Origin of the sequence: Nostoc favosum CHAB5714 (assembly GCF_020829495.1) — a bacterium.
Lineage (GTDB): Bacteria > Cyanobacteriota > Cyanobacteriia > Cyanobacteriales > Nostocaceae > Nostoc > Nostoc favosum.
Genome location: NZ_JAIVFQ010000041.1, coordinates 1 through 57671, shown reverse-complemented (window position 1 = coordinate 57671; position 57671 = coordinate 1). Strand labels below are relative to the sequence as shown.

At 41.4% G+C, this 57671-nt stretch carries 59 protein-coding genes, 1 other RNA gene and 1 pseudogene (1 of these 61 running past the window's edge); 31 read left to right on the top strand and 30 right to left on the bottom strand.

Features of this window, described 5'->3' with window-relative positions; translation table 11 throughout:
- From LC586_RS23105 to LC586_RS23080, 6 genes are all read right to left on the bottom strand, one after another.
- Window positions 1-815: the 5' portion of a P-loop NTPase family protein gene (locus LC586_RS23105; RefSeq protein ID WP_229486999.1), read on the bottom strand. Its footprint begins 544 nt before the window's first position; only the first 815 of its 1359 coding nucleotides appear in the window; the start codon lies at window positions 813-815; the stop codon falls past the left edge of the window.
- A gap of 74 nt (window positions 816-889) precedes the next feature.
- Window positions 890-1030: a hypothetical protein gene (locus LC586_RS23100; protein WP_229486998.1), complete on the bottom strand. Its 141-nt coding sequence runs from the start codon at window positions 1028-1030 to the stop codon at window positions 890-892.
- Window positions 1023-1211 (bottom strand): hypothetical protein, encoded by a 189-nt coding sequence (locus LC586_RS23095; RefSeq protein ID WP_229486997.1) that lies wholly within the window; start codon window positions 1209-1211, stop codon window positions 1023-1025. Before LC586_RS23095 ends, LC586_RS23100 begins: the two co-directional genes overlap by 8 nt.
- Before the next feature lie 187 nt (window positions 1212-1398).
- Window positions 1399-2379 carry a 7,8-didemethyl-8-hydroxy-5-deazariboflavin synthase subunit CofG gene (cofG, locus tag LC586_RS23090; protein WP_229486996.1) on the bottom strand — a complete coding sequence of 327 codons (981 nt, stop codon included), beginning with the start codon at window positions 2377-2379 and terminating at the stop codon, window positions 1399-1401.
- Window positions 2380-2479: 100 nt separating this feature from the next.
- Entirely contained in the window at window positions 2480-3241 is a 762-nt protein-coding gene (crtW, locus tag LC586_RS23085; protein WP_229486995.1) for a beta-carotene ketolase CrtW, read from the bottom strand.
- 275 nt (window positions 3242-3516) lie between these two features.
- Entirely contained in the window at window positions 3517-3744 is a 228-nt protein-coding gene (locus LC586_RS23080) for a hypothetical protein (RefSeq protein ID WP_306423281.1), read from the bottom strand.
- Between the two features lie 328 nt (window positions 3745-4072).
- On the opposite strand from LC586_RS23080, the gene LC586_RS40785 reads away from it, so the two are divergent.
- Entirely contained in the window at window positions 4073-4201 is a 129-nt protein-coding gene (locus tag LC586_RS40785; RefSeq protein ID WP_267921717.1) for a hypothetical protein, read from the top strand.
- A 22-nt stretch (window positions 4202-4223) separates the two neighbouring features.
- Here the strand turns inward: LC586_RS40785 and LC586_RS23075 are convergent, their stop codons facing one another.
- The 4 genes from LC586_RS23075 to LC586_RS23060 all read right to left on the bottom strand — a co-directional run bounded on the left by LC586_RS23075 (window position 4224) and on the right by LC586_RS23060 (window position 6912).
- Window positions 4224-4673, bottom strand: coding sequence for an SRPBCC family protein (locus LC586_RS23075; RefSeq protein ID WP_100900693.1), 450 nt, complete (start codon window positions 4671-4673; stop codon window positions 4224-4226).
- 19 nt (window positions 4674-4692) lie between these two features.
- On the bottom strand, window positions 4693-4881 hold the full coding sequence (locus LC586_RS23070) for a CPXCG motif-containing cysteine-rich protein (protein ID WP_012411100.1): 189 nt from the start codon (window positions 4879-4881) through the stop codon (window positions 4693-4695).
- 11 nt (window positions 4882-4892) lie between these two features.
- Window positions 4893-6539, bottom strand: a complete 1647-nt coding sequence (locus LC586_RS23065) for a B12-binding domain-containing radical SAM protein (protein ID WP_229486994.1) — start codon at window positions 6537-6539, stop codon at window positions 4893-4895.
- 175 nt (window positions 6540-6714) lie between these two features.
- A complete protein-coding gene (locus LC586_RS23060; protein ID WP_229487002.1) occupies window positions 6715-6912 on the bottom strand; it encodes a SemiSWEET transporter in 198 nt (65 codons plus the stop codon).
- On the opposite strand from LC586_RS23060, the gene LC586_RS23055 reads away from it, so the two are divergent.
- Window positions 6839-7024 (top strand): hypothetical protein, encoded by a 186-nt coding sequence (locus LC586_RS23055; protein ID WP_229487003.1) that lies wholly within the window; start codon window positions 6839-6841, stop codon window positions 7022-7024. The genes LC586_RS23060 and LC586_RS23055 overlap by 74 nt on opposite strands.
- Before the next feature lie 123 nt (window positions 7025-7147).
- Here the strand turns inward: LC586_RS23055 and LC586_RS23050 are convergent, their stop codons facing one another.
- Both LC586_RS23050 and LC586_RS23045 read right to left on the bottom strand, forming a co-directional pair.
- Window positions 7148-8053 carry an RpnC/YadD family protein gene (locus LC586_RS23050; RefSeq protein WP_229486993.1) on the bottom strand — a complete coding sequence of 302 codons (906 nt, stop codon included), beginning with the start codon at window positions 8051-8053 and terminating at the stop codon, window positions 7148-7150.
- Window positions 8054-8080: 27 nt separating this feature from the next.
- Complete coding sequence (locus LC586_RS23045) at window positions 8081-9907, bottom strand: hypothetical protein (protein WP_229486992.1); 1827 nt, start codon at window positions 9905-9907, stop codon at window positions 8081-8083.
- A 359-nt stretch (window positions 9908-10266) separates the two neighbouring features.
- On the opposite strand from LC586_RS23045, the gene LC586_RS23040 reads away from it, so the two are divergent.
- The 3 genes from LC586_RS23040 to LC586_RS23030 all read left to right on the top strand — a co-directional run bounded on the left by LC586_RS23040 (window position 10267) and on the right by LC586_RS23030 (window position 14803).
- Window positions 10267-12111, top strand: coding sequence for a tetratricopeptide repeat protein (locus LC586_RS23040; protein WP_229486991.1), 1845 nt, complete (start codon window positions 10267-10269; stop codon window positions 12109-12111).
- Window positions 12112-13460: 1349 nt separating this feature from the next.
- Entirely contained in the window at window positions 13461-14117 is a 657-nt protein-coding gene (locus tag LC586_RS23035) for a DUF2301 domain-containing membrane protein (protein ID WP_229486990.1), read from the top strand.
- Window positions 14117-14803 (top strand): ElyC/SanA/YdcF family protein, encoded by a 687-nt coding sequence (locus tag LC586_RS23030; RefSeq protein ID WP_229486989.1) that lies wholly within the window; start codon window positions 14117-14119, stop codon window positions 14801-14803. The genes LC586_RS23035 and LC586_RS23030 overlap by 1 nt, the downstream gene beginning before the upstream one ends.
- 108 nt (window positions 14804-14911) lie before the next feature.
- Here the strand turns inward: LC586_RS23030 and LC586_RS23025 are convergent, their stop codons facing one another.
- On the bottom strand, window positions 14912-15991 hold the full coding sequence (locus LC586_RS23025) for an SGNH/GDSL hydrolase family protein (protein ID WP_229486988.1): 1080 nt from the start codon (window positions 15989-15991) through the stop codon (window positions 14912-14914).
- 291 nt (window positions 15992-16282) lie between these two features.
- Between LC586_RS23025 and dprA the strand changes: the two genes are divergently transcribed.
- Window positions 16283-17398 (top strand): DNA-processing protein DprA, encoded by a 1116-nt coding sequence (gene dprA, locus LC586_RS23020; RefSeq protein WP_229486987.1) that lies wholly within the window; start codon window positions 16283-16285, stop codon window positions 17396-17398.
- A 214-nt stretch (window positions 17399-17612) separates the two neighbouring features.
- Window positions 17613-18566, top strand: a complete 954-nt coding sequence (locus LC586_RS23015; protein ID WP_229486986.1) for a DNA-methyltransferase — start codon at window positions 17613-17615, stop codon at window positions 18564-18566.
- Here the strand turns inward: LC586_RS23015 and LC586_RS23010 are convergent.
- The gene (locus LC586_RS23010; protein WP_229486985.1) at window positions 18558-18782 is read right to left on the bottom strand and encodes a hypothetical protein; all 225 of its coding nucleotides are present in this window, start codon (window positions 18780-18782) and stop codon (window positions 18558-18560) included. The two genes, LC586_RS23015 and LC586_RS23010, sit on opposite strands and share 9 nt — an antisense overlap.
- 172 nt (window positions 18783-18954) lie before the next feature.
- Between LC586_RS23010 and tnpA the strand changes: the two genes are divergently transcribed.
- Window positions 18955-19362, top strand: coding sequence for an IS200/IS605 family transposase (gene tnpA, locus LC586_RS23005; RefSeq protein ID WP_229486984.1), 408 nt, complete (start codon window positions 18955-18957; stop codon window positions 19360-19362).
- Window positions 19363-19469: 107 nt separating this feature from the next.
- Here the strand turns inward: tnpA and LC586_RS23000 are convergent, their stop codons facing one another.
- The 4 genes from LC586_RS23000 to LC586_RS22985 all read right to left on the bottom strand — a co-directional run bounded on the left by LC586_RS23000 (window position 19470) and on the right by LC586_RS22985 (window position 22968).
- Window positions 19470-21011, bottom strand: coding sequence for a serine hydrolase (locus LC586_RS23000; RefSeq protein WP_229486983.1), 1542 nt, complete (start codon window positions 21009-21011; stop codon window positions 19470-19472).
- 174 nt (window positions 21012-21185) lie between these two features.
- The gene (locus LC586_RS22995) at window positions 21186-21923 is read right to left on the bottom strand and encodes an RNA methyltransferase (RefSeq protein ID WP_229486982.1); all 738 of its coding nucleotides are present in this window, start codon (window positions 21921-21923) and stop codon (window positions 21186-21188) included.
- A 497-nt stretch (window positions 21924-22420) separates the two neighbouring features.
- Window positions 22421-22597 carry an HNH endonuclease gene (locus LC586_RS22990; protein ID WP_306423280.1) on the bottom strand — a complete coding sequence of 59 codons (177 nt, stop codon included), beginning with the start codon at window positions 22595-22597 and terminating at the stop codon, window positions 22421-22423.
- 2 nt (window positions 22598-22599) lie between these two features.
- On the bottom strand, window positions 22600-22968 hold the full coding sequence (locus LC586_RS22985) for a hypothetical protein (RefSeq protein ID WP_229486981.1): 369 nt from the start codon (window positions 22966-22968) through the stop codon (window positions 22600-22602).
- A 511-nt stretch (window positions 22969-23479) separates the two neighbouring features.
- Between LC586_RS22985 and LC586_RS22980 the strand changes: the two genes are divergently transcribed.
- On the top strand, window positions 23480-24925 hold the full coding sequence (locus tag LC586_RS22980) for a RecQ family ATP-dependent DNA helicase (protein ID WP_229486980.1): 1446 nt from the start codon (window positions 23480-23482) through the stop codon (window positions 24923-24925).
- 115 nt (window positions 24926-25040) lie between these two features.
- Here the strand turns inward: LC586_RS22980 and LC586_RS22975 are convergent, their stop codons facing one another.
- Window positions 25041-25496, bottom strand: coding sequence for a hypothetical protein (locus LC586_RS22975; RefSeq protein WP_229486979.1), 456 nt, complete (start codon window positions 25494-25496; stop codon window positions 25041-25043).
- 170 nt (window positions 25497-25666) lie between these two features.
- On the opposite strand from LC586_RS22975, the gene LC586_RS22970 reads away from it, so the two are divergent.
- The 4 genes and pseudogenes from LC586_RS22970 (at window position 25667) to LC586_RS22955 (ending at window position 31066) form a co-directional block, all read left to right on the top strand.
- The gene (locus LC586_RS22970; protein ID WP_229486978.1) at window positions 25667-27556 is read left to right on the top strand and encodes a S9 family peptidase; all 1890 of its coding nucleotides are present in this window, start codon (window positions 25667-25669) and stop codon (window positions 27554-27556) included.
- A gap of 90 nt (window positions 27557-27646) precedes the next feature.
- Window positions 27647-27769, top strand: a pseudogene (locus LC586_RS22965) (ferritin-like domain-containing protein); the annotation flags it as partial.
- Between the two features lie 271 nt (window positions 27770-28040).
- On the top strand, window positions 28041-28553 hold the full coding sequence (locus LC586_RS22960; RefSeq protein WP_229486977.1) for a hypothetical protein: 513 nt from the start codon (window positions 28041-28043) through the stop codon (window positions 28551-28553).
- A 593-nt stretch (window positions 28554-29146) separates the two neighbouring features.
- On the top strand, window positions 29147-31066 hold the full coding sequence (locus LC586_RS22955) for an iron uptake porin (RefSeq protein WP_229487001.1): 1920 nt from the start codon (window positions 29147-29149) through the stop codon (window positions 31064-31066).
- 639 nt (window positions 31067-31705) lie between these two features.
- On the opposite strand, the gene LC586_RS22950 is transcribed toward LC586_RS22955, so the two are convergent.
- Window positions 31706-31870, bottom strand: a complete 165-nt coding sequence (locus LC586_RS22950; protein ID WP_229486976.1) for a hypothetical protein — start codon at window positions 31868-31870, stop codon at window positions 31706-31708.
- A 214-nt stretch (window positions 31871-32084) separates the two neighbouring features.
- Complete coding sequence (trxA, locus tag LC586_RS22945; protein ID WP_109007859.1) at window positions 32085-32402, bottom strand: thioredoxin; 318 nt, start codon at window positions 32400-32402, stop codon at window positions 32085-32087.
- Window positions 32403-33021: 619 nt separating this feature from the next.
- Between trxA and fabG the strand changes: the two genes are divergently transcribed.
- From fabG to LC586_RS22930, 3 genes are all read left to right on the top strand, one after another.
- Entirely contained in the window at window positions 33022-33768 is a 747-nt protein-coding gene (gene fabG, locus LC586_RS22940) for a 3-oxoacyl-[acyl-carrier-protein] reductase (protein WP_229486975.1), read from the top strand.
- A gap of 82 nt (window positions 33769-33850) precedes the next feature.
- Entirely contained in the window at window positions 33851-33949 is a 99-nt protein-coding gene (locus LC586_RS22935; protein ID WP_229486974.1) for a DUF2887 domain-containing protein, read from the top strand.
- Window positions 33939-34757, top strand: coding sequence for an Rpn family recombination-promoting nuclease/putative transposase (locus LC586_RS22930; protein ID WP_229486973.1), 819 nt, complete (start codon window positions 33939-33941; stop codon window positions 34755-34757). The genes LC586_RS22935 and LC586_RS22930 overlap by 11 nt, the downstream gene beginning before the upstream one ends.
- Window positions 34758-34820: 63 nt before the next feature.
- Here LC586_RS22930 and LC586_RS22925 read toward each other — a convergent pair whose 3' ends face one another.
- Window positions 34821-35903, bottom strand: coding sequence for an MraY family glycosyltransferase (locus LC586_RS22925; protein ID WP_229486972.1), 1083 nt, complete (start codon window positions 35901-35903; stop codon window positions 34821-34823).
- Window positions 35904-36060: 157 nt separating this feature from the next.
- Here LC586_RS22925 and groL point away from each other — a divergent pair, with 157 nt between their 5' ends.
- From groL to rnpB, 4 genes are all read left to right on the top strand, one after another.
- The gene (gene groL, locus LC586_RS22920) at window positions 36061-37746 is read left to right on the top strand and encodes a chaperonin GroEL (RefSeq protein ID WP_229486971.1); all 1686 of its coding nucleotides are present in this window, start codon (window positions 36061-36063) and stop codon (window positions 37744-37746) included.
- A 429-nt stretch (window positions 37747-38175) separates the two neighbouring features.
- Window positions 38176-39318 (top strand): magnesium/cobalt transporter CorA, encoded by a 1143-nt coding sequence (gene corA / locus LC586_RS22915; RefSeq protein ID WP_229486970.1) that lies wholly within the window; start codon window positions 38176-38178, stop codon window positions 39316-39318.
- 64 nt (window positions 39319-39382) lie between these two features.
- Entirely contained in the window at window positions 39383-40078 is a 696-nt protein-coding gene (locus LC586_RS22910) for a hypothetical protein (protein WP_118167252.1), read from the top strand.
- Between the two features lie 50 nt (window positions 40079-40128).
- An RNA gene (gene rnpB / locus LC586_RS22905) (RNase P RNA component class A) lies at window positions 40129-40555 on the top strand.
- A 178-nt stretch (window positions 40556-40733) separates the two neighbouring features.
- On the opposite strand, the gene LC586_RS22900 is transcribed toward rnpB, so the two are convergent.
- Window positions 40734-41117 carry a hypothetical protein gene (locus tag LC586_RS22900; protein WP_229486969.1) on the bottom strand — a complete coding sequence of 128 codons (384 nt, stop codon included), beginning with the start codon at window positions 41115-41117 and terminating at the stop codon, window positions 40734-40736.
- 128 nt (window positions 41118-41245) lie between these two features.
- Here LC586_RS22900 and LC586_RS22895 point away from each other — a divergent pair, with 128 nt between their 5' ends.
- The 3 genes from LC586_RS22895 to LC586_RS22885 all read left to right on the top strand — a co-directional run bounded on the left by LC586_RS22895 (window position 41246) and on the right by LC586_RS22885 (window position 43624).
- Window positions 41246-41428 (top strand): hypothetical protein, encoded by a 183-nt coding sequence (locus tag LC586_RS22895; RefSeq protein WP_099104126.1) that lies wholly within the window; start codon window positions 41246-41248, stop codon window positions 41426-41428.
- 136 nt (window positions 41429-41564) lie between these two features.
- Window positions 41565-42284, top strand: coding sequence for a ribonuclease III (gene rnc, locus LC586_RS22890; RefSeq protein WP_229486968.1), 720 nt, complete (start codon window positions 41565-41567; stop codon window positions 42282-42284).
- A gap of 194 nt (window positions 42285-42478) precedes the next feature.
- Entirely contained in the window at window positions 42479-43624 is a 1146-nt protein-coding gene (locus tag LC586_RS22885; protein ID WP_229486967.1) for a Gfo/Idh/MocA family protein, read from the top strand.
- Between the two features lie 153 nt (window positions 43625-43777).
- On the opposite strand, the gene LC586_RS41945 is transcribed toward LC586_RS22885, so the two are convergent.
- Window positions 43778-44044 carry a zinc ribbon domain-containing protein gene (locus LC586_RS41945; RefSeq protein WP_369010537.1) on the bottom strand — a complete coding sequence of 89 codons (267 nt, stop codon included), beginning with the start codon at window positions 44042-44044 and terminating at the stop codon, window positions 43778-43780.
- 101 nt (window positions 44045-44145) lie between these two features.
- On the opposite strand from LC586_RS41945, the gene LC586_RS22880 reads away from it, so the two are divergent.
- Entirely contained in the window at window positions 44146-44424 is a 279-nt protein-coding gene (locus tag LC586_RS22880) for a class I SAM-dependent methyltransferase (RefSeq protein WP_229486966.1), read from the top strand.
- Window positions 44425-44481: 57 nt separating this feature from the next.
- Here the strand turns inward: LC586_RS22880 and LC586_RS22875 are convergent, their stop codons facing one another.
- Together LC586_RS22875 and LC586_RS22870 are read right to left on the bottom strand one after the other, a co-directional pair.
- Window positions 44482-44742 carry a hypothetical protein gene (locus LC586_RS22875; RefSeq protein WP_229486965.1) on the bottom strand — a complete coding sequence of 87 codons (261 nt, stop codon included), beginning with the start codon at window positions 44740-44742 and terminating at the stop codon, window positions 44482-44484.
- Window positions 44743-45318: 576 nt separating this feature from the next.
- Window positions 45319-47448 (bottom strand): ATP-binding protein, encoded by a 2130-nt coding sequence (locus tag LC586_RS22870; protein WP_229486964.1) that lies wholly within the window; start codon window positions 47446-47448, stop codon window positions 45319-45321.
- A gap of 295 nt (window positions 47449-47743) precedes the next feature.
- Between LC586_RS22870 and LC586_RS22865 the strand changes: the two genes are divergently transcribed.
- Both LC586_RS22865 and LC586_RS22860 read left to right on the top strand, forming a co-directional pair.
- Window positions 47744-48499: a RibD family protein gene (locus LC586_RS22865; protein ID WP_229486963.1), complete on the top strand. Its 756-nt coding sequence runs from the start codon at window positions 47744-47746 to the stop codon at window positions 48497-48499.
- 197 nt (window positions 48500-48696) lie between these two features.
- Window positions 48697-49878, top strand: coding sequence for a GNAT family N-acetyltransferase (locus LC586_RS22860; protein ID WP_229486962.1), 1182 nt, complete (start codon window positions 48697-48699; stop codon window positions 49876-49878).
- Between the two features lie 135 nt (window positions 49879-50013).
- On the opposite strand, the gene LC586_RS22855 is transcribed toward LC586_RS22860, so the two are convergent.
- The gene (locus LC586_RS22855; protein ID WP_229486961.1) at window positions 50014-50265 is read right to left on the bottom strand and encodes a tetratricopeptide repeat protein; all 252 of its coding nucleotides are present in this window, start codon (window positions 50263-50265) and stop codon (window positions 50014-50016) included.
- A gap of 420 nt (window positions 50266-50685) precedes the next feature.
- On the opposite strand from LC586_RS22855, the gene LC586_RS22850 reads away from it, so the two are divergent.
- The gene (locus LC586_RS22850) at window positions 50686-51069 is read left to right on the top strand and encodes a DUF4346 domain-containing protein (protein ID WP_229486960.1); all 384 of its coding nucleotides are present in this window, start codon (window positions 50686-50688) and stop codon (window positions 51067-51069) included.
- An 87-nt stretch (window positions 51070-51156) separates the two neighbouring features.
- On the opposite strand, the gene psb32 is transcribed toward LC586_RS22850, so the two are convergent.
- Window positions 51157-51894 (bottom strand): photosystem II repair protein Psb32, encoded by a 738-nt coding sequence (gene psb32 / locus LC586_RS22845; protein ID WP_229486959.1) that lies wholly within the window; start codon window positions 51892-51894, stop codon window positions 51157-51159.
- Between the two features lie 385 nt (window positions 51895-52279).
- On the opposite strand from psb32, the gene surE reads away from it, so the two are divergent.
- The 4 genes from surE to LC586_RS22825 all read left to right on the top strand — a co-directional run bounded on the left by surE (window position 52280) and on the right by LC586_RS22825 (window position 55455).
- Window positions 52280-52960: a 5'/3'-nucleotidase SurE gene (gene surE / locus LC586_RS22840; protein ID WP_229486958.1), complete on the top strand. Its 681-nt coding sequence runs from the start codon at window positions 52280-52282 to the stop codon at window positions 52958-52960.
- Window positions 52961-53289: 329 nt separating this feature from the next.
- Window positions 53290-53913 carry a hypothetical protein gene (locus tag LC586_RS22835; protein ID WP_229486957.1) on the top strand — a complete coding sequence of 208 codons (624 nt, stop codon included), beginning with the start codon at window positions 53290-53292 and terminating at the stop codon, window positions 53911-53913.
- 87 nt (window positions 53914-54000) lie between these two features.
- Window positions 54001-54648 (top strand): PAP/fibrillin family protein, encoded by a 648-nt coding sequence (locus LC586_RS22830; RefSeq protein ID WP_229486956.1) that lies wholly within the window; start codon window positions 54001-54003, stop codon window positions 54646-54648.
- Window positions 54649-54729: 81 nt separating this feature from the next.
- Window positions 54730-55455, top strand: coding sequence for an MGMT family protein (locus LC586_RS22825; RefSeq protein WP_229486955.1), 726 nt, complete (start codon window positions 54730-54732; stop codon window positions 55453-55455).
- 57 nt (window positions 55456-55512) lie between these two features.
- Here LC586_RS22825 and LC586_RS22820 read toward each other — a convergent pair whose 3' ends face one another.
- A complete protein-coding gene (locus tag LC586_RS22820; protein ID WP_229486954.1) occupies window positions 55513-56241 on the bottom strand; it encodes a hypothetical protein in 729 nt (242 codons plus the stop codon).
- A 491-nt stretch (window positions 56242-56732) separates the two neighbouring features.
- Window positions 56733-57128 carry a hypothetical protein gene (locus LC586_RS22815; RefSeq protein ID WP_229486953.1) on the bottom strand — a complete coding sequence of 132 codons (396 nt, stop codon included), beginning with the start codon at window positions 57126-57128 and terminating at the stop codon, window positions 56733-56735.
- Between the last annotated feature and the right edge of the window lie 543 nt (window positions 57129-57671).

Sequence of the window (57671 nt, the reverse complement as noted above, 5' to 3'; positions counted from 1 at the left end):
GCATCACTACCATAGATATCTCGTAAATCTGTAGCGCGGTTAGAGTACACCAATGAAATCGGTACTGTATAAATTAGATGACAATTTAAAGCTTTGAGTTGTTCGCTACGGTCTAAAAAAATATGTTCATGATTGCTGCGTCCATCTTCCTGGACTATAGGTACAATCCGATCTAGGTTATCAGCGATGACTACTAATTGAGAATATTGTGAAGGTAAGCGCTTTTTTGCATCTTCAATAAATTGATTCAAAGCCAAAATCAAAGTTTGGGTGTGGGGGTTAACTCGATCGCGGATTTTGTGGCGGAGACTGGGTTCGGTTCTCAATTTTGCTGTGATTTTGGCAAAAAGAGGAATTTCCTTCTCTACCTCCAGACCTTCTAAAGATACGTCAGGTAGCAAATCTTTTAAATCATCCCAGCGGCTTTTCAACCATGACACCAAAGGTTCACGATTAGCATCTTTTAATGCTTCTAATAAACGTCGTGTACAGGCAAGGAGAATATCTGTATACTGGGCATCTTCTGGCTCGATATCTTCTTCATCGGCGGCAAAATAGACAACAAAGCAACCTTGATCGTTTAAATTTTTCTGAAGACGCAGCAATTCTGTTGACTTACCTGCACCCCGATGACCAGCATAAAGTTGACAAGTCTTTCTGTCTGACAACAAAATCTCATTACCCACCTCTACCAAAATGTCGCCATCTCCTCGCACCTCCTGACAATTGACATAAGCTGCATCTCCTGCGGGCAAGGGACGAAATGGGTCAAAAACGTTGTATATCTTTTTTAAAGTTGCAAAATCCTGAGCCATAGGTAGAATTTACCAGTTTAGTGTGATGATAACGCAAGTTTACGCGGGGACTGGGGATTGGGTAATCAGCAGCCCTAAAATTCATTAGTGAAGTTCTGATACTCGTTGACTAGTATCAAAGACTCATTAATGAAGCTCAAAGACTCATTAACGAGTATCAAAGACTCATTAATGAAGCTCAAAGACTCATTAACGAGTATTAAAGACTCATCCATTAATGAAGCTCAAAGACTCATTCACGAGTATCAAAGACTCATTAATGAAGCTCAAAGACTCATTCACGAGTATCAAAGACTCATTAATGAAGCTCAAAGACTCATTCACGAGTATCAAAGACTCATTAATGAAGCTCAAAGACTCATTCACGAGTATCAAAGACTCGTCGGCGAGTATCAAAGACTCATTCAGGACTTACGCAGCAATGATTGGTCATTGCGAACGAAACGCAGTGTAGTGAAGCAATCCCAGTCTTGATGAGATTGCTTCGCAACGCTTGCAATGACGGAAATACGTTACCTTTGCGTAAGTCCTGTCATTAACAAAGACACTAACAGGGAAGGAAAAAATCTTTACTTCTTTGTTATTACACAAGAAAAGCCGGAGTTAAAGTTTTTCGCCACCGATTCACCAATTTTTGCAATTCCCCCGACAACCAGCCATCAAACTGGGGATATACTGGTAAACGCGCCATCAACTCCCACCCCGCAGGCTGTAAAATTTCTCTCAATGCCTGTTCCTGAACATGAGGATAATCGGGATTTACCTCATCTTTTGGCCCAATTCCACCCAAGTCTCGCGCACCAGCTTCGATACAAGCGAGTAACCATAGGTCATCTTTAACTAAATTGGGCGGAATTTGAATAGTAATATCTGGCGGTAAAATCTGACGCGCCTTAAAAATTACTTCTGGTAACTGATGAGGGTTAAAAGGTGGTGCATCAAAGGTTTGCTGATGTCCTGGACTATGAGGTTGCAGGATAACTTCTTGAATGTGATGGTAACGTTGGTGCATGTCAGATATAGCTTCCAAGGTTTCCCACCAATCATTTACAGTTTCCCCAATTCCCAACAGTAACCCCGTTGTAAAGGGAATTTGCAACTCTCCCGCCCATTGCAATTGTTGTAAACGAACTTCTGGTAATTTACTCGGTGCGTGCCGATGTACACTATTTAACAATGTTGGCGTTAACTGTTCCAACATCAGCCCCATCGAAACATTTACACGCTTAAGGTTTTGCATTTCCTCAAAACTCAGGGGGCCTGCATTTGTATGCGGTAAAAACCCCATTGAAAACGCTAACTCGCACAAATCATAAATCCGCCCAAACCACGCCTGACGCCTTGGCGAATGGGGATGCACTTCACCACTGAGGATGAGGATTTCACAGACATTTTGGCTTTGAAGTGGCTTTAAAATACTTTCTGCATTTGAAATACTCATCCAGGGACTTTTACCCGGTTCGCTGCGAAAGTTGCAGTAACTACAGCGATTAAAGCACTCGTAAGTAGGAACGATTGTATAAGCAGGGCTGTAGGTAACAAGACGAGAATTATTAATTGGCATAAGCAGGATAATCTATTAGTTAAAAGAATGTCTTGTTCAAACTATATAGATTACTGGGTGACTGTTGCTGCCATTTGCCATGATATTAGATAAACAATAACTATTTTGCTTTGTAAATTTCTGGTAACTGCCACCAACAAACATTGGGATATTGGTGATGTTCTTCGTGGTAGCCAAAATGATAGCATGTGATAAATGACCACCAAATAGGACGGCTAATTGTTTGGGCACAATGAGGCTGTACATAACCTCCCATTGGTTCACTATGAGGTAAAAAAGTCCCGAAATAGAATAATTGTAATGAACTTAAAAGCGAGGGTAGCACCCAAAAGTAAGTTAGATTATCAGTTGGTATATGGAGTATGTATTTAGCAAAGTTATAAATAATAGTCAACGCAATTATTTGTCCCCAACTCCAGTAACCTTTCATAAAATGAAAATACCAAGCAAAGAAATTTTGGTGTTTACCATTATGAAAATCCGGGTCTATTTTACTTGCGGGATTGTGGTGGTGTAACCAATGTTTTTTCAGGAGTTTTTGATATGGCAAAAGACCATAAAGAGATAAGGTCAATGTTCCAATAAAATGATTAATCTTGGGATTTTGGGGAAATACTACCCCATGCATGGCATCATGAGATGTAATAAATAATCCTGTATATAAAAATGTCTGCCAAAGTATAACAGGCAATAACATCCAAAATTTCAGCTTGGAGATGTCAAGTGAAAGTAATATACTCAGGCTAATAACCCATGCGCTAACAATGACAATAGCAATGAAAAGCCCTTTAAACTGAGATTTACTTTTCACTACTGGAGTCCGTTTTGTTTGATGACTGGGTGGTTGTTCTAACTGGATCACGCTTTTACTCCGCCTAGCATTCAGGTGAAAATTTCAAAAATAAAATATAGTCATGACAAAAACAACTAACCGAGAAAATCTGTTAGTGGTCAATTTTTTGCACTGGCCAATGCCACTGCTGGAAAATATATAGAAATATTAAGATACTTTAACTAGTATTACACAAGCAACTGCTATTCTAAAAACTGTTTTCGGTTAAAAGGTTGGGTGATATGAGTGGGGACACTGTTGAACCTGGTATTTACAATAACCAGCGTCTTATCTTTGATCCTTTGTTAACAGTCTGTAACAAAGACAGTCAATATTAACGGGGAGTATAGGAAATGAGTGCGGGTACATACTGCACTAGGCTGTAGCCGTTCCCAAGGTAGGTAAACTAGAAAACCAATCATACCTAAGCGATCGCTCCAAAATTCAGGCTGAGGAGTTAGCACAAGTTCAGCAGCATTGCAATTTTTGCCATTGTATGCACTTTCAGTTTGATCACTAACATAAATTGCCATTATTAAGTTAATTTAAGAAGTTCATTACATTATTCATATTACTTAACTTAGCAATTTGACGCTATCTGTCTCTAGTTTCAAAGTAGAAGCAACTCTAAAGAATGAGATTTTAAGGAGTTTAGCAAACATTTATCTAACAAAAGTTCAATAATAGCTTTTACTAGCCTATAAAGCAGAGGTATTTTTACGAAACAACTGCTAATTAGAACTTGTAATATCATTAAAAAAATATTTTGGATATGAGAAAAAATCTAACAAAAGTTAGAAGGTTTCTGGAGTGTTATTAACCAGACGAATAAACAGTAAATAGGTTTTTCAAACTTAAAGTATGACTCCTACGGTACTGATTACAGGTGCGATGCTTGGTTGGGCGAATTTATCGCAAGCTTTGTATCGCTTGTTCCCTGGTTTAATAAAGTGGGTTTCCCGGCAAGGGTTAAAAAATCAGGCTAATTAATTTTTGCTACCAGCACATTCTGCTATTGCGACTCACATTCTCGTTTCGTTACATAGTGGCGATAGCGAAACATAGCTTCTAGTTGTACTTGCACTAACCAACCACTGACAAATTCAACTGTTCCTCCACCAGGCATAGAAAAGGAAATAGCATCAGTCAGCCTAGTTTTGCCAGCTTCCGGTTCAAATTCATGTCGATGTACCCAAGATTCAAAGGGGCCAGATATCTGTTCGTCGGTAAATAGGCGATATTTTTCACATTCAGTATGACGCGCTAACCAAGTTAAGGGTAATGGGCCGAGAAACAGGCGAAATTCTGTGATAGCGCCCACGTTCAGTCCCCCCTCACGACGAACCACTTGGACTGGCTGCCAAGGTGGATTCAGCAGTTGCAAAATATCTGCCCTTTCGTGAAATTTCCAAACTACTTCTGGTGGGGCATTAATTACTGAGGAATGTTTAAAGTGCAGCATGGAAAGAAAAACCTAAAATTCAACTTTCGGATTCTGTATCAATCTCGATATCTAGGGTATCTTCATCAACCCGCACATACAAAATATTTGGGTTACAGCAAACTTGACAATCTTCAACGTAGGATTGCTGTCCTCCAGCACTCAAGTCAATAAAAGTTAAGTTCGGTTCGCCGCAATAGGCGCAGTAATACTCGGCTGTGTTTTGCATCAAGTTTTCAGCTAGGAATTCAATGGCTGTAGTTCCTTGGGGGATGGGTTGATATAACTCTTTGCATCAGCCAAATGCTTTAGTAGTGTAGACTGTGGCAGAGGCCCCTGCAAGTGGCTCCAAGGTAATACTTGTTCTGTTGACCATTCGGCGTGGACGTAGAAATCTAAATCGGGGATTTGTCCTTTGAGTTGTTTGAAAGCACGTTTGTAGCTACCCAAAGAGTCGCCAAAGTCACGAGTAAGTTGCAGGAGTTGGGACACTCTGCGATCGCCTCTCGATAACAAAGCCTGTATAATCGACCAATTATAGCTTTCTGGGCGAAATTCTATCCCTTGTGGTTTTAGCTGTTTTTGCAAAAACTGCAACCGCTTTTCGGCTTGACGATTCACCCCAAACCATTGAAACGGTGTGTGTGCTTTGGGTACAAAGGTGCTGCATCCGTATGTTAAGCGCAATCCCGGCGCAGCTTTTTTGATATTACGCATCATCGCCACAGTTTGTTCTAAATCCTCTGCTTCTTCACCGGGAATTCCTGCCATTCCGTAGAGTTTCAAGCTTTTTAATCCGCCAGCGTTGGCATTTATCGCCGCTTGGATAATTTCGTCGTTATGCAGCTTTTTGTTGATGATTTGGCGGATTTTTTCGGAACCACTCTCTACTGCAATGGTAAGCGATCGCGTGTCTCGTTTCGCCAAAGTTTCTGCTAGCTGCACTGTTACGGTATTGGTTCGCACTGATGCAATACTGAGACGGACATCATCGTACTTTGGCTGACTAATATAATCCAGCAAAGTCTCAAATTCTGGGTGCTGAGTTACAGAAGCCCCCAATAATCCTAGCCGATTTGTGACTTCTAAACCTCTTTCAATGGCAGGAATTAATGAACTTTCAAGACTGGCTGTTCTAAAAGGCAGTGTGAGATAACTCGCCAAACAAAAGCGGCACATTTCCGGACAACTTCTCACCACTTCCACCATGTAAATATTTTCCCAGGCGGCTTTTTCGGTGACTACAGTCGATGCAGATAGAGTATTTCCTCTGTAAGTTTGCTTTTGCACCACTGCGGGAATTTCTGGAGAAATTGGTTTAATTGACTTTACTGCACCATCTATGCTGTGATATTCGACTTCATACAAACTGGGTACATAAATTCCTGGGATTTGTGCAAGTCTTTTTAGTTGAGTTTGTCTAGAAGCATTTCTAACTTCTTTGTACGCCTCAATGAAATTTCCCAGGAGGTTTTCGCCATCTCCTAGTAAAATTACATCAAAAAAAGCTGCAAAAGGTTCGGGATTCGCTGTGAGAACGGGCCCACCACCAAAAATTATCGGATGAGAATCATCACGAGAAGTTGCCAGAATGGGAATTTCTAAAGATTCCAGCAAATTTAAAATATTCACATAATCCAGTTCCCAGGATATTGAAAATCCGACTATTTCCGGGGTTCTGGGGAGTTGTTCGTGAGTGTCTGTAAACAGGCGACTCACCTGCACATCATCACGCATTGCCAAAGTTGCCCAAACTACCTGATAGCCCAGGCTAGTGATACCTACGCTGTACTCATTGGGAAAGGCAAAAATGATGGGGATAGCGTCGGTGTCTGGGGTGGCGGGGGTGAAAAGGAGGCGTTCAGAAGTAAATACAGATGATGTCACAGGTGTTTTTTAGGGGTGTTTGAATAATACAGTCTCATAGAATTCGCGCCTATAGAGGCAAAAACCACTTTTCCTTCTCTTTTCTACGAGATGATATGCGAACGTGGGTTTGATTTTAGTCCGCGCAGGCTGATGAGAGTTTGTGTAGCCGCGATTTCTAGCCGCCAGGGCTTCTTTATCTATATTTAATTTTAAGCCATAGAATTATCAAGTTAAATAACAATGTCACGCTATTAGCAAGAATAATTGGCAAAGCTTGTAGATAAATTCCGTAGATTAACCACAAAAAAACACCAGTTATGAATGTAACCAGCGTCACCATAGAAACATCTTTTGCTGATTTTGTTCGCCACGTTTTAAACATCTGTGGCAAAAAAGAGATTGTGGTTATTGTGGCAGCCGCTAATCCTAGAATTGTCAGAAAATCCATTGCGATGCAAACCTATAAAATAAAGTTTTCATTGGTTAAAAAACTTATAAACTGATTTTTATCATACTGTATTAATGTCTTCGATTTGACATTGTAACGTAAGGTAGAAAGTGGAAAAAATAAAAAGGGAAAAGAGTTTAACTCTTTACCCTAATCACTAAAGGATATGTAATTGACACTAGAAAAACCTATCAATTAATTCTTCACGGGATAACTGCAACAGTAAAGGCGTAAACTCTTCTGGTGGTAACGTCAACAAAGGTTCAATAATTGCTTGAAGCTCATTATCTATTTCACCAAAGCGAACTTTGAGCAAGTTTTCCACCACCAAACGTTCTCCCTGCTGAATTCCTGTTTCGAGTCCCCGTTGTTCACCTTCTTGTATCGCCTGTTCTCGGTCTTGTTGGTAAAGTGGTGCTAATCGCATAAGTAATTCCCTATCTTCCTCGTCTTGATTTTGAGTGAATTGTAAGTTTTGTTGCAAGTTGTACAGCAATTCTAACGCTGCTTTTCGGAAAGGATTATCAAGAGTAAGCGCTTCTAATTCGTCAATTGCTTGCTTTTGAACGTTCCCTCTACCGATGATTCTCAGCCATAAGGTTTCTGAGATAGATGGCAACTGATGAATTGCTACTATCGCAGTACGCAAATATTCTGGCATGAAGTAGATTCCAGGCAGGTAGTCAACTTTTGGGTTAGCACCAAATCCTGATAAGAGTTGCGCTGATGCTGTGGGGGTAAGAATCCATAATTTTGGTAAATCAGATTCTAGAATGCGTGTTTTATTTCGATTGGACTGTCGTTGTAAATCGCCACGTACCTCTAATAATTTTAAGAGGCAATCACAAATCTCTATAGCTGATGCTGCGTTGCGAAATGGTTCAAGTAGAGAAGGGGTAGTGACAAGTTTACCTAATAATCCGAGTGTTTCTGGTATGTTACTTGGTTGTGGTTTAGGGATGAAATAAACGTCAATTTGTCTAACTTCTCCTGCGACTCGTCTAGCTGCTTGGACTTCGCCGTAAGGAGTGAGTAATTGTTCGAGGTAGTCTTTGGCAAATTGGTCGTGAATAAATCTGGTCATGTTGGTAATTTGGTGATACAAACCAGTTTATTTACCATTGTCTAACGATTTTTTGAGATAAGACTTAGCCCAAGAGTAGCGTTGTGAATCTTTTTTCAGTAAATATTTTGCTGCCTCATGTCGTTTATTCTCATCTTTTGTACTCCTGACTAATCGTTTTCTCTCATCATCTATATCTTCAGTTTTAGCACCGCGTTTAATTGCTTGTTCAAACCAATAATCTCTTTTTGCATAGTCACCCCTATCATGAGCAATAGCTGCCATCAATGTGTAAGGTTGATAACTGTCAGGGTGATATTCCATAGCATTTTTCGCACAAATCTCTGCATCAGCTAAGTTATCCATATCTCTGAATGCTGCACCTCTAGTAACTGAAATTGCTGACTTGAGCTTGCTTTCTCTGATTTGGCTAAAGTCTAAGTTAGTAAGTTTTAATGCCTGTTCAGGTTCATTTGCTTTGCGCCAATAACTACTAACTGTGGGAATATCCCATTTATGTCCAGTGCGGTGAAATTCCTGCTCATAAAACTCTGCTTCTAGCCTGTAATACGCAAGAGCAATTTTCCCGCCAGGAGATAATAGTTCCTCCTCCATAAGCTGCAAAACCAACTTAGGATCTAGCCGTTCTTTTTTCTCTAGTTTGACCATGATCGCGTAAAATGGCTCTAGCGGAAGTGAAGGATCTATCAATCCATATTTTCTCTTGAGAATAGCGAAGTGCTTTTGTTGAGCGAGAACAATTATATCTTCACGTCTATTATTTTTCAGCCACTCAATTTCTGATTCATTAAGTAGTTCTCCGAAATCTATCTTAGATTTTAGGGTAGAGGCGTATTTTTCATTTGCAATTTCTATAATCTCAGTCAGCTTGCGTTTTTTGAGAAAGTTAATATCCTGTTCACCTAACTGATTCGACAATTCAAGCCTTTTGAGAATTTTATACAGGTGACTCTTAGGCGTTGAATCCTGATACTCAGTTGCTTTATACTTAGCTTTCAATGCAGCAAATTCTCGTGTTTGTTCCAATTCTTGAGCAATGGCAATTGTTTCGCTAAGTCCTTGTTGTTCGAGCCAGTTAATTTCTGACTCACTCAAGTTATTTTTTGCATCAATGTTTTGCAGTATTAGATATAACGGGCTAAATAATGATAAATCTGGATGTTTAATCGCTTGGTATTTCTCTTTTAATTCAGCAAACTGAGCTTCTTTTTTTAACTCCTGTTGCTGAAAAATATCTGCTGTCTCAAATAGCTCTCGCTTTATCAGCCAGTCTAATTCAAGATCGCTTATTCTTTCTTGAATTTCCAGCTTTTTGAGAATTTTATATAGTGGACTATTAATTGATGAACCTTGGTATTTAGTAGATTGATACTTTATCTTTAAAATAAAAAAATGCCTCTCAAATTCCATCTTATTAGCAAGGGTAACTGTCGCACTAAGCCCATTATTTTTTAACCATTCAATCTCTGAACTAGTGAGAATTTTTTCTGAGTGAAGCTTCCAGAGAATCGGGTACAGAATAATAGAAATATTTTGGAAAGCTGCCGCAAATTTAGGGACTTGATACTGAGATTTGAGATGGGAAAACTCATTTTCTAGTTTTCTAAGTTCTTCTAACTTATATTGCTGCTGTTGGCAAACGATTTCAACTGTTTCAAAAAGTTCTTGCTCTCTTAACCAATCAAACTCTAATGTAGTTAGCTCAATTCCTAAATCAACTTTTCGCAATATAAGATACAGAAGACTAGAGGGTGATGAATCGTTATATTTAGTTGCTTGGTATTTGGATTTTAGGCTAGTAAAGTGTTTTAAACGATTTTGATACTCTTTATCTGTATTGATAGCAGTAGTCATAGTACGTAGTTAAATGTGTTATCTGCTACTATAGCAATAGCAGTAAAAAACGGCGAGTCAGACACGCACTGTTTTTATAGCGGTTCTCGGTTGAGTAGGCACTGAACCCCACCCCCAACCCCCTCCCCGCAAGCGATGAGGGGGCTATGATGTACCTTATGTGCTTAGGAAACGCTATATTTGCGGTGCTTGCTGCTATTTAAGTCGCCTGAAATACGTCGCACTGATCTGGGCTAACAGAAAATCAGGAATTAAAATCTTAGCAAGAGGCACAATAGTAGCTGGAACGATTTTCAAAACATATCGTTAAAAATCCCGTTGCCTGAAAGCTAGGGAATGTTGAAATCCCAAAAAATTATATGAATGCTGAAGAATTATTAAACCAAGGATTAAACCACAATTTGCAAGGGGATTATCAAGGAGCGATGCCTCCGGCAACCCCAGAGGGGTACGCAGCTTACACCGAAGCAATCAAGCTCAATCCTAACTATGCCGAAGCTTACCATAATCGAGGGATTATTCTAAGTGGTCAACTCAAAGATTATCGCAGTGCGATCGCAGATTTTAATCGCGCTATAGAAATCAATCCCAATTTTGCCACAGCCTATTATCACCGAGGTAATGCACGTTACTTTTTAGCCGATTACGAAGGAGCAATCGCAGATTATAACCAAGCATTACAAATCGATCCCAATCTCGCCCAATCTTACCACAGCCGGGGTAATGCTTACTTTGCCTTAGAAAAATACGACAAAGCGATCGCTGATTATATCCAAACAATCGAAACTAGTACCCAGTTAGCTGATAATATCAATATTGATATTGCCAATGCTTATCATAATCGAGGTGTAGCTTGTTTTGAGAGCGGCGATCATCAAGGAGCGATTGCTGATTTTCAACAAGCTTTACAGTGGCATCCCAATTTTGCAGCAGCTTACAGCAATCGAGGTAATATTCACCATATCTTAGGAAATTATCACGAAGCGATCGCTGACCACGACCGAGCATTACAATTAGATCCAAACTTGGCAGAAGCTTATCATAACCGAGGTAATGCCCACTACTCTTTAGCAGAGTATCAAAGTGCGATCGCTAATTTCAACCGCGCCCTAGAAATCAATCCCAGGTTTGCCGGAGCATATTACAATCGGGGACTGGTTCTTGCTCATCTCAAAGAATATCACCGAGCAATTGAGGATTTTAACCAAGCCCTAAAGTTCAATCCTGATGATGTGCAAGCCTATTGTGAGCGGGGTCTTGTCCGTAGTACTCTTGGGGATTATGAGGGTGCGATCGCAGATTATGACCAAGCGTTACAAGAAAATCCGACTCTAGCTTTAGTATACGGCTTTCGGGCGAACGCTCGTCGCCGACTGGGAGATTATCAAGGTGCAATTGAAGATAGCAATCGCCTATTACAACTTAATCCTAGTTTATCCGAAGGATATTGCGATCGCGCGGCGGCTCGTCGTTCTTTAGGAGATCATAAAGGAGCAATTAAAGATTACGATCGGGCATTACAGATTAATGATAACTTAGCCGCAGCTTATTACGGTCGGGGTATTGCCCGTGAAGCCCTGCAAGATTTACAGGGAGCAATTGATGATAATACCCAAGCAATAGAGCTTGTTCCTGAATTTTCTCAAGCGTACTGCAATCGAGGAAATGCTCGTCGTCTTTTGGGGGATGAACATGGAGCGATCGCAGATTATAATCAAGCATTAGAAATTAATCCCGATTTAATTGAAGCATATTACAACCGAGGTTCTACCCGCTATGCTTTAGAAGAATATGAAAGTGCGATCGCAGATTATACCCAAGCATTGCAAATAAATCCCCAATCTGCTGCATTTTACAGCGATCGCGCTAATGCCCGCTATGCCCTAGAAGATTATCAAGGGGCAATAGAAGATTATAGTCGAGCGATTGCGATCGACCCCAGCTTTGCTGAAGACTGGTACAATCGGGGTCGTAGCCGTTCTCTATTGGGAGACTTGCAGGGAGCGCTCACAGACTTGAACCTCGCTTTACAGCGTCAGCCTCATTGGGCTTCAGCTTACATCCTTCGGGGAGATGTCTACCGAAATCTGGGTGACTCTCAAAGAGCAATTGCGGATTTCCAGAAATCCGCAGACTTGTATTACCAAGAAGGAAATATCCAGTATTATCAACAAATTATTGAGCTAATTGAACAGCTTCAATAAAAGAACCCCACCCCCAACCCCTAAGCAGGGCTGTTTCATTCCCTAAAAGGCGTAAAATTACAAGTGCCGAGGGGATAAAAAATCATGGGTGCAAATCTGATTGAACAACTGCGACAAGTTAAAGACTTTCGCACAAAGGACGGGCAAAGACATCGCTAAACTTAATAGTAAGCTGGAACTGGTAAACCCTTAACAACCAATTGAAGAAGGCAGAAGGCAGAGGGCAGAGGGCAGAAGGTTCAATTTAGAAGGGGATTCAAACCCCTCCTAAATTGGGGCCACCAAATTTATAATTTGGTGGGTGTCTTAAACCCAAGTTCGCTACGGTCACGAGCTTCAGCGCTGGAATCAGAATTCCATAAAAGCCTTCAGCAAGAACTGCCTTCTGCCTTTCTTGATAAATAATCGCTCTTTAATTCCTCTGTACAAATAAAAATAAGAGCAAATTTTTGAACTTTAGATGGAGCGAGAGTTTGAACGTTTATTTTCTAAAAGAATGGCTAAAATTAAGGTTTTTGGTGAAATTCTTATGCTGTAAGCATCTAGATTATTCTCTCGCAAAAGTCATGAAGATATCTTGGAGAATAACATTCAACGGGTACTCAAAAGGTTGCAATACTTTAAAAGCGAGAAAGGTGAATAATAGATGAGCTATCACTACAGCATGGTAATTCAATGGTCGTTTGTCTAGTGGCGATCGCGTAGCGTGCTTAATTGCGTTCGGTATCGATTTAAGAGGAAATTATTTTAAGCGATCGCACATCCTCGACAAAGAGCAATATCTGACGACAAGCCGAGAAAGAGTCTACAGTTTTGCAATTCTTTAGACAAATGCGATCACCTACGGTGGGCGCTTGCGCCATCGCTCACCTTACTTTCCTATATCAACTAATTATGGGGTTATCTGATTGCTCAAGTTTTATATCCACTAAATTTTAAATTTGTCAATATCTGCTGTCTACAGCTAAAGTCTAATGTTAGAATCAAGTCCTCAGCTAAACTAGAGACTATACAAACCATTGCTAATTACTAGTATAATATGGCGGTAGTTTGCCTACCTTTAACAAGGGGATTTTGCCCCTTGTTAGTCTGGTTAATTGAGATGGTAGCTGGATTTACACGCCCGCTTTACTAGTTGCTATGTCTTTCGCTCTCGAAGGAAATCTGGTCAAATGGTAGAGATAATTCACGACTCTAGCGCGTCTGTCAAGTCAACTAATACTACAAAAATGGCTTAAAAGTTTAGGGATTGTGACACTTAGTTCGTCTCATTGCCCATAATAATAAAAGTAACCCTTCAGCAATTTACTGTTGTACTCTATTAGTAAATCATAACTATATTTTTAACTATGACTACGCAAACACTACCTCCACCAGAAGTTTATCAAGGTCAGTTTGGGGAATTTACAATTACTCAGAGCGATCGCACTGGCGTAATTATCTACCGCGCTGGGCTAATGGTAGCAGCACTGAGCTTTGCCATAGGCAGTGCTTTGGTTTTGCTCAACAATAACCCGGCTATTTTTACCGCACTTACACCTCTATATACTTGTTTTAGTCTCGCTCTTGGTGTAAGTTTATTTACCATTCATATCTATATGGCATCACTGCACCGAATATTGCAAATTTTTTGGGCGATCGGTAGTATAGCATCAGTGATTCTGGCAATCTCTAGTAGTGAACCTTTAGCTCTCACTGTTTACAATCAGCCTCTTACCTTATTTGGAGTTGGTTTGATCTTCGTTGCTTTGACAGGTATTTATTTTAAAGAGGCTTTTTGCTTCAATCGCCTGGAAACCAAAGTATTAACCCTAATAGTACCGCTACTCTTGTTAGGACATTTGGTGGGAATTTTACCAACTCAGGGGGAAAGTGTTTTATTAGGAATTTGGGCAACGTTGTTTTTGGTATTTGCCCTGCGAAAAACAGTGCAAGCAATTCCTGCTGATATCGGAGATAAGTCTGTATTTACTTACTTGAAAGAGCAACGTTTAGCTAAGGTTTAATGCAGAAAAATCGTCGGTGTCAAAAATTTCCAAAAATCAAACTAATAAAACGCCAAGAAATGTGGACACTTACGGCTCAGGGGTGGGCGATTGCAATCGCTTCGATTGCTTATTTAATATTTTTCACTATTACTCATGTACACTCATTTCTCGCCGTGACTTCCCCTATAAAATCAGCAGAAGTATTGGTTGTTGAAGGATGGCTACCAGATTATGCCATACAACAAGCTTTGACTGAATTTAAAAACGGTTCTTATAGTCTAGTAATTACCACGGGAGGCTCAATAGAAAAAGGAATTTATCTTAGCGAATACAAGAACTTTGCAGAAGTGTCAGCCGCCACCTTCAAGAAACTCGGTTTAGAATCAGAGAAGGTGGTAGCTGTTCCGACACCTGTGGTAATCAAGGATCGTAGTTATGCATCTGCTGCTGAATTTAATCGCTGGCTATCCGATTCCAATTTAAAGCTACAATCAATTAATGTTTTTTCTTTGGACGTTCACACCCGTAGGAGTTGGTTGCTGTTCAAAAAACTACTTAGCCCTAACATCAAAGTTGGTGCGATCGCTGCCAAAACACGAGATTATGATCCAAATAAATGGTGGGATTATAGCCAAGGTGTACGGACAATTATTGATGAAGGCATAGCTTATATTTATGCGCGGTTTTTTAATTGGAAAGCCTAAAGTTAATAATTCGTCACTCGTAATTTTGAGTTATGAATTACGAATTATGTTAGATAAGACCTAATTTGGGTGGGGTGCTTTTACTATAGGCAATTAGACGACATCATATTACTTTTCCAGGATTTGGAATAATGCTTGTCGGTAAATTTTCAGTCCTTCTGCGTTCAGATGATCACCATCGGTCGTCAAATTCTCTTTAAGAACATTATTCTCATACAATGGTGCTACTCCTGCTGCTGCAACTGGCACTTTTTCTGTTTCAGCAACTTGATTAATCAAAGCATTAATTTGTTCAACTCTAGAAAGTGGGGCTGCTATAGTTGGATCTGAGCTTGCTGCAACTGTTGAATAAAAAGCCGGAATGAGAAAAATCTCTTTATTACCCATTGTACGGATAAGTGCGATCGCCTCTTGCAGATTCTTGCTAAACAACTCATCACTAATTCCATACCAAGCATCATTTCCACCGACGGCAATAATAGCTTTTTCGCATGTAACCTTGGTAGGAATTAAACTTTTCAGTTGTTCCAGTAATGAGATTGTACTCAAGCCATTTAACGCAAAATTAAAAGTATCATTCCCAAGAGTATTACCAAGTCCAGCCGAAATAGAATCGCCAAATAAGCAACCTGAGAATTGTTTATCTTGGGCGGCAAGTATTTGATATTGCAGTGCAATTTTTCCTAAAGGGGAAGAACTTACATTGTCCTTTGGAGGTGCATCAGCAGAACCAGAAGAGGAATTTGCCATGCCGACTAGCTTAGAAATTTTTGACACATCAACAACTAGTTGATTACTGGGATAGGCTGCTAGAAAGCTGACTAATCCTAGACCTTCTGGTGATTTTGCTCCTATGATAATGGCAGATCGTAGGGCTTGTGTACTGGCTTGATCGCGACGGGCGATCGCTTGGGATGCAAAAGATAAAATTTGCTTGCCCATTCCTGTATTTATCAGCTTATCTAAAGCCACAATATCAAGAGACATTTTTACTTGAAGGGCATCTTGGAACTTCTGTTTCTCCTTCGCGCTGAGGTAATCTAGGAAAGATTGCAGATCGGCAGAAGCCTTTTGGTTTTCGGCATAGTTGCGTATATCTGCCACAGGGATCGATTGCTCAAACAATCCGTATCTGACAGTAACTTTCTCAGCCGCCAAACTAGGCAACAAACCAAGTCCACTGTGCAACAGTAAAAATATTAAACACCCAGATAGGCTTATTAAAAGACGATAGAAATATTTCATCACATGAAGATAAGAAGATAGTCAATAGTTAATAGTCAAGAGTCAAGAGTCAAAAGTCAAGGGGTTAGTCATTAGTCATTAGTCATTAGTCATTAGTCATTAGTCATTAATTATTCTTCCCCTGCTCCCCCTGCCCCCTGCCCCCTACTCCCCACTCCCCACTCCCCACTTTCCATTAATATCAACATCCAACCACAATTTGGGAATACTCAATCCAGTAGTGAGGATGAAACCGTGGTAGAAGAAGGCGCATATTGGCTAGCTTGGGCGCAAATTTCGGGAATTGGCCCGGTATTACTGCGGCGGCTGCAACAGCATTTTGGCACGTTGGCAACAGCTTGGAAGGCTACCAAGGTACAGTTGGGAGAAGTAGAAGGTTTTGGTTTTCAAACACTAGAAAAAGTAGTACAACAGCGATCGCGTTTGCACCCAGAACAACTATTCACCAAGCACCAGCAGGAAAATTCCCATTTCTGGACACCAGCAGATGCAGATTATCCCCGCTTACTGTTGGAAACTCCGAGTCCACCGCCGATTTTGTATTATCGCGGTGAAGTTGAACTCCAAGAAAATCTCGGACAAAAACCGATGGTTGGAATTGTCGGAACACGCCAACCCTCAGAATACGGTATCCGTTGGACTCGCCAAATTAGTACAGCTTTGGCTAAAAATGGCTTTACAGTTGTTTCTGGTATGGCAGAGGGAATTGACACAGAAAGCCACATCGCCGCGATGAAAGCAGGTGGACGCACGATCGCAGTTTTGGGAACTGGTGTAGATGTTATCTATCCACATAAAAATCGGGATTTGTACAAGCAGATTTTGACGGCTGGGTTAGTCGTGAGTGAGTACCCCACAAAAACCCCACCCGATCGCAAGCACTTTCCCCGCCGTAACCGGATTATTGCAGGTTTAAGCCGCGCTATCCTCGTAATGGAAGCGCCTTTAAAATCTGGTGCCCTAATTACTGCTACCTACGCAAATGAATTTGGTAGAGATGTCTATGCACTACCTGGAAGACTGGACGATCATCCATCCCAAGGGTGCTTAAAGTTACTGAGTCAAGGAGCTTCTTTCATCCTCAAAGAATTAGATGAACTATTAACAATGCTGGGAGCAATACCACAAATTGATGCAGTCGAGGCTTCCATAGCACCAGAACAGTTAATGCCAACTTTATCGCCGGAATTGCAAACGGTAATGGATGCGATCGCAAGTGATGCTTTACCTTTCGATTTTATTGTGCAACAAACCGGCATGGCTGCTGGTTCAGTTTCCGGTGCGTTGTTACAGTTGGAACTTATGGGTTTCGTTTCGCAATTACCAGGAATGCGTTATCAAAAAAGTTAAGAGTTAAAAGATACAGCAGAATTCAGAATTCAGAATTCAGGAGTAAAACACGCTTTATACCTGGGTAACAGACGCGAGCTTGTATACCTCACCAACTTGAAATCTGCTGTAATAGTATAGTTGAGCTTTTTAACTTTGTTTTTAGCGATTTAACTAACAGATTTATGGGAATATAAAAATACAATTTTGATATAAAAACAAATTACTTAAAATCATGAATCAATGGGCTTTTGAATACCAAGTAGAAAATATAGGTAAATCTGTTATTTTGCATGCAGACTGTTTCGAGTGGCTAAGTAGAATACCAGAAAATAGCATTCATGCAGTAGTTACAGATCCCCCTTACGGGGTGAAAGAATATGATTTTGACCAGTTGCTAAAAAGAGCAAATGGAAATGGAGGTATTTGGAGAATTCCACCATCATTTGATGGACATCAACGCGCACCTCTACCACGATTTACAGCACTTAGTACCAAAGAACGTCTAGTTTTAAAAAATTTCTTTGTAGAATGGGCAAAACTAGTGGTACGTGTACTTCGCCCTGGTGGTCATGTTTTTATAGCAAGTAATGCATTTCTTTCCCAGTTAGTTTTCTCTGCTTTAGTTGAGGGCGGTTTAGAGTTTCGTGGAGAATTGATTCGCCTGGTGAGAACACTTCGTGGTGGCGATGCCTGCGGCGGCAAGCTACGCCCAAAAAATGCCGAAGATGAATTTCCTCATGTGTCTTCCATGCTCAGAGGATGTTATGAGCCGTGGGGTATTTTACGAAAGCCGATACCAGTAGGAATGAAACTCAGCGAATGTTTGCGAGAATTTCAAACTGGAGGGTTAAGACGCAATAGAGATGGTACACCTTTGGGTGATGTTATTGCCAGTGAAAGGACACCTCAGAAGGAACGAGCTATTGCAAATCACCCAAGTTTGAAACCACAGTCTTTTTTACGTCAGGTAGTTTATGCTGCACTGCCTTTAGGTGAAGGTATAATTGCTGATACTTTTATGGGTTCTGGTTCGACAGTTGCGGCGGCGGAAGCTGTTGGTGTTTGCTGCATTGGTATTGAGCGTAATTTAGATTATTACGAGATGAGTTGCACTGCTATTCCTAACTTGATAACTTTAGAAATCCCTTCCCAAAATATTACAGACTTGCAATTAACGCTATGGTAGATTGGGAATTTGATAAATCCAATTGGACATCATTTTTTGATATCCAGATTTAGTAACACTGGCAGTTATTGTTCTGCGACTAATTTCCGAACGTCCAGAGAATGACCAATCATTTTTTGTGAGGCTAGCACCAATAACCTTGATAAAACGAAAGGGCTTTGGCTGAATACCTTGAACAGCGTCACTAGGACGGTTACTATCAAAAACAAATACCATCAGCCAAGTATCTTCGGGATTATGACCCTGCCATTTCGATGATACCGTAAAATTGATTCAGTTTTCTCATTTGGGTACAACCGAAAGGTCATTCGTCTTGTCGCCACAGTGCGTTTTTCCTCCAAAAATCTGATATATTAGTTAGAATACATCAGACACGACTGCTTGTCAAATGCTTGCGCGTAAAGGTTCACACGCTGTTTTCTCTATTCACTTGCACTTTCTTTTTATTACCAAGTATCGCAAAAAGGTAATTACTGAACCAATCCTTGAGAGGATGCACGAGATTTTTGCAAATATTTGCATTAAAACTAATTGCATTTTGGTGGAGTTCTCAGGTGAACAAGACCATGTTCATTTGTTGGTAGATTACCATCCAGATAACAACATTTCTGACTTTACTTCTAGCCTAAAATCTGCTAGCAGCAGGGTTATTCGGAAAGAATTTAAGGATCATATCGACAAGTTTTATTGGAAACCTTTGTTTTGGTCTAGCTCGTATTATGTTGCCTCAAGTGGCGGCGCACCGATTGACAAATTAAAACAATATATTAAAGAGCAAGATGCACCAACTGAATAAAATAGAAAAGGTTATTTCCACTTCGTTCCAATAACCCGCTCTAATCCCTACCCTACTAGGAGTTGAGGGTAGGGACTGCCGCGATCCGTTCAAAAATCCCAAATTAATTATCTTGGGGGATAATACTGGGGATTGATCGCTGGAGATTGATAACCGTTTGCGGGTACAGGACTCACGACAGGAGGCTGATAAACGCTCATGGGTACAGTGCCCGTTGTATTGTTAGGTAAAGCAGGACTTACAACAGGGGGCTGATAACCATTTGTGGGTATTATGCTTGTGCTACTGTTGGGTATGACAGCATTTTGGCTAAATTCTTGGTAAGTAACACTAGAAATTGAGCTAATCAATTTTTCGGCGCGAGGGTCATTATTGGGGCGTTGTACCATGACAGAGGCTATGTAGCGTTTGCCAGTTGGAACAATAACTAAACCTGCATCTGCCAGCATAGTACCAATATCGCCCGTTTTGTGGTATACTCTTGCGCCTGTTCCCAAACCGGATGGTAGCAGAGTGTCTCTCTGGGTGCGACGCAAGATATCGAGCATGAGATCGCGTGATGGCATACTCACTAAATTTCCCTGACTCACAATAGCCATCAAATTCCCCAATTCCCTCGGAGTAATGGTGTTTGTCCCTTGCAAATCCGGGAGTTGATTACGAATTGTTGTGGTTGTTAATCCCCAAGTGCGGAAACGCTGGTTTAAGGCGTCTATTCCTCCCAGTCGCGCAATCAGCATATTTGTCGCCGTGTTATCACTGACGGTAATCATTTTTGTGGCGACTTCCAGAGCGGCGTACTGGGTTCCGGCTGGTTGGCGTTGCAGAGTTCCCGAACCGCCAGCAACCATATTCTGTTGCATGGTCAGCATTTCATCAAGGCGAATTTTCCCCGCGTCCACATCCTGAAAAAAGGCAATCAAAATCGGCACTTTAATTGTGCTAGCCGCCGGAAAAGTGCTAGAGCCATTGACATCTACATAATTACCAGTATCTAAATCTAATAAGAAAACTCCGGGTGTAAGATTTGGGTTGGTCGCCGCCAAATTTTGCACAGCACTTTTCAAAGAGCTAATTTCCTGGGATAAGTACAGACTCGAAGCTGCAAGTGGGGGAGTTTGGGTAGGTTGTGGCTGCTCTTGCGTCACATTACTATTAGATTGCGGCGCAGAAGTTGTGCTGATGCGATTAGCGGGGTCTAATACTGACAATGCTGTGCCAACAATTGCACCCATGCCAACACCCACAATTAACAACCGCACAATATACAACAAGGTTTTGGCCATTGGTTTTAACCGTGTCTTGGGCGATGAACGCAGGCCTCTTTTTGGCTTTTCCATCCGCACTGTTTTCACCATCACAGCACCTGGTCGAAAGGGAGGAATTTTGCCCTTGACACTAGGTATTGGTTTTACTGCCGTTGGCATGACTAACCCCGATTTTACCCTACGTGTAGCACCGGGGATTGGGGGAGGACTGATCGGATTTTTTGGGCGTGTTAGCGCCGCTTCTCGTCCATTCGCAGGTTGCTGCTGGTTGTTAGCTTTAACTTTCTTCTTTACCACTTTTTGAACTTTTTGTGGCGGCTGGCGGCGATTTAAGGGTTGACGCCGCGAGAAAGCTGTTAGTTCGTCACTTGACTCTGACACAGTTACTCCTTGTGACCCACTTGGCTGTTTTCTTGCAGACTCCTAACCCAAAACTTAATCTTTAAGCAAATATTAATACTCAAATTCCACTTTGCCACTAAGTAGCATTTTTGTGTTTAGTTTAAGCCATATTAAATATTTTGGGAGATGAGTGCGTATATATTAAACAAATAATTACAAGTTTTCACCATCCCTTTGGTTTTTAAGGGCCCATTCTACCTGCTGCAAAATCCCTCGCAGCATGTATACTTCGCCTGTTTTCAGGTGAGCGCGATTATATATTTGGCGGAATTTTTCCATCCGACTAGCTGCCGTATGGGGATATACATAACCAATTTTTAATAATAATGATTCTAATTGCTGATAGTATCCTTCCACAACATCTAAGGGGGCGAGTTCAGTTTGGGTTAAGGTTTTAGTGTCAGGCTGGGTACATTGTGACAATTCATAACAGCAGATTGCTACGGCGGTAGCCAAATTTAGGGCTACATAATCTGGACTCGTGGGAATGCCAACAAACCTCTGTGCATAATTTAATTCTTCATTGCTTAATCCCCGGTCTTCCCTGCCAAAAATCAGTGCTGCGGGTTTTTCTGGTTCCTCCAGTAACCAGGGTAGTGCAGTGCGGGGGTTTTCTAAGGGTGTTTCCCAACTCCGAACGCGACCAGTGGTAGCGATCGCCCGTACACATCCATGCAATGCTTCTGGTAAAGTCGGCACTAATATCGCAGATTCTATAATTTCCTGAGCATGAACAGCCATCATCAAAGCTTCCGTCGATAGCGGATCGCATTGGGGGTTCACTAATACTAAATTATATAGCCCGAAATTTTTCATTACCCTGGCGATCGCTCCGATATTTATCGGCCCAGCTGGCTCTACCAACACAATTCTTAATCCAGCCAAGCCCATTTTTTGCCTCCTGCGATCGCACCAAATGATATTTTTAGGCTAATTCTCAGCATTGTTATGTTCTGCTGAAAAGTAACATGACATCATTCTAACTTTGCAGGTGAATGCCTACGGCAGGTGTGATAAACAATTACTCAGCGCATTCTCCGGCGTTGGGCTAGTCGTTCGTCGCTATTTATTTGTAGCAATCTAATCGTTGTTGTACGTCCTGGAGGCGTTAATCCTACTAGATTTAGTTCTGAAAAGGTGAAGTGTTCATCCCATTTCTGGGTACGTGGGTTGAAGAGAAAGCTAAAAGCCCCTGTTTCTGGAAAAAACGAGCCTAAGTCAGTGCCTTTATGACGGTTACATCGCCAGCAGGTGATATCATGTCCGCCAAATCACCCATACATAATAAAAGAACCCCACCCCCAACCCCTCCCCGCTTGCGGGGAGGGGAGCTAAAGCGCAGCTTTTGCGGGGTGGGGTTCCGGTTATTATGGTTAATTACCCGGACATCATATGAGGGCTAAATTATCAGCATCAGTTGCACCGCCATGCTTTTGGGCAATAACATGATCAATTTCATGGGGAAAAAAGGCAACTCCTGCGGGTAACTGGCAATATTCACATCTGTAGTTTGCGCGTTCTTCTATTAGTCGGCGAAGAACAACCGGAATATAGGTTGTACTCATGGTCAACTGGTCAAATAAGATAAGTTACCTGCTTTAATCATCCCAACTAAATGTTCAATACGTTCATATTCATCTAGTTCTTTCAACTCCGTGGGTGTGAGTTCACCTGCGTTACTGCGTGCTAGCAAAGTACGCAACCGTTCTTGCATTTCGGGAGTAGGTTTAAATTCAGCAATTTGTTCAGGAGTGGGATTGCTGGCCAAAAAATCTAGGATATATCGGTAAACTTGTGCTGGTACAGCTGGTTGTTGGAGGCTCAAAGCAAGTAGTTCAGGTAAGCGTAGACACGAAGTGGCTTGCCGCAAGGCATCGCCTACTTGTGCTAGTTGTTGAGATAGTTCCTCTGATACTTCCAGGGTAATTCTCGGCATGGTGCGCTTTTCTGAAGTGTGTCCTTCTCACCATTGTAAAGGTGGTAGAACAAGCATCAAATCAATATTACTCACTCTAATGTAATATCAGTCATTAGTCATTGGTCATTAGTCATTAGTCATTAGTAGCAATGACTAATTTCATACGTGCCTTCTGCCCTCTCTTTTATTTGTAAAAATTACAGTAATTACGCAAACAATAGCCGAAAACTATGATTTTTATACCAATTCACGAAAATCCTGATATATCATATAGATATCTCGTAGGGGCATGGCATTGCCATGCCCCTACCAACGTATTTGTATCATTATTAAAGTGAAATGGTATTAGGTAGGGGCAATTCATGAATTGCCCCTGAGCGCGTCTAGTTTTGAGTAAGTCCTAAATTAGTTCTAATTCATTCTTTTAGTCAGTGGGTTGCAACCTGAGATGATGAAATTACTGAACCATTAGCTGGATAACAGAGGCTATATTCAATTTTCAAAGTTATAAGTGTATCTACTATTGATTATGGATCAGCCTACAATAAAATCTTGGCAGGAAGTTCTCGCTACGTTTAAAAAAATCTGGGGTTATGAAGATTTCCGTCCGCCACAAGGAGAAATTGTCAGCAGTTTATTGGCACAAAAAGATGCGCTGATTATTATGCCCACAGGTGGAGGAAAATCGATTTGTTTTCAACTTCCTGCACTGTTACAAACAGGATTAACCTTAGTAGTTTCGCCCTTGGTGGCGTTGATGGAAAATCAAGTTCAGGAACTATTACAAAGCAATCAAAAAGCTGCACTTTTGCATAGTGAATTACCTTCATCTCAACGCCGTGCAACTCTGCAAGCTTTAGAACGTCAACAGCTAAGATTACTTTATTTATCCCCAGAAACTTTGCTAAGTGCGCCAGTGTGGGAAAGATTATGTCAGCCGCAATTGCAAATTAATGGCTTAATTTTGGATGAAGCCCATTGTTTAGTGCAGTGGGGAGACACGTTTCGCCCAGCTTATCGCAGATTAGGGGCTGTGCGTCCTGCATTGCTAAAATCAAAACCACCGGGAACAACAATCAGCATCGCCGCTTTTACCGCGACTGCTGACCCGTTAGCGCAAAAAATTATTCAAACAGTTTTACAATTACAGCAACCAGAGATTTTCCGCTTGAATCCCTACCGTCCTAATTTGCATCCCAGCGTTCGCATTGCTTGGACACCACGAGGTAGGAAACAACAATTATTAAAGTTTATTCAAAATAGACCGCAACAATCGGGGTTAATTTATGTTCGCACTAGGAGAGATAGCGAAGATTTAGCCGAATGGTTAGCAGACATGGGTTATGCAACAGCTAGTTATCATGCGGGATTGGGTGCAACAGAACGCCGTGCAGTGGAAGCAAGTTGGTTAAGTGATAAAATACCCTTTGTGGTTTGTACCTGTGCGTTTGGCATGGGGATTAATAAAAGCAATGTCAGGTGGGTTGCCCACTTTCACGCACCACATTTGTTATCTGAATATGTGCAAGAAATTGGTCGGGCTGGAAGGGATGGGAAACCGGCCGAAGCACTGACATTAGTAAGTGAACCTACGGGATGGTTAGATCCAGAGGATAAGCAAAGACAGGAGTTTTTTCAAGAAAAAATGCGATCGCAACAACAAATAGCGCAGCAACTTGTGAAAAAATTACCAAAACAGGGAGAAGTGAATGCAGTAACGCGACAATTTCCTGAAGGTGCTACGGCGCTAGCTTTACTCCACAGCAACGGTCAGCTAAACTGGCTTGATCCTTTTCATTACACCATTGCTCAAAAAGCCGGAAATCAACCACCAACCCAATTACACGCTGCTAAACAGATGCATCAATACCTGACAACTAAGCAGTGTCGTTGGCAGTTTTTGTTAAATGCCTTTGGTTTTGACAAAGAAGCTGCTAACTTGCGTTGCGGACATTGCGATAATTGCTGTCAATGAGTATCAAAGACTGGTTCATATCATGTCCGCATAATTAGTTATGATTCCCACAGTCATTCCACCCCACCCCGCCAAAGCTACGCTTTGTCTCCCCTCCCCGCTTGCGGGGAGGGGATTAAGGGGTGGGGTTCTTCGGGTTTAATAAGTAATCAAGCGGACATGATATCACGAGTATAAAAGACTCGTCGGCGAGTATCAAAGACTCGTCGGCGAGTATCAAAGACTCGTCAGCGAGTATCAAAGACTCGTCAGCGAGTATAAAAGACTCGTCAGCGAGTATAAAAGACTCGTCGGCGAGTATAAAAGACTCATTCACGAGTATCAAAGGCTCGTCGGCGAGTATAAAAGACTCGTTCACGAGTATCAAAGGCTCATTCACGAGTATAAAAGACTCATCGGCAAGTATCAAAGACTCGTCGGCGAATATAAAAGACTCATTCACGAGTATTAAAGACTCATCGGCGAGTATAAAAGACTCATTTACATTAGACCTCTTGCAAAAGTCGAACATCCGCCCGAAAATAAATTTTCGGGCTAATAGCTCAAGTCGGTTTAAACCGACTAATAACAATAATCTTAGTCCGTTTAAACGGACTTTTGCTATTAGCCTGGGACTTGAGTCCCTGGCGGGTCAAGGATTTTCGCAAGAGGTTTATATTCTCCAGGTAGGTTCACCCAATAGGATGAATTGTCATTTTCATAACCAAGTGACAATAGGGAAGTCAAGTAGAGGATGAAAATATGTCATCTGCTCAAGCGCTCTCTCTACCACCGCTAATTCCGCGCGAAATTCTGTTTGGGAATCCCGAAAAAACCAGCCCGCAACTCTCGCCTGATGGCAAGTACTTGGCATATATTGCCCCTGATAAGAAAAATGTCTTGCAGGTTTGGTTGCGAACTGTAGGACAAGAAGACGACCAGATACTAACTGCCGACAAAAAACGCGGTATCCGCATTTTCTTCTGGACTTATAACGCCGACCAGTTGATTTATATGCAAGACTCGGATGGCGACGAGAACTTTCACCTCCACTTGGTTAATATTCACTCCAAGATTGTGCGTGACTTAACGCCATTCCAGGGTGTAAAAGCCGAACTCGTGGAACTAGAACCCAAATTTCCAGATCAAGTGCTGGTAGCTTTGAACTTGAACAATCCCCAAAAGTTTGACGTTTACCGCATCAACTTAAAAAATGGTGCTGTGGAGTTCGACACTGACAACCCCGGTAACATTATCAGTTGGACATCTGACGCTGATTTCCAAATACGTGCAGCGACAGCTAGCACAGCCGATGGTGGTTACGACCTCTTATTGCAGAAAACGCCAGATAAACAGTGGGAAATTCTTCGCCACTGGGGGCCACAGGAAGAAGGAAATTCTGTAAGTTTCTCGGCTGATGGTAAAACCCTTTATATTCAAGGGAATCACGATGCTAACGCCAAACGTCTGCTAGCTGTTGACTTAGACACCCGTCAAGAAACTGTCATTGCTGAAGACCAGCAGTATGATGTTGTGGGGATAATCATTCAGCCACTGAGGCGAATTATCCAAGCAGTTTCTTTCTACAAAGATAAACAGGAATGGCAAGTAATTGACCAGAGTATCGCCGCAGATTTTGAGGAAATCGCTAAGGTGCGTCCTGGAGAATTCTCTATAATTAGCCGCGACTTGGAAGATAAAACTTGGGCTTTAGCTTATAGAACTGACAATGGCCCAGTTTATTACTATGCCTACAACCGAGAGTCAAAAACTAACACCTTCCTTTTTAGTAACCAACCGAAACTCGAAACGTTGCAGTTAGCTTCAATGCAACCGATTTCTTACGAAGCGCGGGATGGCTTAACTATCCACAGTTACCTGACAACTCCTGTGGGAATACCTACTCAGAATCTACCAACAGTACTCCTGGTTCATGGTGGCCCTTGGGCGCGGGATACTTGGGGTTTCTCTCCCACAACGCAATGGCTAGCTAACCGGGGTTATGCTGTTCTGCAAGTGAACTTTCGCGGTTCCACAGGCTACGGTAAAGCATTTTTGAATGCTGGAAATCGAGAATGGGCTGGCAAAATGCACGACGATTTGATTGACAGCGTGAATTGGTTAGTAGAAAAAGGCATTTCCGATCCGCAAAAGATTGCGATTATGGGCGGTTCTTATGGTGGTTACGCCACTTTAGTAGGGTTAACTTTTACACCAGAAATCTTTGCGGCTGGTGTGGATATTGTGGGGCCAAGTAACCTGATTACTTTGATAGAAACTATACCGCCTTATTGGGAACCATTGAAGGTAATGCTTTATCATCGTGTCGGTAACTTGGAGACAGAAGAGGAATTTTTGAAATCGCGATCGCCTTTATTCTTTGCTGACCGAATTCAAAAACCTTTACTTATCGGTCAAGGTGCAAATGATCCGCGAGTGAAACAATCAGAAAGCGATCAAATTGTCAATGCAATGCAGCAGGCTGGTTTGCCAGTACAATATGCACTTTACACTGATGAAGGACATGGTTTTGCCAGACCAGAAAATCGGCTGCACTTTTTTGCGATCGCAGAGGAGTTTCTCGCCAAATACTTAGGTGGCAGATTTGAACCTTTGGCAGATATCCCCGGTCACTCAGGAATTGTTAGATAAAGTTTCACGCATGGTGGTTAGTGTAATTCACTGACCACCTTTTGGCGGCAAATATTGGAGAAACTTAGACCTTATACCATTTCACTTTATGTTCTAGAGGAATTAGCACAGGATGAAATCAACCATACAACCAAATTCTGGGGATTTGGAGTCTGGACTTTCCCTGATACTGGGTTGATGCGAATTGGACGGACGCTGATCAAAACGCGATCGCCGTTTTGGTCAAGTTAAAGCTTCAGTGTCAGTTAGTGTACCAAACACCAGACATCGCCTCAAAATTAAACCGGATTTTTGCCATGAGCGATAAAGTAAAAGCACCCACATTACCACGATGGTATATGAGCGCTAATAAATGAAACATTATTGAGGATAATCTATCTGCTATGACAGACCGAAGTAACTATAAGAATAGCAGCCACTGGGTAAATAAACTGCAAGGGTAGTTACAAATGTTTTGTTAAAAATATTACTTACTGTAAATGTGATGCTTGACTTAGCCAAAATCCAATCGATTGCGAAATCCTATTCTCCTCAAGAACTGTTTGCTGCCTTGGTTTGGCAGCGTCGGTTCAATGAGTTTGATGGCGAAGAAGTGATTACTGACCTTTCTAGCCACAAAAATTTATGGGCAAGCTTTCTGTTCACAAAACCAATCTTTGCACCAGATGAAAACGGTTTAAGCTTTGGTGGTATGGTCGATACCCTGCTTGCAATGGCGAACTATCGCCCCATGCCTGAAACCAGCATCATCCATTTCATTGCTTATCCTGCCGATACGTTGTATATCCTGACAGAGAACCAAGACATAAAAGTGTCTGAGCTTTTAGACTTGGGCAAAAAGTGGCGAGCTGATTCAGTAGAGGTAAGTGATGGCACGAATGAAGACTACGGTTTGCGGCTTAAGCGCCGACTCAGAACTAGATTGGAAGGAGGGCTATGGGGTGAAGATGTTCAGCAGGATTGTGATGGAGTCATTGTTTCCTATTGGTGGGATTGAATTCTTGAAGTATCTCAATCAGAGAAATTGTAGACTACAATATGCAGTTATTTACACCATTTTGCTCCTGATCTTACCTGCACCCAAATCGATCAGCGATCGCAGTCTCTTAATTTTTTTTTGAGTAAATTATTCTTTGGTAGGTATTGAGCCGAAATCCTCGGCTCAATATCTATATTCCTTATCACAAAATCAGACTTATGTAATTATTATTTTGTCAATATAGCAATCCAATTTTATATTTGAACAGAGAAAATTTGGAAGGCTTATAAATCAAGCATTGTACAGAACGTACTGTTCACAACCCATTTAGGATTGATAGAGTAATTATAAAAAATCTCAATATTATTTATTGAAAGCTATAAAAACTTTTAATATCAATTATTGTTAATTCTTTCCAAAAATAGTATTTACTATAATTTAATACTTGCGATATAAGCTGATGTTCTGGTAAGTCAATTCAGAAAAAAACCTGATATCAAAAATTTAAAGTTAACAAGATTCTCTTGCTAAATCTACTTTAAATTTACTTATCAATCCATTTGAAAATCGCAATTGATTTTTTCACTATTTTATAGGTGTTGGGAGTTATGATGGCAAAATATCTACTAGCTTCTGCTAGTGGGATGGGATTTTTATGTTTAATTGCTGGGTTATCACCTGTGCAAGCCCTTCCTAGTTTAGAAATTGCAGATAAAAACGTAGCTGTTAATCAAGATGATGGCAGCTATGAAAATAATTATTCTAATCAAAGCAATTTAGCAAAAAATATCTCCAGTAAATTGCTGATAGCTAATGAAATTCAAAAAAATTTACCCTCAATCAATCAACAGCAAAAAAATCAAGATTTAGGAGTAGATTTTGCGGTTAACTTTTGGCAGCCAATCATCCCACAATCTGCAAGTTCATCTCCAACCTCATACAAACTTGCACAAGTAACATCCGTATCCCAATTGTCTGATGTACAGCCGACTGATTGGGCTTTTCAGGCACTCCAATCTTTAGTCGAGCGCTATGGTTGTATCGCAGGTTATCCCAATCAAACCTATCGCGGTAATCGGGCAATGACTCGCTATGAATTTGCTGCTGGCTTAAATGCTTGTTTAGAGCGAATCAACGAACTGATTGCGACTGCAACTGGTGATTTGGTCAAGAAAGAAGATTTAGCCACGTTGCAGAAACTACAAGAACAATTTGCGGCAGAATTGGCAACATTGCGGGGTCGAGTAGATGCTGTAGAAGCTCGCACAGCAGAACTAGAAGCAAATCAGTTTTCTACGACTACTAAACTTAATGGAGAGGTAATTATTGCTGGTGTTGGTGCTAGCGGCGGCGCTCCTAATGACAGTGACCCGAACATCATCCTAGTCAATAGAGTGCGGTTAAATCTCACCACTAGCTTTACTGGTAAAGATTTATTAATTACTGGATTGCAAGCCTATAACTTTTTGGGTGGAACCGATGGACAGGGTAGCCTGCAACAAAGTTTAGGATTAGCTGCGCCGCTTTTAAGTGCAAGTAGCGCCCGTACCAGTTTTGAGCCGCAATTTCCGGGGTTAAATGTCAATACTTTGTCGGGTGTTGGCGCAAACAGTGTTCAGGTTTACAAATTGCTGTATATCTTTCCCGTCGCTAATAAATTAACCTTATTTGGGGGAACTGCGGCGGAAACATCAGATGCTTTCCCAGCAATTACGCCTTTTTATGGTGAAGGACAAGAGTCAATATCTCGTTTTGCCGGCTTGAATCCTGTGGTACGGATTTCTGGTGGGACTTCGGGTACTGGTTTAGCATCGGCGGCGGGATTTATTTTTAACATTTCGCCAAATTTGGATTTAAGAGCTTTATACGGCAATCCAAATGCCAATTTAACCCAAAAATCTGCTACTGAGGCACTACCAGGAGTTTCTACTACACCTTTGGGAGCAGGTTTATTTAGTGGTAGTAGTGTTATTGCCACACAGTTAACCTTCAAGCCAAGTTCCGCTCTGGATATTGGTTTAAACTATGCTCACAGTTATCACGAAATCAATATTTTGGGTACAGGATTAGTTAGTAGTGATATCGGTGCTTTAGCAGGGGTTGCACCTGGAACACCTGTCACACTAAACTCTGTTGGGGGTACGCTAACATGGCGATTGTCTCCCAAGATAGCCTTATCTGGCTACGGTGCAGCACTATTTGTTGATGCTGCTTCAAATAGCGTGAATGCTTCCACCACCTTTACAAGTTGGATGGCGGGAGTTCACTTCAGAGATTTATTCAAGTCTGGGAACACTGCTGGGATTATTTTTGGTCAGCCTCTTTTCCGTACTGATACTGGTGGTTCTGCTCAACTTACCCCCACAGGCGAGAATCGGGCGACTCCTTACCATTTAGAAGGCTATTACCGCCTTCAAGTTAGCGATAATATCAGTATTACGCCTGGTGCGTTTATTCTGTTTAACCCAGAAGGTAACAGTAACAATGAGACTACGACTGTAGGTGTACTTCGCACTACTTTTACGTTTTAAGAGATTGGGAGTAGGGAGCGGCTGACGTAGCAAAAACATTATCAAACAAGGTAGCTATTTCTTTACTGCTTTCTCTTACAACCTTCTTAGCTGCACCTTCAAATTGTTTAACAAGACCTCTAGCCATCCCATGATTTCTTCACATTCTTTCACAGCATAATTAGTAAGCAATACGGTTCAGTTAAGGACAAGACTTAGCCAAAATAAATTAAGAAACAACGAACCACAAAGGGCGCAAAGCACACAAAGAAATAAGAGTTTCGGAGAGTTTTTGCGTAAACCCTGAAAGGTTTTTGGCGCTAAGTGAACCGTATTAAATTAGCAAGCAGATATCCTCCCGAAAATAACACTCCTGAAAAGGAGTGTCGAGGATAAAATAATAACTAATAAATAAGTATAAATTCGGTGGGCGATTATCGAATAATATTATTTAGTGTTTGACAAAAATATAGTCGCTTTGCCCAAAACCTGTTGTGCAAAACTGTTGCGATGCCGACGCTAGTCACTAAGCTTTGCCGTACTACTTCGTGGAAGCAAGCTACGCGCAGCGTCTGGTACAGAAGTGCGGGCTAGGTCTACGCTACAATAAAAATAAACTGTCTAGGTGTAGCTCATCGTAGACATTGCTCTACAGATAACCTAATTATTTCTTTTGCCTGATTTACCAGTTTGATTTGAAATTTGGTGCTTTTGTATAACCCGCTCAATCTGGCAAGTCACCGCATCTATTCTATGTTTAACTTTATCAAAATCAATATTCACCCAAATATAGGCTTTGTTAGGTCTTTCCTGCTTATAATTCATATATTGCTTTATTTGTCAAGATATTTTGTTATATCTATACAATATAGCTATCTCAATTTATAAACTACTTTCTCTAGACGTATAAGTAGATATGATTAATATTTACTTAAGATTTTACACGGTAATTCGTAAGGCTACAAGCTGTGCTACCCCACTAAAAAAGACGCGATATTCCGCGCCTCTGACAGCTAAAATCCAAATTTTAAGTGTTAGCTTAAACCTTTGTTTGTAGATATTGCACCAACTGCGGTGCTTGCATCACTCCCTCTATCCGATCCACAGGCTGACCCTGCTTAAATAGTACTAAGGTTGGTAGAGCGGCAATTTTATACTGAGTAGCCAAATCTGTGTATTTTTCCGTGTCGATTTTGACAATCCGCAGGCGATCCTTAAGTTGGGCATTGACTTGCTCTAAAATTGGCACCATCATCTGGCATGGGCCACACCAGTCAGCGTAAAAATCTACTAATACAGGTACATCAGAAGCAGACAGCATCTCTTCAAAGCTGTTAAATTGCTTTTTAGTTGCCATGTGACACACACCGATTTTCAATTGTTTGTTTCAATAGTAATTCTTAGAAAATAAAAGCGGTATAGGTTCATAGTTTTTTGTTGGGAAAGGATTAAATTAGTCAATATAGACTGATTTACCAGCAAAGAATCTTAAATAATTATAATAAAATACGTATATTACTCTGGTTTGTGTATATGCATTAAATATGTATTTAAACCTATCCTGACCAAGCAAATAACTAACTATACAGGCATTCAGGAAAGTGATGTCTACGACGCTCATAGCTGCAACGCTTTCTAGTGTATCCAATCGGGCGATGTTTACGATGGGCTATTAGGCGTCGAAGCTATAAATGAAATAATTCGTAATTCGTAATTCGTAATGGGCTTCGCCCCGCTGCGAAGACAGTAAATTTTGTTTTGTAATGGGGATTTAACCCCAACACAAAACAAAATTTTTATTGAACCGGGGGACTTAAACCCACGGAACTAGTTAAATCAGCAATATATTGCTTCAAGTTATTCATCTATTAATAGAGAAATAAGTATAGATATTTATTTATCCAGACAATATTCAGATGTTCCCTAAATCACCATAAGATAATTAGCGCGGTATTTCTAAGATTGAGGAACATTAAATGACACTATTACAAGATAAAGTCGCAATTGTCACAGGTGCATCACGAGGGATTGGACGAGCGATCGCAATTGAATTAGCCTCACAAGGAGCGATCGCAGTTGTAAATTATGCCAGTTCGAGTGCAGCAGCTGAGGCAGTTGTTACAGAAATTATAATTGCGGGAGGTCAGGCGATCGCTATCCAAGCTGATGTTTCTAAAGGCGATCAAGTAGACGCACTAGTGAACGCCGTCATGGAAAAGTTTAGCCGTGTGGATATCTTAGTCAACAACGCAGGTATTACCCGCGACACGCTGCTTTTGCGTTTGAAGCCAGAAGATTGGCAAGCTGTGATAGACCTTAATCTAACTGGTGTTTTCTTATGTACACGCGCCGTCAGTAAAATCATGCTCAAGCAGCGATCGGGGCGAATTATTAACATTACCTCCGTTGCTGGGCAAATGGGTAATCCAGGCCAGTCAAACTACAGCGCCGCCAAAGCAGGTGTAATCGGCTTCACCAAAAGCGTTGCCAAAGAACTTGCTTCTCGCGGGATCACCGTTAACGCCGTCGCCCCTGGATTCATCGCCACCGACATGACCAGCGATCTCAACAACCCCGAAGATATTCTCAAATACATTCCACTCGGTCGTTTCGGTCAGCCAGAAGAAGTCGCTGGAATGGTGCGTTTCCTCGCTGCCGATCCCGCCGCCACCTACATCACCGGACAAGTTTTTAACGTCGATGGCGGCATGGTAATGGCTTAAATAGTTGAGGGGTAACGATTATTCGTAGTTGGCGTTTTAGCGCTAACTACGAACTGATTAAATCAAGCTTGACAAACTAATTATGAAAACAGACTCTATTTTTTATCGTTTATTTCAAACTTTTCCCAGTGCTTTTTTTGAATTAATTAATCTGCAAGCATCAGAAGCAAATGCATATTAATTTCGCTTCAGTAGAATTAAAGCAAACAGCATTTCGCATTGATGGAGTCTTTCTTCCTGTTGCTGATACTAGTAGTCAGCCGATTTACTTTGTGGAGGTTCAATTTCAAAAAGATAACGAATTTTACGCTCGTTTATTTTCAGAAATATTTCTGTATTTACGACTTTACGCACCTACTACAGATTGGCGAGCAGTAGTTATATTCCCTCGCCGCAGCCTTGAACCAACCCAAGTACAACCTTATCGAGTCTTACTAGAAAGCCAACTGGTAACGAGGCTATATTTAAACGAGCTTGGAGAAGTAACTGAACATTCCTTGGGAGTTGGTATCATCAAATTAGTAGTTGTAAATAAAAAACAAACTCCTTTATTAGTCAAAAGTTTGATTACAAAGACACGTTCAGAAGTGAGCGATAAAGCACTTCAAAAAAAAGTGCTAGATTTAATAGAAACAATTGTAGTGTACAAACTACCGCGTATCAGTCGTCAGGAGTTGATAAAAATGTTTGGACTCGGTAATTTTGATATCAAAACTACTAGAATTTATGAAGAAGTCCGTGATGAAATCATTGAGGAAGTCCGTGATGAAATCATTGAAGAAGTCCGTGATGAAGTCAGGCAAGAACAGACTCTAGAGGTAGTCATGCGTCTGCTGCGACGACGCATTGGTAATTTGAGTCCGCAATTGCAAGAGCGTATCAGCCAGTTATCTATTGAACAGCTTGAAAATCTAGCCGAGGCACTGTTAGATTTTTCCACAGAAGGAGATTTAGTTGTTTGGTTGCAACAGAATCTAACTCAAGCTTGAATTTTTGGTGGACTAAATAAAACCATAGTAGGGCTAGCATTGCAATGCTCACCCTACAAGCAACTAAGGCTGTTGGCGTATCCTTTGCCAGATAGTAAAACCCAAAAGAATGATAATGCTACTGGCGGTAGTCAGCATCACAGCCAAACTCATGCCTTGTATTCTCATAGCCAGCAAGTTGAAAATTAAAGTAATTGACCAAAGTGTGAACGCAGCATGGCGCTGGGAGAGTCCCCAAGCAAGTAAACGGTGGTGCAGGTGGTCTTTGCCTGGAGTACTGAGGGGGTTCTTTCCTGCTAATAGCCGTCGCACAAATACTTGAGTCGTGTCTAGTACTGGCAACAACAGAAATAAAACCGTGGGAATTAGTGCATAAACTGTATTTTGTTGCAGTCTACCTAAAATACTGGTTGCCGCCAATACATAGCCGAAAAAGTATGCTCCGGCATCACCCATAATGATCCGCGAGGGGTGAAAGTTGTGACGTAAAAAGCCCAGTGCAGCACCTGCCAAGGCTGCTAATACCAAAATTGCTGCTGCACGATTGTTAAATTGGGCTGCAACGCCTAACAAACTCATGGCAGTAATAAAGCTGATTCCTCCCGCCAAACCATCCATACCATCCATCAAGTTGATGGCGTTGGTAATTCCTACTACCCAAAGTACTGTTAACAACGTAGACAGGAGCGAGTCTATGGGAGTGCCAAACATGACATGAATACTGATACCATTAGCTACCAGTAAAAGTGCCGTGAGAATTTGCGTCCACAAACGAACAGAGGGCGGTAAGCCGAACTGATCATCGATAAAGCCCACAAGGACTAATATCGAACCTCCCAACAGAATAGTGAGCACCTGAGCCAATACGTTTTGGAGTTCGATAGGTCGTAACAGGCTAGCTAAAACCAGGGCGGCAATCACACCCGCGTAGATAGCCAGCCCCCCTGCATTGGGTAAAGGTTCTCGGTTGAGCCGCCGTGCGTTGGGTTGGTCAGCCCAACCTACCCGCAAGGCGAATTTGCGTACTGTCGGAATTAAACGCCACGTTACAAGGCAAGCCAAAAGAAACGTAAATACTACCGCCAACCAGCCGGTGCCGCTAGGGTCGGCAATACCGAGGGACTTAAGGGAGTTGTCTAGATTCATCTCCCAATTCAAGCATTACTGCCTGTATGTAATATGAGCATCACCTGTATATTAATCAATTTTTTTATTTCCATTTGTAACTTGAGCCGCTTGAGAGATTAGCACTCTGGCGCTGTGAGTGCTAAATTGTCTAATGGAAGCGCTAGAGAAATAAAACATGGCGAAAATTATTGCATTTGACGAGGAATCGCGGCGATCTCTAGAAAGGGGTGTTAACGCCCTTGCCGATGCCGTAAAAATCACCTTGGGGCCCAAAGGTCGCAATGTCCTTTTAGAGAAAAAATTTGGCGCACCTCAAATTGTCAACGATGGTATCACTGTTGCCAAGGAAATTGAATTAGAAGATCCTTTGGAAAATACTGGTGCAAGACTCATCCAGGAAGTAGCCTCAAAAACTAAAGATGTCGCTGGGGATGGTACTACCACCGCCACTGTTTTAGCACAAGCCTTGATTCGGGAAGGTTTGAAGAACGTCGCGGCAGGTAGTAACCCAGTTAGTTTGAAGCGCGGGATCGACAAAACTATTGAGGCATTGGTACTAGAAATTGCCAAGATAGCCAAGCCAGTAGAAGGAAGTGCGATCGCTCAAGTTGCTACTGTCTCTGCTGGTAACGATGAAGAAGTTGGCCAAATGTTAGCTCAAGCAATGGAAAAAGTCACCAAAGATGGTGTAATTACCGTTGAAGAATCTAAATCTCTCACAACTGAACTAGAAGTAGTTGAGGGGATGCAGATTGACAGGGGTTATATTTCTCCCTACTTCGTCACCAACAACGAGCGGCAAATCGTGGAATTTGAAAACGCCCGGATCTTGGTTACTGACAAAAAAATCAGCAGCATCCAAGATTTAGTGCCGGTGTTGGAAAAAGTCGCCCGTTCTGGTCAGCCCTTGCTGATCATCGCTGAAGATGTTGAAGGTGATGCTTTGGCAACTTTGGTAGTGAACAAAGCGCGGGGTGTACTTGCTGTGGCTGCAATTAAAGCACCTGGGTTTGGCGATCGCCGCAAAGCTTTGTTAGAAGATATTGCTATTCTCACCGATGGACAGTTGATTTCTGAAGAAATCGGCTTAAGTCTAGATACCGCTTCTCTAGAAGCACTGGGAACTGCCCGCAAAATCACCATTGACAAAGAAAGCACCACAATTGTAGCTGGCAGTGTCACTAAGCCAGAAGTACAAAAGCGGATTGGTCAAATTCGCAGACAGTTGGAAGAAACCGATTCTGACTACGATCAAGAAAAACTGCAAGAACGCATCGCCAAGCTCGCTGGCGGTGTGGCAGTGATTAAAGTGGGTGCGGCAACCGAAACCGAACTCAAAGACCGTAAACTGCGGATTGAAGACGCGCTGAACGCTACTAAAGCTGCTGTGGAAGAAGGTATTGTTCCTGGTGGTGGGACAACTCTAATTCACTTAGCTAAGAAGGTAGAAGAGATTAAAAAGACCCTACAAAATGACGAAGAAAGAATTGGGGCTGATATTGTCGAACGAGCGCTAGAAGCCCCCTTGCGCCAAATAGCAGACAACGCTGGTGCTGAAGGTTCTGTGATCGTCTCGAAAGTTCGGGATAGCGACTTCAACATTGGCTACAACGCCGCTACTGGTGAATTTGAAGACTTGATTGCTGCTGGTATTATCGACCCTGCCAAAGTCGTGCGTTCAGCTTTGCAAAACGCTGGTTCCATTGCTGGTTTGGTCTTAACCACCGAAGCGATCGTTGTTGAAAAGCCGGAGAAGAAATCCGCAGCTGCTGCCCCTGATATGGGCGGTATGGGCGGCATGGGCGGCATGGGCGGTATGGGCGGTATGGGTGGCATGGGCGGCATGGGCGGCATGTTCTAACTTCTGCTCACCCAGATAAATATTTTTTTAGCAGTTTGTCTTACTAAGGCAAACTGTTTTTTTATACTTACCATTGCTGATTCAGAAGCAATATGTTATCTGTATTGCTGGTAACTCACTGAACGTAAATAAACTTACAGCAGTTTTCATCTATTAAAACCACACCTATCGTAGGGGCACAGCAATGCTGTGCCCTTACAACTAAAAATAGCTGTAATTATGAAACTTTTCAGTGGTTAGTTCTAAATACAACTCACTACCAACAAAATGCTGATGACCAAGTTAGCAACCTAAATAATTACTTAATCTAGAAATTGCCGTATTTGTATTAGTTTTTGTAAAATTACATGTAAACGGTTATTAGCCACTAATCAATTATTTTTACTAATGACTAATAACAAATGACTAATAACTATTAGGTAATATTGCATGGCACGAAAACTGCATCGCCTTCCCAAAATAGGAAATAAGCCAAACGAAGATGAGTTCTATCACCAACCAGGGACTGTACCTGGAACCATTTTTATTGATGCAGATGCTCCACCACCGATAATTTTCTTGATTGACTATAACCAAACCGATTTCATCCGCGAACAAATAGCAACTCCAGAGGAGTGTGCCCCATATCTTGATAGCGAATCGATTTCTTGGGTAGACGTACAAGGTTTAGGAAGTCAAGACATATTACAACGATTGGGTAACGTTTTTGAGTTACATCCTTTAGTTTTAGAGGATATAGTTAATGTACCGGAGCGTCCTAAAACAGAGGATTATGAAGACCAATTGCTATTCATTGCCCGCATGGTAGTACCAAAGGAAAGAATATGTGGTTTTCACAGCGAACAAGTGAGTTTGATATTAGGGAAAAACTATTTGCTGACAGTCCAAGAAGAACCAGATCATGATTGCTTTGAAGCGGTGCGATCGCGGATTGAAAAAAACAAAGGTATCATCCGCAAACAAGGATCTGATTATTTAGCCTATGCCGTGTTAGATGCAATTATTGATGGCTTTTTCCCAGTGCTGGAGCTTTATGGGGAGCGAATCGAAGAGTTAGAAGAGGAAGTAATAATTAAACCTACTCCGCAAACACTACAAAATATTTATCAAATTAGACGAGAATTACTGCAACTGCGTCGTGCTATCTGGCCCCAGCGAGATGCAATTAATTCTTTAATTCGAGATGGCAGCGAACTGATTGGTGAAGAGGTAAGAATTTACTTGCGAGATTGTTATGATCATACAGTGCAAGTGATGGACATGGTGGAAACTTACCGAGAACTAGCATCTGGATTAATGGATGTGTATCTTTCGGCAGTAAGCAACAAAATGAATGAAATCATGAAGGTACTAACGGTAGTTTCAACAATTTTTATTCCATTGACTTTTGTTGTCGGAATATATGGTATGAATTTCAATACTGAAAAATCGCCATATAATATGCCTGAGTTGAATTCGTATTGGGGTTATCCACTTTGCTTGGCAGTGATGGGAGCGATCGCACTTGGATTGCTATTGTTTTTTTGGCGACGAGGCTGGCTGCAAAATTCTGTAACAATCAAGCGTAATTAAAAATCGTAGATGGATAATGACTCAAAGATACATTTATTAGCACCGGGAGTTAATATTATAAGTTATGAGGAGTAGCGACCAGAATTTAGTAGTTTTAACGATTTATATTATCGGTGTTTCATACGTTTTTAACCGCATGGTTGAATCCATTGATGATCAAATTAAGTTTGAGTTTAAAAAAGGAATCGTTGATGAGCAACTCAAAGAAAACAATCTCGACGATAAAATTGGGATTTCCTTTAAACTCAAATCCTCATACCCAATTGACGATTTGAAAGATTTAGGAATTAGCATTGAAAATAAATCTGAAAATATTGCTGTATACGTTGACTGGGACAACAGTTCTTTAGTCGTTGAACATAGCAAGCAATCGCGCCGTGTAATTCGGAAATCACCAGACTTAACCCGCGACTTAGCAGTACCCCAAAGTCCTAGCCTGATTGCCCCTAAGAAAACACTTTCTGAAACGGTGACAGCAGAAGATGTTTTCGAGCGCGATCAAGTAGCTGGAACCTATTCAGCAAAAAAACCCCTAATTGATATCAATGGGCTGCAAAAAGGGCAAAAAAAATTGTACAACGACTTTATTAACAGAAGAAAGGAGTTAGACTTTTCCCTGCAACTGGTGCTACGGATATCTGAGGTGCGTTTAGGTCTAGCCCCAGGTCGTGATTTTCCTCCTATTAGTATTATCAATTGTCCTTTCACAGTCAGGAAACTACCTTGGACTTACGCTTTACCTTGGAATAAAAAAAAGTAATGCCATGTCAACATACTAGGGACTTCCAAAGATTACACTGGATCTAAGGAGAAAGTAGGCGCAGGCGGTTGCAGATCAGTCATAGTTACTGGTTTGAGGAAAGTCCGGACTCCCGAAAGACCAAACTTGCTGGATAACGTCCAGTGCGAGCGATCGTGAGGATAGTGCCACAGAAAGATACCGCCAAAACAGTTAGGAGTTAGGAATTAGGAGTTAGGAATTATTAACTTTTAACTCATCACTCATAACTCTTAACTAAATTTGGTAAGGGTGCAAAGGTGCGGTAAGAGCGCACCAGCAGTATCGAGAGGTGCTGGCTCGGTAAACCCCGGTTGGGAGCAAGGCGATAGGAACTACGGTTGGTCTTTTACCAGTTCCGCTCAATGAGAGCCGCTAGAGGCGTTTGGTAACAAACGTCCCAGATAGATAACTGCCCTCGCAAGAGAACAGAACCCGGCTTATGTACTGCTCTCTCCCCTGTAATGGAGTATGAACTTTTCACGGTTTGTACTCCATTATTTTTTGTACGGATTTTGTACGATGATTAATTCATCATTTATAGGACTTACGCAAAACTACACGCCATAGGGGCAATTCATGAATTGCCCTAAGAAGAAAATCATTCTTTTCGGCTATCGTTTGCGTAAGTCCTGATTTAGAGCATTCCCAGTATCTCTAATGCTGTATCCAGATGCCATTTAACTCGATAGAGTCCAAACAGCTTCTCTTGACTGTACCGTGCTGGGTACTCTAGCTTCCTTCCCTCGATCGTCACCTTGAGCAATGCTGACTGCTCTGGTGTTGGTGTTCCCATCGCTTCTAGCGTTGCTTCTAGCGCTTGTACTTGAGAGAGCATAGGAGACTTCAATCCTTTATTTTCTGACACTTGCTTGCAGGCTATAACAGGGAAGGTCAGGAGGGCGTTAATGTAGGATGCCTTATCAGCAGGGTTTCCTATTGCTTGGATACCGTACTGTATCAGGCATAAATCGCGTAATGCTCTCAAGCTTTTAACTTCTAATTCTGTGCGTGTGAACATAAAATAGAGTTACCTCTTGTAAAAGTGGGAATCGGTGGGCAACAAGTTTCTCAGGCTAAGATGCCCACCGATTTAACATTATCCACTGATATACATGTGGAAAATAAGTTTATTTGTATTTCTATACAATGTCTAAAAATAAAGGTAATCCAGATAACTTAAAGCCATTCACCACCGACAGAGAGCGACCACTAACTGAATATCTACATTTGCGTGTCACCAAGGAAATGAAGGAAGAGGTAAAAGCTAAAGACGACCCTCCTGAGTTTTGCCGTCAAGCTATTCAAGAGAAGCTAGATAGAGAGAAGTAGCGAAAAGTTGTTAAAGTAATAGTCCAAGAACTTTAAAGATATAAGAATAGATAGCTAGTTGCCTCCCCCTGCCCCCTTCCCCCTGCCCCCTTCCCCCTGCCTCCCCTGCCCCCTTGCCCCTTCCCCTTGTCATGCAATGCCCCTTGCCTATCCACGCCGTCAACGGCAACTCGAAAGTTTAGTCCAAAAATTAGGTTTGTCGCTAGAAGCACCTATAAAGTGGGAACTGCTGGATTTAGCGCTAACTCATCCTACTGTCTCTGATTCGGCAAATTATGAACAACTAGAGTTTGTTGGCGATGCAGTGGTGCGCCTGGTGTCGGCTGTTGTGTTATGGGAAAATTATCCTGATTGTCCAGTAGGGGATTTTGCGGCAATTCGTTCGGTGTTGGTGAGCGATCGCATCCTCGCCCAATTGGCCAGAGTTTATGGTTTAGAGTTATACTTACTAGTCGCTGGTAGTGCTACCGCCGATAAAGTTGGTCAAGAGTCACGACTGGCAGATGCCTTTGAAGCAGTTCTGGGTGCGCTTTACTTAAGTACTCAAAATCTGGAACTGATCCGCTCTTGGCTAGATCCCCACTTCCAAGAACTAACGACAGAAATTCGCCTCGATCCTGCCAGACTTAATTACAAAGCTGCTCTCCAAGAATGGACTCAGGCACAATTTAAAGTTTTACCAGAGTATCGGGTTGTGGAAGTCACTCAACCGCACCGCAATCAAGAACGTTTCGTAGCTGAAGTGTGGTTGCACGGAAACAAGCTAGGAGTTGGTAAAGGGCGATCAATCAAAACTGCTGAACAAGCCGCAGCTAAAGTAGCCTTTTTAGCAATTCCTAACCCGCAAATACCCTAAACCAAAAATAGTACTGATAAACTGATAACTCAGTTGGTTGTCAGTGGTCATTTATCCCTAGTCCCTTGCATACTAATGACTAATGACTAATGACTAATGACTAATGACTAATGACTAATGACTAATGACTAATGACTAATGACTAATGACTAATGACTAATGACTAATGACTAATGACTAATGACTAATAACTAATGACAAACCAAATTAAAATTGCTGTCATCGGAGTTGGGCGTTGGGGAGTGCATTTGCTGCGGAATTTCTTAGCACATCCCCAAGTAGATGTAGTTGCTGTAGTAGACCCCCATCCAGAACGATTAACGGCGATAAAACAGCAGTTTGATTTAGACGATTGTGTAGTATTAACAACCCAGTGGGAGGATCTAAAGAAAGTTCCAGGGTTGACAGGGGTGGCGATCGCAACTCCAGCTACCACCCACTATGCTTTAATTAAAGACGCTCTCCAACAGGGATATCATGTTTTAGCTGAAAAACCCCTAACTCTCAACCCAGCAGAATGTCGGGAACTTTGCCATTTGGCAGAGCAGCATCATTTAATACTCATGGTTGACCATACTTATTTATTTCACCCAGCAGTTGAGCAAGGAAAAACTGTAGTACAAGCGGGTAAATTAGGTGATTTGCGCTATGGCTACGCGACGCGCACCCATTTGGGGCCTGTCCGGCAAGATGTTGATGCACTGTGGGACTTAGCTATTCACGATATTGCTATCTTTAACGCTTGGCTAGGTCAGACCCCTGTAAAAGTACAAGCAACGGGTACGGTGTGGCTACAGGGAGAGGGGAGTAGGGAGTGGGGAGTAGGGAGTAGGGAAATGACTCACTCACCACTCCCTAGTACAGACGCGATTAATCGCGTCTCTTCCCACTCTCCATCTCAAGGTTTGGCTGACTTAGTATGGCTAACACTGACATATCCAGATAACTTTCAAGCTTATATTCATTTGTGCTGGCTGAATCCTGATAAGCAGCGACGGTTGGGGATTGTAGGTAGCCTTGGCAGTTTGATTTTTGATGAAATGTCGCAATTATCACCTCTCACCCTACTACATGGTGAGTTTGAACAGCAGGGCAATCAATTTATTCCTGTGAATCAAAAGCAGGTGGTGCTGGAATTAGAGCCAGGGGAACCATTGGGGCGAGTTTGCTCCTGCTTTGTTGTCTCTGTTCTCAACAATACTCCCTCAGAGGTTTCGTCTGGCTGGGTAGGCGCTGAGTTAGTAGAAATTCTTGCTGCTTTAACAGAATCTCTTCAGCAAGGCGGCCAACCTGTTCTTCTGAATGATAGTCAAGGAGCAAAAGTAACAAATGACACATGACCCGACCATTGTCCACGATGCATTCAAGCAGTTGAGCGTGACAAATTCTCTGCTTCAAAATACTTACCTAAACTTGCCTAGACCTGTTTAGAGATTTCTTCCCGTGTCCACCAAGGTAGTCGGCTACTTCTTGTCAACGGGCGTAAATTCCGGTCAAGCCAACCGTATTTTATCTTCTGGGGCATCCCTCAAGTTAATTGAGGCATTCTCATCTCGATCTTGAATGTTGCCGCATCTACCACAGTTATAAACACGCTCACTCAATCTCATCGTCTGAATATGCCCACAACATGAACACATCTTCGATGACGGAAACCATCTGTCAACCAACTCAACCCTAGTCGCATAAAAAGGTTGCTTGTAAGTTAGCTGTCTGCGAATTTCGTAAAAGCAATTATTGCTGACGGCAGGCAGAAACACCAATTAGCTCTCCAAATTCTGCAACTTTCCACATTAACTTATCTACGATAGGAAATTATAGATAAGTTTAGCAAGGTTTTTCGTGATTTAGTTCATCTCTCGTGGCCCAAAAATACGATCAAGCGATCGCTGCTGTAACTTCTCAGGTGAATGAAGCCATATTGGATGCTGTAGGAGCAAAGTGTGGTTTGAGATTGCTGGATGTAGCTTGCAGGATTGGGTGGCTGAGTGCCGCAGCACTAAAGCGGGAGGCCATAGTAACAGGATTGGACTATGCAGAGAATATGGTGGCTATTGCCAGAGTGCGATGCCCTCAAGGATCATTAGACCTCTTGCAAAAGTCTATCCCCTTTTCCACATCCCGTGAAAAGTCAGATTGAGCGACCAATACGGTTCAGTTAAGAAAAATTGTAGGTTGGATTAAGCCAAGCGTATTGCTATATAAGCAACAGATACCTCGAAGTCGTGTTGAAGTACTTGAAAGTCGTGTTGAGGTACTTGAAAGTCGTGTTGAGGTACTTAAAAGTCGTGTTGAGGTACTTCAACATCGTGTTGAGGTACTTAAAAGTCGTGTTGAGGTACTTCAACATCGTGTTGAGGTACTTAAAAGTCGTGTTGAGGTACTTAAAAGTCGTGTTGAGGTACTTAAAAGTCGTGTTGAGGTACTCCAAAGTCGTGTTGAGGTACTCCGAAGTCATGTTAGAGTACTTCAAACTTTGTCGCACCGCGATCAAGTACACAGGTGCGGGCTACGCCTACGCTTGACTTTTAAAACAGTCGCTACATAGTTTAACCCTCTTCTAAGAAACCATATTTTCCTCAGTCCTCAGAAAATATGGTTTCTTAGAAGAGGGTTAAGGTTTTTAGCGTTAACTAAACTGTATTGGTTGAGCGATCACATTTGCTTGTTGAGCGACAGCATTTGCTTGTTTGGAAGTAGGTAAACCCCAATACAGTTCAGTTAAGCATTTATTTCTTCTCTCAGTGCCGCGCCAGTTGCTTCAAGTCTCTTAACCGCAAGGGCGCACTGGCTTCTCTGCGCCTCTGTGGTTCGTTAAAAAACTTGACTTTGCCAAAAGTTTTTAGCCTTAACCCAAGCGTATTGAGGTAAACCCTTGAGCAACGGCGCAATATCGAGAATGCTATTATCGAGGGAGCATCGAAGTATGCCACAGACAGTGGTGTAGAAATTCCCGCTTCTGTGATGCTAGCTGTAGGTTACAAACCATGAGCTAGAATAACTCTGGTTAAATTGCTTAAAGTAATTGACAAAATTACCTCTTCAAAGTAAGGTCTGCACAAACTCCCCCTTTTGGAAGAGTTACCAAGAGAGTTTGCTGCGGCGAAAGACTAATCTCGTAAGTCTCGTCCCCAAGTAATACCTGGAACTTCGAGGACTTGTCTTTGTCTACATCTGCTTTTACAGATTTGTTAATACTTAAGGAAGGACTTCTCCCAGACTCGTGTAGGCTAGGGTAGTGGCTTGCTTTTGCCGCATCATTCCCAGAGGAAAATCTAAGATCCCCTACATTTTCTTCTTTCTTGAGAACAGGTAACAACGAGATATCAATCAAGGGTAAGGTAATCTTCAGTGTCGTACCTTGATGAAGTCCCGTACTCTCAAGAGTAATGCTACCTCCCATGAGTTCGATTAAGTTTCGTGAAATTGCTAGTCCTAGTCCAGTACCTTCAAACTGGCGGCTGGTTGTGCCATTCACCATCACAAAGGGGCGAAATAGTTTGTGCTGTTGAGTGGGATCAATTCCTATACCTGTATCTTTAACTATTACCACCACCTGAGATTTACCATTACTATGTTGAATTTCTGTAGCAATGGTGATGCTTCCTGTGTCGGTGAACTTAGTGGCGTTGCCAATAACATTAATCAGCACTTGCTTCAGTTTTGCTGCGTCTGCCTTAATTGGTATTGCTTGAGGATCTAACTCGCATTTCAATTGCAAGCCTTTTTGTTGAACATTAACTGATTGTAAATTAATCACCTCTAACAATATTTGTCGGAGATCAAGAGGTGTGGTGACTACAGAAAGCTTACCTGCTTCGATTTTAGAAATGTCGAGTAAATCATTAATAATATTTAGCAAATGAATCGTTGTTTCATCGGCACGTTTGAGAAACTCCATTTCTTCTTCCCGGCTATCACATAAGCCCTCTTCAACCAGGCGAATACAGTTAATAATAGTATGTAATGGGTTTCTCAATTCATGGGAAGTCGTAGCCAAAAACTGGCTTTTAATCTGGTTAGCGCTTTTTGCTTCTTTCCAAGCTATTTCTAATTCTTCTGACCCAGCTTTGAGCCGTTCTACCATTTGGTCTAGTGCTTGGGCCAGTTGATTGAATTCCCGGATTTTAAAATTGTGCGGAACTGGTTGTGCAGCGTGGTGAGAGTGAATATTGAGAGCGTAGTCTCGCAATTCTTCTACAGGACGTGCCAAGTAAGGAGCTAGATATAGGGATGCTAACAAACTTGCACCAATTAAACCAACTGTCAAAACGATGAGAATTAGTTTAATTTCTTCTAAACCAAAAAGCGCATTTTCGACACTAGTAACAGCTAAGACTATCCATTTTTGCTGCTGCTGTTGGGTGAGTGGATTTGCAATAGCCGTATAGCCAGCTACTAATTCGTGCCCCTGTGTAAAAGACAAATTTATCGAATCGTTTTGCCCCGCAATTGCATTTTTAATTATGCTCTTGAGTTGGGAAACATTTGGGTGCTGATTAATATTAGTTCCCACCCAATCTGTGAATGGGTGTGCCAAAATTGTGCCATCTTCAGCAATCACCACCATAGCGCCTGTGAGCGATCCCGGCGGATTTTTGATTTGTTGGTACAATGCAGACTGAATACTTAAGCTGTAAACCAAATTTTTTCGGCTATCGGAGACTGGTGCAGATAACACTACTTGCAATTGATTTTGTGTGTTTCTTTTTCCAGTTATTCCTGTCTTTGGCGGTAAGATTGCTTTGACATCAACTCCGTCACTAGGCAAAGGTAATTTCAACTCTCCAATAGCTTGATCCCCACAGCTACTGGCAATTATTTTCTGGCTTAACAGATTTGTTAATTGGATGCATTCAATACTGGCTGGAAGTTGTTGCCTTAATTGCGTGATAATTTCTTGCTCTTGTATAGGCGAATCCGACGGAATCACTGTTGTTTTACTTACACTCAGTAAAGTAGCTCTTAAGAGAGCGATCGCATCTTCAATTCTCTCACCTTTACTGATAGCGCTTTCTGTTAAATTTTGACGTGCAGTTCCCAATATGCTAGAGCGTGCCTTATTCAAGGCAACAATCTCGCCTATAAGTAAAACTGGAACGAACAGAAGCAGTATTCTCGTTACTAAAATTCGACGAAAAGATGATTGGCGGTGATTAGTCATCGAGTGTCTCACTTTGCATCTGCAAACCACAACAGCAAAGATATGTAATTAGATGAGCTAGATGAGACATTTTATTAAATTATCAGAATTTTATTTTCAATGTTTAAAATTAACAAATTGCTATGATTCAAAAAGAAACGTGGTATACCAAAATTAAGATATGCTAGATTCAGAAGCTGTTTGTGTTGCATATAAATACAGTAGTGAAGTTGTAAAACAGTCGGTTGCAGGCATGGATTTTTTTTGAGAATCTACACACTAGCAAAGAAAATATTCAAACTATCAAATCAATTTAATGTTGCAACATCGTCCTCACACTACAGTTGTTTTAGCAATGAGTGCAGATGGTAAAATAGGAGATTTTAGGCGATCGCCTGCTCGGTTTGGCTCAAGGCTTGATAAAGCACACTTAGAAAAACAAATCGCTGCCTCTGATGCGGTTTTATTCGGTGCTGGCACTCTCCGGGCCTACGGAACAACACTTACTATATCAGATCCAGCTCTAGTGCAACTTCGGGTGCAAGAAGGGAAGCCTCCGCAGCCAGTTAATATAGTGACTACACACTCTGCAAACCTCAATCCGGAAATTAAGTTTTTTAAGCAACCAGTTAGACGTTGGCTACTCACGACAACAGCAGGAGAACTTTTATGGAAAGGACGCTTAAGGACGCTTCCTTCAACTCTGGGAACCAAAGTACAGGAATGCCCTCCAGAATTTGAGCAAATTCTGGTTTTTGAAACACCAACGCGAGAAATAGACATTTCCGCAGCTTTAAAGCATCTAGCCACTCTACATATAACACGCTTGGCGATTTTAGGTGGAGGTGAATTAGTCGCTTCCTTGCTGGGATTAGATTTAATTGATGAATTATGGCTGACTGTCTGCCCGTTGATTTTAGGTGGTAATACTGCACCCACACCCGTAGATGGGAAAGGATTTTTACCCGATATAGCTCCCAAGCTGCAACTGCTAGAAGTTCATGCAGTTGAGCAAGAAGTCTTTTTGCACTATCGCCTGCAACGACCAGCTTTCTTAGATTACGCTAAGTAAAGTTATTTATTGGGCATTGGGCATTGGGCATGGGGCATGGGGCATTGGGCATTGGGAGAGAATTCCTAACTCCTAACTCCTAACTCCTAACTCCTAACTCCTAACTCCTAACTCCTAACTCCTAACTCCTAACCCCTAACTCCTAACCCCTAACCCCTAACTCCCCACTCCCTACTCCCTACTCCCTACTTTCTAAGATGGTGGAACAACTTAAGCCTCGCTATTCTGTCGTTTGGACGAACAAAATTGCTGAAGTACCCCAAAATGCCTGGAATGCTTTGGCAATGCCACTCAAAACGCCGTTTTTAGAATGGGAGTGGCTAAATAATATCGAAACCTCCCGTAGTGCTACAGCTAAAACTGGTTGGTTGCCAAATCACTTGACATTGTGGCGAGATAGAACGCTGATTGCTGCTGCGCCACTTTATCTCAAAGGACATAGTTCTGGTGAATTTGTTTTCGATCACCAATGGGCAGAGTTAGCCGATCGCATCGGAGTCCAATATTACCCAAAATTGCTGGGAATGACACCATTTACTCCTGCCGAAGGTTATCGCTTCTTAATTGCCCCAGGAGAAGATGAAGACGAAATCACAGCGATGATGGTGCATGAAATTGACACTTTTTGCTCCAAAAATCGAATTTCTGGGTGTCATTTTCTCTATGTCGATCCCCAATGGCGTCCGATGCTGGAACGGCATGGTTTTACAACTTGGCTGCACCACAGCTACGTCTGGGAAAATGCTGGGTTTAAAACTTTTGATGACTACTTGAAGGTTTTCAACGCTAATCAACGCCGCAACATCAAGCGGGAACGCAAAGCTGTGGAAAAAGCCGGTTTACGATTACAACCTCTGAGTGGTGATGAAATTCCTCAGTCTTTGTTTCCCTTGATGTACCAGTTCTATGCTGACACCTGTGATAAGTTTGGCTGGTGGGGTAGCAAGTATCTCACACGCAGGTTTTTTGAGCAGCTACACGCCGATTATCGCCATCGAGTCTTGTTTATTGCTGCATATAGCGAGCAAGATAATTCTCATCCTTTAGGAATGTCTTTTTGTTTATTTAAAGGTGACAAACTCTATGGACGCTATTGGGGAAGTTTTCAAGAAATAGATTGCTTACATTTTGATGCTTGCTATTATGCGCCGATTGAGTGGGCGATCGCTAACGGTATCCAAATTTTTGACCCTGGCGCGGGTGGACGCCACAAAAAACGCCGTGGTTTCCCTGCTATGCCCAATCACAGTTTGCACCGATTTTACAATAATCGTTTAGGACAAATTTTACGTCCCTATATTAAGGAAGTGAATCAACTCGAACAGCAGGAGATTGAGGCGATTAATGCAGAGTTGCCATTTAGTGAGAAAGGTGGTTGAGGGAAAGGAACTACTTTCGTAGCAAAGTTTGCCGAATGATTAAGCTTTACTCGGCAAACAGATGCAAATTTTCCTTCTTTTCAAAATTGTGAAATTAAACTGTTGCGATCGAGACGGTATTTCTGCTACCATTCGTCAAAATTCACCCTCTTGAATGCCTCGCCGAATAATTTCTTCGTGTTGGTGTACTGCCTGTGCCCTTTCTGATTCTCCTCTTGAAGTGAAAATAGCAGCAGCTTTCTGGAAATCTTCAATTCCCTTTTGTGGTTGTCCTTCTAAAGCCAGAGTATTACCTCTATAAAAATAAGCCTCGGCATAGTTAGGATCAAGCTCGATTGCTCGCGTGTATTCACCAATTGCTTCTTGAGACTGACCTTGTTTAGCCAATTTACGCCCACTCGGAAAAATTCTTGTGCACTCGCCATAGTTCCTGAATTTTGTCCTTGACTGCTTGGACTACATAAACCATTTGAATCTTTGACCTGCCCCGATGGATAGCGCTATTTTTCGGATGTAATTCATGATTAGCAACTGAAGTAAGTAAGCCTTTAGCAGGGCTTTTAAATTTCATTTCAACGCGAGTATATAGTTTTTTTTATAACTATGGCTTCAGTAAATTTATGCACTAGTATAGTTGCCGCTCAGTTGATAATAAAAGTATAATTTATAGCAACTTCTCTGATTTACTTTTAAGTAAAAGGAATCAAAAATATCTGAAAGATATCAAGAAGACTAAGGAAGATAGGAATTACACTTAATATAGAGTGTAAAAACCCTCAAGAAAGAAAATTTCTTTTTATAATGCTTATGGATTTGATAGTTGAAGATTTAGCCGCAATTGATGATAAACTTTCCCAGCGTCATATTGACCTTGATCCCGGTGGATATTTTATTATTTACTTGGATCGAGAAGCAGGGTTAATATATGCCAAGCATTTTACAAATGTGATTGATGAGCGTGGTTTAGCTGTCGATCCCGAAACGGGAAAGGTAATTCCGGCGCGAGAAAAGGTAGAACGAACTCACACGACGGTTTTTAGTGGGAGGACGGCTAAAGAACTTTGCGTGAAGATTTTTGAAGAAACTCAGCCCTCTCCTGTAACTCAATTAAATCATGCAGCTTATTTGGGTCGAGAATTTGTTCGGGCTGAGGTAGCTTTAGTCAAAGAGCAAGAGTATGTTCAAGATTAAAGTTAGGAGTGAAAAGTTAAAAGTTAGGAGTTAAGAGTTAGAAATTCATAATTCCTCACTCCTAACTCCTAACTCCTAACTCTGGCATTAGCCATTAGATGATGGCTGATTTATCTGATAGATATAGTAAGTCGCCATTGGGATAACGGTGGCGGCAATTAACAATCCTACTACCCAAGCAGTAGCGTTACCTTGGTCAGTTTCGCCTGCTTTCTTGAAGGTTCCTTCTACCTGTACATTGTCACTTATTTGGGGTGGCCCTGGATCGGCTTTGCCAGAGAGGACAGCGACAAGGCGATCGCTTGCATCTAGAAATGCCTGATTGTATTTGTTACCATTGCGTAATGGCACACTTACTGTTTCAGTAGCTATACTCTCGGCAATAGAGTCAGTGAGCAAAGGTTTGACTTGATCCCCAGTAATAATGGCAGTACCATTAGTAACCGTATCAATAACCAATAAGGTTTGATTAGCTTGGACTTCTTTTGTGGGAAACCATTTTTCAAACAGTTCTTTGGTGAAGCTTTCTGGTGTTTCACCATAGTCGAGGCGGCGAACAGTAACAATTCTAGCTTCCTTACCTGTTTGCTTTGCCAAATCCTCGAAAGCGCTGTTAATTTTACCTTCATTCAGACGGCTGATAACTTCACCTTGATCCAAAACCCAGGTGTTATTCCCTGCTGTGAGGTTGGGTATTTGATTCACACCTGTGGCAAAAGCAGGTGCGGCAAACAGTGAGGCTGCTAAAATAACCGTCACCAAAGGGAGAATTAGCCTGATGAGGTGTTTTTGACTGTTAAATACTTGTTTGAGGAGCTGTTTCATCGTGTGATCCCTAAGACAGACTTGCACCAAAAATACTACAGAACCACTGCAAAAATCACCTAGTTCCCGGTTTTCTCCAGTATCAAGTTTCTCCTACTACCAGCAGATATATATTTTACGGGATTTTTTGATTGCACAAACTTGTTCTGAGGGCGGTTGCAGGCATTAAATTGACAAGAAATACCGCCCATTTTGGAGATTAACCCAAAAACTTAGGGCGGAATTTGCAAACCATCTAGAAATGATATCGTATAATCAATATTTTTGGCAGAATTAAGCATATTTTTTCATATCTGCAAGTAGCTTTTCCTGCTGTACCCATTGATGGGTTGATATCTGCATTTTTCGGAAATTTTAGCTAAATTCCTATCAATATAATATTTACATGACCATAATTTTAACTAACGACGACGGCATTGATGCCCCTGGTATTCGAGCGCTGCTCAAAGCTGTAAACGGCAAAAATGCTATTATCGCTGCTCCTGCTGATCATCAGTCTGGCTGTGGACATCAAGTTACCACCACTCGTGCCATCAACCTCCAGCGACGTTCTGAGACTGAGTATGCGATCGCAGGCACTCCCGCCGATTGTGTGAGAATTGCATTAACACAAATTCCCGCAGATGTCAAATTTGTGGTTTCAGGTATCAACGCTGGGGGCAACTTGGGAGTAGATGTCTACATTTCTGGGACAGTGGCTGCTGTGCGGGAAGGCGCAATGCACGGTATTCCTGGAATTGCCATTTCTCAATATCGCAAAGCCAAGCAGAATTTTGATTGGGATCTGGCCGCCAAATTCACAGTTGAAGTTTTAGCGGATTTACTCCAGCGTCCCCTAGAACCGGGAAGCTTTTGGAATGTGAACTTGCCGCATCTGCAACCAGGAGAACCAGATCCTAATATGGTGTTTTGCCAACCCTGTAAAAGACCTTTGCCTGTAAACTATCGAATTGAAGGCGATAATTTTTATTATGTAGGCGAATATGGCAAACGCGATCGCACTCCTGGTAGCGATGTAGATGTATGTTTTTCCGGTAATATCGCGGTAACTCAGTTAAGAGTTTGACATCAGCTATCAGTTACTAATTAACTGTTACCAGCTTTTAGGCTATTACGAATTACATCATATCCACCAAATTACGCAAACAATAGCCGAAACCCTTCTTTTCACGTAGGGGCAATTCATGTAGACGCAAAGCGGCTTCCCGCAGGGTATTGCCCCTACGGCGTGTACTTTTGCGTAAGTCCTACCATAAAAGAACCCCACCCCCAACCCCTAAGAGCTCTTCGGGAGGGGAGACAAAGCACAGCTTTGGCGGGGTGGGGTTCTCCGGTTTTGAAATCTGGTAAAGTTTCAGTAGCACTGAACACCAATTTCAAAAAAAGCAGAAAAATATGCAGTTTCTCAAAATTGTTCTTGTCGTTCTCGTGTTGATGGTAAACCTGGTAATTGCTCAACCCTCTTGGGCGGGCAAGGATTTTACTAAGGGGGCTGACTATGCTGAAGTAACTCAGGCGCTTAATCAACTTCTAACTGTAAAGGATACACCTGAGCAAGCTGGTTATACACCTGAGCAATTCCGGCAGCGACTGGCACAATTGCAGTTTCAGAAAAATGTCATAGAAACAGCTAGAAAGCGCGCGCAGTGCCGCAATGAAACAGGAAAGACGTTGGCTGTCTATGCCAATAAACCAAAAAAATCTCCAACCCAACTCTACTTCTTGGGCGCAGGAACAATCACAGATGACGATTGGGATTGCGATGGCATTTACTTACCCGCAGGTTCTCAAGTGGTTCTAGGCCCGAACGCTCAACCACAACAACTAGCCCAACCAATCGCCGTCAAGTTTGTGGATGGTACACAGTCTATTGCAAGAACCAATCCAGTCACTGGTGCAATTGAATTAAATGTTGAACCTGCCAAAGTATTCAAGGCGGGTGAGAGCAGTTGGTTACTCCCCAATTTCTCTCAAGCAGATATTGATACGCAAATTCCTACCCCACAACTCATTGACTAATCTCATCTAGATAATTCAACTTTTATGCACTTCCCACATAAGAGTTGAATTAAACCAATAGGATATGTAAAGGAAAATCTTCAACCATTGAACAATCAACTTTTAATTAAGGAAAAATTACAAACCACGTTTGAGAAGATTCAAACCAAGAGCGATGGCTCTCCTATTACTGATTTGCAGTTAGACAAAACCTTAGCTGAAGAAATTGAACAATTGACGACAGAATTAGAGAGTGTCAATCCCAATCCCAATCCTCTTCTCTACGCTACTTCTTTGCTAGAAGGAGCTTGGCAACTGCAATACTCCACTGCGAGAGAAATCCGTACTTTAGTTTCTCTCCCATTAGGATTAAAGCTGGGTAAAGTTTATCAAGTGATTGATGTTGCAAATAAATTGTTTTTCAATCTAGCTAAAGTTAAACATTCTCTGGGGCTAGTATCAGGATATGTCAAAGTGACAGCTAGCTTTGAGCCAGCCAAAGAAGATTTAGAGCCTCTAGCGAACAAACGTATCAACGTTTATTTTGACAAACGCTACCTATCGATTGAGAAGATTGTTGGCATTAATACCCCTCAACTCAACCCATTTAAGGTTATCTCAGCGAATAATCCTACTAGCAGAACTGCAACACTGGACATTACTTATTTAGATGAAACCTTAAGAATTGGACGTGGAGGAGATGGAAGTTTATTCATTCTTAGTAAATCTCAAGATTTACCTAACTTCAACTCCTAAATTTTAAATTGATCGCGCCACCGAATGAATATGGCTCTCTTAATAACGCATCTTTTCAACAAGGTAAAACCAGGTTCTGCGATGGTAGAGCTTAAAACATTAAATTTAAAAGTAGGTCATGGTATAGAAGGAGATATTAATGCCGATCCTATAAGCCCTAGACAAGTTTTAATTGTTAGGTATGAAGATATTTTAGACTTATCAATTAAACCAGGAGAATTGCGAGAAAATATTGTGGTTACAGGTATAGAATTTGATAATTTTATCCCTGGTTCTCTGCTAAATTTTGAAAGTGGTGCGGCAATTCGTCTAACTTTTCACTGCGAACCGTGTAAACGAATAGTCCACTTGGTAGAATCATTAAAGAGCATCCAAGGAAAAAGAGGAATTCTAGGCGTAGTTATTAAATCAGGTAAAATCCAGGTTGGTAGTAATTTTCAGGTTCAAGCTAATAAATTTCCAGCATTATCTGAAAATCCATATCAACGATTCCTAAATTTTATCATCAAAATCCCAAGTGGAAAAGTAGTTACATATAAACAGATAATCAAAGGTATGGGAGTAGATAATAGCTATCTAAGAGCTATTCCTACATACCTGAAAAAAACCTCGGCTACTAATTATCCAGTACATAGAATATTAAACTCTAAAGGTCATTTGATAAATTATGTGAACCAACAAAAAAATAAGTTAGAAAATGAAGGAGTTAGAGTTTTATCGGAAGCAGATTTATTAAGCAATTTAAACAAATTTTTTGTAGATATTAAAGATTATCTATGGGAAGATGACACTATATATTTAGAATAGAGATTACTGTAATTTTAATATTATTTATAATGTTTTGTAGAAAAATACTTCGTTTAATCAAGATAATCCCTGATTTTTGATTTGTTTAGATGTAGCTTCCATAAAGTCGATAAAAACTTTTATGAGCTTATGAATTCCCTCGCTACCTCCTGCAATTAAACCTCCTGTCAGCAATGCATCTAAACAACGGAAAATAACTACTTGTATTGGATTATCTAAATCAATAACTACAAGTGGCTCGATTGAGCGAATACCTATTGCACTCATTAAAAGACCGAATAAAAGGGATGTCCATAGAGCAATTGTTCGTGTATCAGATTTATATGCTGCTCTTTGCCGCTCTTTTTCATTTATATCATCAATTTGTGGCTTGAATATTTTTAACGGTTCTTGTTGGTTTTGTGTAAAGTTTTGGATGATTTGCTGCTCTAAACTCATTCCTTCAGGTGGGAGTCCACTGATTTGATTAGATTCTAAAGAAGAAAATTGGTTCTGTTGTACTTCCATAAGTCTTATCTTTTCCGACAGTAGAGCCTTTTTTTGCTGAATACTAATATCTAATTGTTCAACGAATGGGCCCCGCCAAGTAGTTATAAAAACTTCTAAAGAACGCTCTAATAGCAAAGAAATAAATAATTGTAAGGTAAGTAGCTGGATAATATCATTAAGCCCAAATGGTTTTAAAACGAATGGTTTAGATGATAACCAAGTTGACAAAGTTACTACTAGAAAACTAATAATAATTAATACAATAAATAGAGGAGATTCTGGAGAAAGCTTTAGCAACGTATCTATACTCCTGTTTCGCGTCACAATATCTAACACAGCCTGGAGGTGAAAACTACACCTGCTGAGTAACTTAACAACGTTAATTTGATAGAACAGTAAATAATTTATTACCCGACCATTTTTTTCAGCCGTGTGATATAGTATGCGACTGTGGAAGCGATCGCACAGGGTAATCTAATGGTTCGTGATAAAACTATTGTTATACAAGCATTCCAGAAGTAAACGCTAGGCTTAAAATGCACTGCGCGAAGCTACTGTGTATGGGGCGGCGTTAAATATGAAAAGGTGCGACGCTAGAGCAAACAGCAAGCGTAGTACCAACTAAAAACCCCTCCAAGGTTGAAGGGGTTAAAGTAATTTTTGGTAATGGGATGGTGATTAGGGGAAGACGGCAGCTTTTCCTTCTTTGTGAAGTATTTTCTTATCAAAGCAACGAGATGAGAGTAAAGCATTTTATAAATCCGTTACGAACCTCTGCAACGCTGTACTTAGTAAGATAAATTATTAGTGTTGCTGAATGATGTCAGCTGCCACTCGACGGCATTTAGGTAACCTGTATCATTCAAAGCTTGTGCTGGTAACTTTTTAGCGTTGACAGCAGCCTTAACCACATCTAGTGCAGTCAGGCTTCCTGTTTGGTATTGAGAAACCAAAGCACTACCACTAGGAATACCCTGTGCTTTCAAGTTACCTTGATAAGCTAGAAATGCAGCATCAAAGGGTTTGAGGTAGCTGACGTTCGTAGAATGAGTGAATAAATTGTTAGAGTTGATAGCTATAAATTCGTCACTATTGTTAGTAGCTATTTGAGCGCCACCGATTCCAGGTAATAAAGCAATAGAAGCAACAATGAGTACAGAATCTACCAAGGTAGAGAGTTTCATAGGGTTATCCTTAGTTAGAGTAAAGTGCAATTAGTGTTCTTGAGTAATAGAGTCTTATTTTTTATCAGTCTCAACTTCCTGCACTCAGGTCACCAGAGCGGTTGGTTTATTCCTCACCCATTCGGGTGAGCTAATTGAGCGCAAGAACTGAAAACATGAATCGACAGCAAAGTTCAGGACAAACTTGAACAGATATATATTTAACTGAGGCAATCTAAAAATTTATGCAGCGCTGTTACTCAGTTGTAGGGGTAGCCCCAATACGGTTCGGATAAGGAGGGGAAGTAGGGGAAGCAGGGGAGGAAAGAGGGTTATTGTTGAGTAATTCTTCTCTTAAGAACAGCTTCTCTTCTCCCCCTGCCCCCTTGCCTCAACCAAGAAATTCCTTAACCGAACGGTATTGGGGGTAGCCCAATCAGGGCAAACGCATCTTATTTACTAATAAAAACTAAAAAGGATTCCTGAAATATCTAAATAACTGTAAAATCTCATGAGGCTATAAACAAAACAAATCGAATTTTCTTGGAAATATAAATTATCTTA

Excerpts from the sequence above, each read along its gene's own strand:
- LC586_RS23100 (WP_229486998.1), bottom strand. The coding sequence starts at position 1,030 with ATGGATGAGTCTTTAATACTCGTTAATGAGTCTTTGAGCTTCATTAAT.
- cofG (WP_229486996.1), bottom strand. The coding sequence starts at position 2,379 with ATGCCAATTAATAATTCTCGTCTTGTTACCTACAGCCCTGCTTATACA.
- LC586_RS23080 (WP_306423281.1), bottom strand. The coding sequence starts at position 3,744 with ATGGCAATTTATGTTAGTGATCAAACTGAAAGTGCATACAATGGCAAA.
- LC586_RS40785 (WP_267921717.1), top strand. The coding sequence starts at position 4,073 with ATGACTCCTACGGTACTGATTACAGGTGCGATGCTTGGTTGGGCGAAT.
- LC586_RS23075 (WP_100900693.1), bottom strand. The coding sequence starts at position 4,673 with ATGCTGCACTTTAAACATTCCTCAGTAATTAATGCCCCACCAGAAGTA.
- LC586_RS23070 (WP_012411100.1), bottom strand. The coding sequence starts at position 4,881 with ATGCAAAACACAGCCGAGTATTACTGCGCCTATTGCGGCGAACCGAAC.
- LC586_RS23055 (WP_229487003.1), top strand. The coding sequence starts at position 6,839 with ATGAATGTAACCAGCGTCACCATAGAAACATCTTTTGCTGATTTTGTT.
- LC586_RS23050 (WP_229486993.1), bottom strand. The coding sequence starts at position 8,053 with ATGACCAGATTTATTCACGACCAATTTGCCAAAGACTACCTCGAACAA.
- LC586_RS23045 (WP_229486992.1), bottom strand. The coding sequence starts at position 9,907 with ATGACTACTGCTATCAATACAGATAAAGAGTATCAAAATCGTTTAAAA.
- LC586_RS23040 (WP_229486991.1), top strand. The coding sequence starts at position 10,267 with ATGAATGCTGAAGAATTATTAAACCAAGGATTAAACCACAATTTGCAA.
- LC586_RS23035 (WP_229486990.1), top strand. The coding sequence starts at position 13,461 with ATGACTACGCAAACACTACCTCCACCAGAAGTTTATCAAGGTCAGTTT.
- LC586_RS23030 (WP_229486989.1), top strand. The coding sequence starts at position 14,117 with ATGCAGAAAAATCGTCGGTGTCAAAAATTTCCAAAAATCAAACTAATA.
- LC586_RS23015 (WP_229486986.1), top strand. The coding sequence starts at position 17,613 with ATGAATCAATGGGCTTTTGAATACCAAGTAGAAAATATAGGTAAATCT.
- LC586_RS23010 (WP_229486985.1), bottom strand. The coding sequence starts at position 18,782 with ATGGTATTTGTTTTTGATAGTAACCGTCCTAGTGACGCTGTTCAAGGT.
- tnpA (WP_229486984.1), top strand. The coding sequence starts at position 18,955 with ATGCTTGCGCGTAAAGGTTCACACGCTGTTTTCTCTATTCACTTGCAC.
- LC586_RS22995 (WP_229486982.1), bottom strand. The coding sequence starts at position 21,923 with ATGGGCTTGGCTGGATTAAGAATTGTGTTGGTAGAGCCAGCTGGGCCG.
- LC586_RS22990 (WP_306423280.1), bottom strand. The coding sequence starts at position 22,597 with ATGAGTACAACCTATATTCCGGTTGTTCTTCGCCGACTAATAGAAGAA.
- LC586_RS22985 (WP_229486981.1), bottom strand. The coding sequence starts at position 22,968 with ATGCCGAGAATTACCCTGGAAGTATCAGAGGAACTATCTCAACAACTA.
- LC586_RS22980 (WP_229486980.1), top strand. The coding sequence starts at position 23,480 with ATGGATCAGCCTACAATAAAATCTTGGCAGGAAGTTCTCGCTACGTTT.
- LC586_RS22970 (WP_229486978.1), top strand. The coding sequence starts at position 25,667 with ATGTCATCTGCTCAAGCGCTCTCTCTACCACCGCTAATTCCGCGCGAA.
- LC586_RS22960 (WP_229486977.1), top strand. The coding sequence starts at position 28,041 with ATGCTTGACTTAGCCAAAATCCAATCGATTGCGAAATCCTATTCTCCT.
- LC586_RS22955 (WP_229487001.1), top strand. The coding sequence starts at position 29,147 with ATGGCAAAATATCTACTAGCTTCTGCTAGTGGGATGGGATTTTTATGT.
- LC586_RS22950 (WP_229486976.1), bottom strand. The coding sequence starts at position 31,870 with ATGAATTATAAGCAGGAAAGACCTAACAAAGCCTATATTTGGGTGAAT.
- trxA (WP_109007859.1), bottom strand. The coding sequence starts at position 32,402 with ATGGCAACTAAAAAGCAATTTAACAGCTTTGAAGAGATGCTGTCTGCT.
- fabG (WP_229486975.1), top strand. The coding sequence starts at position 33,022 with ATGACACTATTACAAGATAAAGTCGCAATTGTCACAGGTGCATCACGA.
- LC586_RS22935 (WP_229486974.1), top strand. The coding sequence starts at position 33,851 with ATGAAAACAGACTCTATTTTTTATCGTTTATTTCAAACTTTTCCCAGT.
- LC586_RS22930 (WP_229486973.1), top strand. The coding sequence starts at position 33,939 with ATGCATATTAATTTCGCTTCAGTAGAATTAAAGCAAACAGCATTTCGC.
- LC586_RS22925 (WP_229486972.1), bottom strand. The coding sequence starts at position 35,903 with ATGAATCTAGACAACTCCCTTAAGTCCCTCGGTATTGCCGACCCTAGC.
- groL (WP_229486971.1), top strand. The coding sequence starts at position 36,061 with ATGGCGAAAATTATTGCATTTGACGAGGAATCGCGGCGATCTCTAGAA.
- corA (WP_229486970.1), top strand. The coding sequence starts at position 38,176 with ATGGCACGAAAACTGCATCGCCTTCCCAAAATAGGAAATAAGCCAAAC.
- LC586_RS22910 (WP_118167252.1), top strand. The coding sequence starts at position 39,383 with ATGAGGAGTAGCGACCAGAATTTAGTAGTTTTAACGATTTATATTATC.
- LC586_RS22900 (WP_229486969.1), bottom strand. The coding sequence starts at position 41,117 with ATGTTCACACGCACAGAATTAGAAGTTAAAAGCTTGAGAGCATTACGC.
- LC586_RS22895 (WP_099104126.1), top strand. The coding sequence starts at position 41,246 with ATGTCTAAAAATAAAGGTAATCCAGATAACTTAAAGCCATTCACCACC.
- rnc (WP_229486968.1), top strand. The coding sequence starts at position 41,565 with ATGCCCCTTGCCTATCCACGCCGTCAACGGCAACTCGAAAGTTTAGTC.
- LC586_RS22885 (WP_229486967.1), top strand. The coding sequence starts at position 42,479 with ATGACAAACCAAATTAAAATTGCTGTCATCGGAGTTGGGCGTTGGGGA.
- LC586_RS22875 (WP_229486965.1), bottom strand. The coding sequence starts at position 44,742 with ATGACTTCGGAGTACCTCAACACGACTTTGGAGTACCTCAACACGACT.
- LC586_RS22870 (WP_229486964.1), bottom strand. The coding sequence starts at position 47,448 with ATGACTAATCACCGCCAATCATCTTTTCGTCGAATTTTAGTAACGAGA.
- LC586_RS22865 (WP_229486963.1), top strand. The coding sequence starts at position 47,744 with ATGTTGCAACATCGTCCTCACACTACAGTTGTTTTAGCAATGAGTGCA.
- LC586_RS22860 (WP_229486962.1), top strand. The coding sequence starts at position 48,697 with ATGGTGGAACAACTTAAGCCTCGCTATTCTGTCGTTTGGACGAACAAA.
- LC586_RS22850 (WP_229486960.1), top strand. The coding sequence starts at position 50,686 with ATGGATTTGATAGTTGAAGATTTAGCCGCAATTGATGATAAACTTTCC.
- psb32 (WP_229486959.1), bottom strand. The coding sequence starts at position 51,894 with ATGAAACAGCTCCTCAAACAAGTATTTAACAGTCAAAAACACCTCATC.
- surE (WP_229486958.1), top strand. The coding sequence starts at position 52,280 with ATGACCATAATTTTAACTAACGACGACGGCATTGATGCCCCTGGTATT.
- LC586_RS22835 (WP_229486957.1), top strand. The coding sequence starts at position 53,290 with ATGCAGTTTCTCAAAATTGTTCTTGTCGTTCTCGTGTTGATGGTAAAC.
- LC586_RS22825 (WP_229486955.1), top strand. The coding sequence starts at position 54,730 with ATGGTAGAGCTTAAAACATTAAATTTAAAAGTAGGTCATGGTATAGAA.
- LC586_RS22815 (WP_229486953.1), bottom strand. The coding sequence starts at position 57,128 with ATGAAACTCTCTACCTTGGTAGATTCTGTACTCATTGTTGCTTCTATT.